We start from the raw sequence: 57,671 nt of genomic DNA, 5'->3' as shown, positions 1-57,671 counted from the left end.
ATCAGATCAGCGCCGCCGAATTCCGGATCCTCCAGCGGTGTGCCGTCGTCGACGGCGAACAACAACCGCTCCTCGCCCTGGCGGTAGGCCGTACCGACCGGCGGGCTCGCGGCGTGGACGGCCAGCAGGGCGATGAGGTACGGCAGGTCGGGCTCGCCGCGGCGGCGGGCGTCGGCCAGCAGTCCTGACAGCCGGCGAGGCGCGTCCGGCGGCAGCTCAAGCAGTTCCATGGCGGCGGCGAACTGCTCCTCGCTGAAGCGGCTGTCGTCGGGCGTGGCGACCAGATCGGGCTCGGGCATCTCGGCGCCCAGATGCTCCCGGGGCGCGGGCGGGGTCAGCAGCATGTCGGTGAGGTCGCCCAGGCGGACGGCGCCGGGCGTGCGCAGGCCGGTGCCCCGGGCGAAGAAGGCGTCGGTCACGCGGGCGGCCTGCTCCAGCGGCAGCGGCAGTACGGGCGCGAGGAGCTGGCCGTACAGGTCGAGTCCGGCGCGTGCCGCGGGCGGTGCGAAGGATTGGCGGTCCTGTTCGGCACGGAAGAGCGGGCCGGCCTCCAGCAGCCGGGACTGGAGCTGGGTGTGGCGGCGGATGCAGTCCTTGACGATGTCCACGAGTTCGGCGGCGCGGCGCTTGTGGTCGGGGCCCCGTTCGGAGGCAGCTTCGTCGCGGGCCTTGCGGATGTTGGTGAGGATGGCGTTCTCGTGGCGGTAGCGGTCGGCTACGTGGTCGAGGGCTTCGGTGATCATGTCGGGGACCGCGCTGAGCCAGTCGACGGCGCGTACGTCCCGGCGGGTGGCCTCCAGGGTGCGGCGCAGCGTCTCGGCGTACTGCACCGTGCGGTAGCGGGCCTGTTCGGCGGCGAGCTGGGCGTCGGCCAGCCGGCCGCGGCTGATGAGGACCTCCAGTTTGACCTCGGCGGCGATCTGGGCGCTGGTGACGTCCGTGTCGAGGGCGCCGACCAGGACATTGACGGCCTCGTCGGTGGTGCGCAGATAGACGCTGCCGCCGGGTCCCGGCACCTCCTCGATGAGCTTGAAGTCGTAGTCCCGCCGCACATAGCTGCCGTCGGGGCCGAACGTGCCGTAGACGGCGCGGAAGCCGCGGTCGACACTGCCGACGTTGATCATGTTCTCCAGCACCCAGCGGGCCACCCGCTCGTGTTCGGCGGGCTCGCGGCTGGGGGCCTGGGCGGCGACGCGGGGCAGCAGCTTGGCGACGATCTGCTCGTGGTCGGCGCCGGTGTCGAAGTCCATCTGGAGCGTGACCAGGTCGATGGCGGCCAGTGCCAGCTCGGCCATCTCGTAGGTGCTGTACTCCCCCGCGAGGTTGGCCTTGCGGGTGTCCAGATCGTGCAGCGGCGCCGTGCAGGCGAGCGCACGCAGGCGGCGGGCCAGGCCCTCGTCGGCTGCGGGGCCCGGCGCCGGGGAGGGTGCGGATACACCTGTCCTGGCCGGGGTGCTCGTCGTGGCGGCGCTCTCAGTCACGACGGACACATTAAGCGGTCGCACTGACAAGATCCGAAACGGCACGGTTGTCACGGTCCGGGACGGTTGCCGCGGCCGGGCCCGCGTACGGCGTACCGCTTGGGACCGACCGGTCAGCCTAGCTGGCGGGCGTACCCCTGCGCGAGCTGGCGGCGGGAGTCGTCGAGGTAGCCGGCGAGCAGCCGCTCCGCACCTGGCGCGTCACCGCTGCGGAGCGTACGCAGGATCTGTTCGTTGCGCGGCAGATAGGGCTCGTGGAAGCGGCGGGGGTTTTCCATCACATGGAAGACGAGCCTGAGTTCGGCCAGCACTCCGCGCATCATCTCGTCGGTGCGCGGGCTCTCGGCCAGCGCGACGAGTCCTTGGTGGAAGTGCATGTTGGCCGTCCCCAGGTCCCGCCAGCGGAGCTCGTCCGCCGCGCTCCGCCCCGCCGCGACCGCCTCCTCCATGGCCTGCACGGCCCGCTGCGGGTAGGGGGGTGCCGACAGCTGCCGGAGTGTGGCGCACTCGATCAGACGGCGGACGCGGTAGAGGTCCTCCAGGTCCTCCACGGTGAGCTTGCGGACGAACATGCCCCTGTTGAGCTCGTGCACCAGCAGCTGCTCGTGGGTGAGCAGCCGGAACGCCTCGCGCAGGGTGTTGCGCGAGATGCCCAGCGCCGCGCCGATCTCCTCCTCCGCCAGTCGCACACCGGGCTGGAACCCGCCCTCGATGATCCGGCTGCGCAGGATGCCGGCGACCCGCTCGGCGGTGCTGGTGCGCCCCAACAACTTCCGGTCGTCGTCGAGTTCGTCCAGCACGTTGTCGCTCATGGGTGAAGTGAAGCGCAGTTCCGGGAGGGGGACAACAGAAGGAATGCGGCATCGTTCAACAATCCTCCGGTTGACGCCAAAGAGAGAGGAGAGGGGTCCGACGGCGCGATACGGGGGCGCGTCAACCGGCAGGTGGCGGCGACGGTGGGGTGCCGTAGCCGCCACCCCCCGGGGTGTACAGCACCAGGGCGTCCCCCGCGCCGAGTTCGGCCACATCGCGCCCGGCCAGTTCGGTGCGGGTGCCGTCGGCGCGCTCGACGACATCGGCGCCCAGCGCGCCCGGCAGACCACCCGCCATCCCGTAGGGGGCGACGCGCCGGTGTCCGGCCAGCAGTGCGACCGTCACCGGCTTCAGGAAGCGCAGCCGCCGCACCACCCCGTCCCCGCCCCGTCGGCGGCCCGCACCACCGCTGCCCCGGCGCACATGGAAGTCCTCCACCCGCACCGGGTGGCGGAACTCCAGCACTTCGGGGTCGGTCAGCCGTGAGTTGGTCATATGGGTCTGCACCGCGTCCGCGCCGTCGAAGTCGGGCCCCGCCCCCGAACCGCTGGCGACCGTCTCGTAGTACTGGACGCGCTCGTTGCCGAACGTGACGTTGTTCATCGTGCCCGAGCCCTCCGCCTGCACGCCGAGCGCCGCGTAGAGCGCGCCGGTGACGGCCTGCGACGTCTCCACGTTGCCCGCGACCGTGGCGGCAGGGTGGACGGGCGCCAGCATCGAACCCGCCGGGACACGGACCTCCAGCGGGGCCAGACAGCCGCTGTTGAGCGGGATGTCGTCGTCCACCAGCGTCCGGAAGACGTAGAGCACCGCGGCCCTCACCACGGAGCTGGGCGCGTTGAGGTTGTCGTCCCGCTGCGGCGAGGTGCCGGTGAAGTCGAGCAGCGCCGTACGGCTTTCGCGGTCCACGGTGACGGACAGCCGGATGACCGCGCCGCTGTCCGTCTCGTATGTACAGCTGCCGTCGCTCAGCCGGGTGATGATGCGGCGTACTGACTCCTCCGCGTTGTCGCGCACGTGCCGCATGTACGCCTGTACGACATCGAGGCCGAACTGATCGGTCATTTTGCCCAGTTCCGCGATGCCCTTCTCGTTGGCGGCGATCTGGGCGCGCAGATCGGCGAGGTTGGTGTCCGGGTCGCGGGAGGGGTGGCGGGCTCCGGTGAGCAGGGCGCGCGTCTCCTCCTCGCGCAACCGCCCGTCGCGCACCAGCAGCCAGGTGTCGAAGAGCACGCCCTCCTCCTCGACGGTACGGCTGAAGGCGGGCATGGAGCCGGGGGTCAGACCGCCGATCTCGGCGTGGTGGCCGCGCGAGGCGACCAGGAAGAGCAACCGGCTGCCGGCTGCCCTACCGCCGCCATGCTGGTCGAAGACGGGGGTCACCACGGTGATGTCCGGCAGATGGGTGCCGCCGTGGTACGGATCGTTGACGGCGTAGACGTCACCCGGGCGCATCGTGCCCTCCGTGCGCCGCAGCACCTCCTTGATGGAGTCGCCCATCGAGCCCAGGTGCACGGGGATGTGCGGCGCGTTGGCGACGAGGTTTCCCTCCGGGTCGAAGAGCGCGCAGGAGAAGTCGAGCCGTTCCTTGATGTTGACGGAGTGCGCCGTCTTCTCCAGTCGGACGCCCATCTGTTCGGCGATGGCCATGAAGAGGCTGTTGAAGATCTCCAGCCGCACCGGGTCGACCTTCGTGCCCACCGCGGGCGCGGCCTCCCGCGTCCGTACCCGGGTCAGCAGCAGATGCCCGCGCGGATCCGCCACGGCCTGCCAGCCCGGTTCCACCACCGTGGTGGCGTCGGCCTCCACGACCAGGGCCGGACCGGTCACGTGCCGGCCGGGGCGCAGCTCCTCCCGCCGGTGGAGCGGGGTGTCCCGCCAGCAACCGCCCGCGAACATCCGCACCGTCTCAAGGGGTTCCGGGCTGCCCTCCCCCGGTTCGTATGCGGCCGTGCGGGTGCCGACCGGGCCCGCCGTGCCGGTCGCCTCGGCCATCGCGGTGGCGACCACCAGCGGCTTGTCCATGAGGAAGCCGTAGCGCGCCCGGTGTTCGGCCGCGAAGCTCTCGGCCATCTCTGACGCGCCGTCCAGCGGGACGGTCAGCGCGGCGTCCGTTCCGGCGTACCGCAGTTGCAGCCGGGCGCTCGTGGTGATCGCCTCGTCGGGGAGACCGTCGGCCCGCAACTCGTCCCGGGTCTGCCGCTCCAGCCGGGCGCACACGTCGCGCACCTGCGCCAGCCGCTCCTCGGTCAACTCGCTCTCGACGGACTGCTCGCGCAGCGCGGTGGCGTCGGCCACGCCGATCCCGTAGGCGGACAGCACCCCGGCCAGCGGCGGCACCACCACCGTGCGGATGCCCAGTGCGTCGGCCACCGCACAGGCGTGCTGCCCTCCGGCGCCGCCGAAGCCGGCCAGCGCGTAGCGGGTGATGTCGTGGCCGCGCTGCACGGAGATCTTCTTGACGGCGTTGGCCATGTTGAGCACGGCGATCTCCAGGAAGCCGGCTGCGACCTGCTCGGGGGTGCGCCCGTCGCCGGTCTCCTCGGCGATCCGCGCGAAGCCCGCGCGGGCCGCCTCCGCGTCCAGGGGCCGGTCGCCCGCGGGGCCGAAGACGGCCGGGAAGTGCGCGGGGCGGATGCGGCCCAGCAGCACATTGGCGTCGGTGACGGTCGGCGGACCGCCTCGGCGGTAGCAGGCGGGCCCCGGGACGGCACCCGCCGAGTCGGGGCCGACGCGGTAGCGGGCACCGTCGAAGTGCAGCACCGAGCCGCCGCCTGCCGCCACGGTGTGGATGTCCATCATGGGCGCCCGCATCCGCACCCCCGCGACCTGCGTACCGAACACCCGTTCCAGGGCGCCCGCGTAGTGCGACACATCCGTGGAGGTACCGCCCATGTCGAACCCGACGACCCGCTCGTGCCCCACCTCGGCGCAGCTGCGGGCCATGCCCACCACGCCGCCGGCCGGACCGGACAGCACGGCGTCCTTGCCCCGGAAGTGCCCGGCCTCCCGCAGCCCGCCGTTCGACTGCATGAACATCAGCCGCACCCCGCGCAGTTCGCGTGCCACCTCGTCGACGTATCGGCGCAGCACGGGCGAGAGGTAGGCGTCCACGACGGTGGTGTCGCCGCGCGACACCAGCTTGATCAACGGGCTGACCTCGTGCGAACAGCTCACCTGCGAGAACCCCGCTTCGTCCGCGAGGTGGGCGACCTCGCGTTCGTGCGCCGGGTACCGGTAGGCGTGCAGCAGGACGACGGCGACGCTGCGAAACCCCGCGCCGTGCGCCTCCTGCAGAGCCCGCGCTGCGGCTTCCCGGTCGAGCGGTTCGACGACGGTGCCGTCCACGCCCATCCGCTCCGGGATTTCCACGACATGGTCGTAGAGCGCCTCCGGCAGCACGATACGGCGGTCGAAGAGGTGCGGCCGGTTCTGGTACGCGATCGTCAGGGCGTCCCGGAAGCCTCGGGTGGTGACCAGGACCGTCGGCTCGCCCTTGCGCTCCAGCAACGCGTTGGTCGCGACAGTGGTGCCCATCTTGACGGCGTCGATCCGGTCGGCCGGGACGGGGTCGTGCGGCGACAGGCCGAGCAGCGTGCGGATCCCCGCGACAGCGGCGTCCTGGTCGGGCCGCCCGGGGTCGTGGGACAGCACCTTGGCGCTGATGAGCGTGCCGTCCGGCCGGCGCCCGATCACATCGGTGAACGTCCCGCCCCGGTCGACCCAGAACTCCCACCGACCAGCCACCCTCCCATGGTGACCGCGCCCGGCCCCACCGCAAGGCGAGACCTGCGCCCGCAGCCGTCGGGCCGACGGCGCGGCGTCAGGCGGGCGGGGCCAGGCGACCGCGCACGGCGGTTTGCACCCCGGCCTCCTCGGCCGGGTCCGCGGCCAGCCGGCGCAGCCGCTCCACCACCCGTGCGTCGCCCGTCGCCGCGCACTCGGCGGCCACCTGCCGGGTGGACTCCTCGCAGTCCCACAGGCACTCGATGGCGAACCCGGCGGGGAAGGACGGATCGGTGGCGGCCAGCGAGCGGGCGGTGCGGCCGCGCAGTTGGGAGGAGGCGGTCTCGCGGTAGATGTGCCGCAGTACGGGCGCCGCACAGCTGATGGACAGCCGCCCGGCACCGTCCACGAGCGGCCACAGGGCGGCGCTGTCGGGCCCTTCGAGGCGGATGGTGCGGCGCAGGGCCGCGAGGACGGCGTCGGCGTCCTGTTCGCCGCCCCGGCAGGCGAGCATCTCGGCGGCGACGGCGGCCAGCCCGGGCGGCAGGGTGCCCTCGGGGGCTGCGGCCCACCGTCTGGCGCGCTCCAGCGCCGCCCTGGAACGCATACGGGCGAAGGAGGAGAGCGCGGCGCGGGCGACGGTCTCGCAGGGGTCGGCAGCGGCCTCTTCGACGAGGTCGAGCACATCGGGGTCGTTGCGGTCGGACAGATGCCGCAGGGCCGCGGCGCGGGCGGCCTCCTGGGGGCCGCGCGCGGCGGCCAGCAGCAGCGGCCGGTCCTCGGGCCCGGCGACGGCGGACAGACAGCGCGCCGCGGGCGCCTCGCGATACTGGCGGGGATGCTCGTCGTACCCGTCCTGCGCCCATTCGAGGATCTCGCGGACGCTCCAGCCGGGGCGGGGCCCGGGGGTCCGCAGCTGGCGCTGCCAGCGGTCGAAGGAGCGGCACTCCTGGGCGCGCCGCAGCCGGTCGGCCTGCTCGGGATGTGCGGAGTCCTCCGCCCACAGGCGCCAGGGGCGGGGCTCGAAGGCGTCCCGGGCGGCTTCGGCGAGCTCTGCGTCGCCCTCGGGCGTCCTGGGGAAGCGGGCCAGCACGGCGGGCCCGAGGGGGCGCAGCCCGGCGTCGTCGTCGCGGACGGCGAGCTCGTCGAGGGCCCACTGCCAGTTGGTGCCGGTGGTTGCGTAGCGGCGCAGCAGCCGCAGCGGGGCGTTCTGCTGCCAGCTGTCGCCCTGAGCTGCCGCGTAGGAGGCCAGGTGGCCGAGCACGGAGAGCGCGAGCCCGGTGCGCACCTCGGCCTCTTCGGGGGTGCACAGCAGGTCGGCGGGGTCGAAGAGGTGGGCGGCGATGTCGTCGAGCCCGGCGTCCAGCTCCCTGTGCAGACGGGCGTAGTACAAGGAGCGGTGTTCGATCTGCCAGTCGCGCCTGGGGTCGTGCAGGACGCAGTGCCGTAGCGCGCTGAGCGCTTCGGCGCGCGGCGCCGCGAGGGCGTGCAGCGTGCCGTCGCCACGGCCCCTCTGAAGGAGGCCGAGCAGCGTGCCGCTGGGCGCTATGTCTGAATCGACGGAATCGACGAACATAAGAGTCAGCATCCGGTGCGGGGTATTCGACTGGCAACGGGATTTCCGTTGCCCGGCATTCTTGCCGGTGACCGCGGTTCTACTCCTGCGTTTTACTTGGCGGAGCGGGCACCCGGTCAAGAGCTGGAGCCTACCCGGAAGCAATTATTCCGCCGAGCCCGGCGGCCCCTGGGGACGATGTGCCGACGACCTACCGGGACATATGACAGCAGCACCACCGCATCGAGTGTGGCCGAATCCCTTACGGGCAGTCGCGGGCTGTGTCACAGTCGTAATCGACTCTCCCCCGTATCGGAGCTCTCCATGGCTTCCCACCTCCATGCGGACCGTTCAGCACCACAGCCACCGGACCGCGGCACGCTGGACGCTCTCATCACCCAGGCCCGCACCCTGCGCGGCGGCCTCGACGCGGTGCGGCGGGGCGCGGGAGGGAACGCGGGCGACGGGGCCGGAACGGACCCCGGTGTCGCCGGCGCCGACCCGCGCACGCGGTGGCAGCGCGCGCTGTGCGAGCTTGCCGTGCACCAGCTCGACGACCTCGGCAGCCAGCTCGATCAGTTACGCGAGGGCATGCCTCCGGAGGCGCCACGAGCCTGGCCCATCGCCGACCAGCCGCCCGAGGAGACGTCGGCGAGGACGCCCGGCGCCGCCTACGGCACCCCGCCCGCGTCACACCACGAGAAGCCCTCCCAGCTCGTCGGCCGCGTCGGCAGCGCCGAATGGAACCTGCTGACGGACGCGGTGGCCTGGTCGGCGGAGCTCTACCGGATCTTCGGCAGGACCGAGGAGGACGGCCCCCTCAGCCTGGACGAGCTGCCCTCCTGGGTCGTCGCCGAGGACCAGCCCGCGCTCGCCGCCGCGTTCACCGACTGCCTGGTGGACGGCAGGGCGATCGACCGGGAGTTCCGCCTGGTGCGGCCCGACGGCTCGGTGCGCACGGTGCACATGGTCGGCGAGCCTGTGCTCGACGACGAGGGAAGCACCGCCTCGATGTGGGCGGTGGTACGGGACGTCAGCGAACTGCGGCGCAGCGAGCACGCGGTGCGCGAGTCCCGGGACTCCCTCCAGCGCGAGCGGCACATCGCCCAGACCGAACGCAGGGTGGCCGTCGAACTCCAGGAAGCCGTGCTGCCGCCCTGGCGCGGCTCCCTCCGGTTCCCGCACGGCGACGAGCGGACCACCGGCGCCCTCGACCTGGCGGCCCACTATCTGCCGTCCGCCTCCAGCGCGCTGATCGGCGGCGACTGGTACGACGCGATGGAACTGCCGGACGGTGCGACACTGCTGACCGCCGGTGATCTGACGGGGCACGGAGTCACCGCGACCTCCGGCATGGCCATGCTGCTGGGCGCCGTACGCGGAATGGCGCTGGCCGGTGTGGAGCCGGGCGCGCTGATGGGGCATCTCAACCAACTGCTCGACTCCTCGGCACAGCCGTCCCTGGGCAGCGCCCTGTGCTGCCGGTACGAGCCGCGCTCCCGCACCCTCACCTGGGCGCAGGCCGGTCATCCGCCGCCGCTCCTGTTCCGGGGCGGCGTCGGAAGTGTGCTGCGGCGGCCCGAGGGTGTGCTGCTCGGTGTCACCTCCGGTGCGACGTACGGGCAGCGCATCGAACAGCTGCGGCCCGGCGACCTGCTGGTGCTGCACACCGACGGGCTGGCGCCCGACGACGCACCTGGTGCACCCACCGGCCGAGGGCCGGGCAACGGCACGCCGCGGCTGCCGGCGCTCCACGCCGGCAGCGCCCGCATGCTGCGGCTCGCGGCCCGGTTCGGTACGGCCGACTCGGCACAGGAGTGCGTCCGGGCCGTCGCCGAGGAGTTCGCCGACCGGGAGCGCGAGGACGACGCCTGCGTCCTGGTCGCCCGCGTGACACCGTGAGCCGGTGAGCCGGAGCGGCCCCTCAGCGACCGTCCGGCTCACTCCGTCCTGTCCCGGTTCACCCGTTCTCCCGTCTCATACGGACCTGGCCCCCTTGGAGCCCCGCGCTCCGCGGATGTCCCGGATGCCCCCGGGCGCCCGTTTCAGCTCGTCGGCGTCTTTGAGGCTCCTCCCGCTCCGCGACGGTTTCGGTGCCCGGGGCAGCGCCTCCTCGATCTCCGCACGCAGATCCTCGATCTTCCCGTATCCGGCGTACCGGCCGGTGAGTCGGTACATCTCGCGCAGCCGGTCCCAGGTGCGGTGCGAGGAGTTCTCGTTGATGGACAGCAGGGCGAGCCGGGCGTAGCGGTCCGCCTGTTCCGGGTCGTCGGAGATGAAGCAGGCCGAGGCCATCGAGATGTAGTCGAAGATCTGCGAGCGCTGCCGCCCCTCCTCGCGCAGCGCCAGGGCCCGTTTGGCGTGCTGCTCCGCGGTCCGTGCGGCCACCGGCTCGTGGTCGGCGAGCGTACGGTAGGCCAGCGCCTCCATACCGTGCAGGTCCGCCTCGTCGAACATCTGCATCCAACTGGGCGGCGCCGCATCACCCTTGTCCGAGGCGAACAGCTCTTCGGCCCGGCCCAGGGTGCGGCGCATCTCCTGGCCGCGGCCCATGGACGCCTGCGCCCACGCCTCGATGGTGGCGAACATGGCGCGGGTGCGGGGCAGGGCCTCGTTTCCGGAGCCGGACTGGGCGAGCCCGACCAAGTCGAGCGCGTCGTCGGGGCGGCCCAGGTGCACCATCTGCCGGGCGGCGCGGGAGAGGGCCTCCCCGGCGCGCGGCCGGTCGCCGCCCTCCCGCGCGGCGTGCGCGGCGATGACGAAGTACTTCTGCGCGGTGGGTTCCAGCCCTACGTCGTGCGACATCCACCCCGCGAGCACCGCGAGATTGGCGGCGACGCCCCACAGCCGGCGCTGCAGCGGCTCGGGGTGGTGGTAGGAGAGCATGCCGCCCACCTCGTTGAGCTGGCCCACCACCGCCTTGCGCTGGAGACCGCCGCCGCGCGCGGCGTCCCAGGCGCGGAAGACCTCCACCGAGTGTTCCAGCGCCTCGACCTCCTGCAGCCCCACCGGGGCCGCCTCGTAGCGGTCGTAGGACGAGTGGCCGGCCAGGACGGCGTCGGCCCTTCCGCCGGCAGTCTGCGCGGTCGACCTCGCCGGGTCCGTGCTGAGCCAGTTGTGCATGGCACTGGTGAGTGCCGATCCTGCGGCGAGCGCGGCGCCCGCACCCACCAAGCCGCGTCGGTTGAGCATGAGGTCCATTCCCGTGAATTCGGTGAGGACCGCGGCGACCTGCCCGGACGGTAGAGGCAGCCCTTCGACGGGCTCCCCCTGAGCTGACTGTCCCGGCCTGGTGAACCCGAGGTCCTCGATGGTCACGACACGGCCGAGTCGCTCGGTGAACAGGGACGCCAGCACCTTGGGCACCGGATCGCGCGGGGTCTCCCCCGTGTCGATCCAACGCCGCACCCGTGAGGTGTCCGTCGCCAACTGCGCGTACCCCATCGCTGCCGCCTGCCGGTTGACCAGTCGGGCGAGCTCGCCCTTCGACCAGCCGGCGAGGGCGAAGAGGTCCGCGAGGCGTGCGTTGGGTCCCTTTGTCACATCAAGCCCCCAGGTTCTCGGCTGAGTTGACAGTAGCTTCCGTACGGCTCGGTACGGCGGCCCCGAGAGCATTCGCCAGGGTTCGCCAGGGTCCGCCAGATGGTGTGCCACCCGCGCCGGGGTGTGCTGTAGGAACGCGCCACCCCGGTCGTTGTCGTCCGGCTCGCATTCCCCAGGGTGCACAGGCCCGACAGACAGCCGAGGAGGCGCCGAAACCCGTCGGCACACGAAGGGATCTCGCGCGCCCATGTATTCAGCACCGTCCCCCGTGTCCGTGCAGCGCCGGCCTCGTGCGGCCCCCGCGCCGCAGCCCTACGGAAGGGGCCCGGCAATGCTGGCGCCCGATCCGTCGCGCGGCCCTTCGCCCGTGCCGGGCCCGTCCGGCCCGCACGCCGGCGCACGCATGGATCTTCGCGCCCCCGGTACCGTGTCCCAACCCGTCAGCGGGAGGCTGGACTTGTCCGGCCCGCAAGGTGCGCAGCTCCGAGCCGCCATCGCCTCGATCCACCGGATCTGCCCGGAGTTCACGCCCGTCCAACTGCTCCGCAAGCGGGGACGCTCGGTGCTGCTGTCCGGCACAGCGGGCCGCAACACCGTGATCGCCAAGTGCCTGCTGGACCACTCGCCGGCCTGGGCCGAACGCTTCCAGCACGAAATAGCGGCCTACCGCGCCTTCGTACGGCACCGCCCGCCGGTGCGCACCCCCCGGCTGATCGCAGCCGACCCGGACACCTGCACGCTGGTGATCGAGCGGGTGCCCGGCAGGGTGGCAGCGGCGCAGCGGCACCCGTTCGAGGCGCCACCGCGCGCTGATCTGCGAGCGGTGATCGGCTCGTTCCGCCGGGTCAACCAGTGGGAGCCGCCGCCGTCGGCGTTCGAGCGCCCTCTCGACTACCCGGCACGGCTCGCCCGCTTCCACGAGCAGGGGCTGCTGACCGACCGTGACCTGGGCGATCTGCAGAAACTGCTGCACGGTCTGGCCCAGCCCGGCCGCCCCGGCGGCCGCCGCGGGGTGCCCTGGCAGTTCTGCCACGGCGACGCCCTGCTGACCAACGTGATGCTCGGTCCGACAGGACCCTCACTGGTCGACTGGGAGCACGCCGGCTGGTACCTGCCCGGCTACGACCTGGCGTCGCTGTGGGCGGTGCTGGGGGACGCGCCGCTGGCCCGGCGCCGGCTCAGTCAACTCGCGCAGGCGGCCGGTCCCGCGGCGCGGGACGCCTTCCTGGTGAATCTGATGCTGATCCTCACCCGGGAGATCCGTACCTACGAGATGGCGGTGCAGCGCACCATGCAGGACTCCTCCCCGCAGGTCGCGGCAGAGGCCGCCGCCGCGGTCCGGGCGGGTGGGATACCGACGGGCGAGGAGCAGCGGCTGCTGCTGCGCAGGCTGCACGACGACTGCGCCACTGCTCGCCGGGCCGTACGCGCGGCAGTGGGCACCCGCTGAACGGGCGCGGATCGCCCGATCGGGTGCGGCACGGCGGCGTCACCGGTCTGCACCGGTGACGCCCCGAGTGCCTGGCAGGCCTGGCCACCGGGGTGACGTGCGGGTTCGCCCGGTGGCCCGACGACGGAAGGAGCACACTGTGCGGAATGATTGACGGCTCGTCGGCAAATGGGTACGTCTGAGGACTGCTCGCGCACGTGATCCCACGGCGCCCGGTCCCAGGAGGCGGCATTGCCACGATCCGTCCGTGCCCCCGACAACACACCAGCCGACGACGGCCGCAACGCCACAGGCGGCGGCTCACGTGCCGACAGACGCGTGAGCAGATTCCGAGACAGACGCACCACCCGCCGAACCGCCCGCCGTGCGGTGGTCGGTGCGGCGGCGGCCGCTCTGGTCGTCCCACTGCTGGCGGCAGGCACCCGGGCGACCGCCGACCAGCCGCGCGACGACACGCTCCAGCAGCAGTTCGCCGCTGCCGCCGACCGCTACCACGTGCCCGAGAGCGTGCTGCTGGGTGTCTCGTACCTCCAGTCGCGCTGGGACGCGCATCAGGGGGCGCCCAGCGTCTCCGGCGGCTACGGCCCGATGCACCTCACCGACGCGCGGACGGCGCTGACCTCCTCCCGGCAGCGTGACCACCACACCGGTGCGGAGGACGCCCGGGGGGACAGTCGACGACCGGCGCGCTTCGCCGCCGAACCCGCCGAGCCGAAGTCGGCGGGGAAGCTGCCCGCCCGGCTGCGGACGCTGAAGCGCGCCGCCGAGCTCACCGGGCTCCCCGCCGACCGGCTGCGCTCTTCGACGGAGGCGAACGTGCGGGGCGGTGCCGCACTGCTGGCGGACGCCCAGCGGCGGCTGGGCCACCCGCTCAGCTCCGACCCGGCGGACTGGTACGAGGCGGTTGCCGCGTACCCGGGCGGCGGCCGGAGCGGGCCGGACGCCACCGCGTTCGCCGATGACGTGTTCGACGTCCTGCGGGCGGGCGAGCGCCGTACCACCGACACGGGTCAGACCGTCGCTCTGCGGGCCGCGCCGAAGCTGCGTCCGCCCGCGGCGGCCGACCGGGCGCGCCGGGCCGACGGCCGCGCGGAGTGCCCGCGCAGCGTGGACTGCGAGTGGTACCCGGCGCCGTACGAGAAGTGGACCGACGAGAACGGCGACGAGGACTACGGCAACCACGACAAGGCGCGGCGGCCCCGTTCTCAGAAGATCGAGTACATCGTCGTCCACGACACCGAGGCGACGTACGAGACGACACTCGATCTGGTGACCAACCCCAAGTACGTGTCGTGGAACTACACGCTCCGGTCGTCCGACGGGCACGTGGCACAGCACGTGCGCAACAAGGACGCCGCGTGGCACGCGGGCAACTGGTACATCAACTCCAAGTCGGTCGGGCTTGAGCACGAAGGGTTCCTGACCGACCCGGACGCCTGGTACACGGAGGCCATGTACCGCAGTTCGGCGCGGCTGGTGAAGTATCTGGCCAAGCGGTACGACATCCCGCTGGACCGGCAGCACGTCCTCGGCCACGACAATGTGCCGGGGCCGACCACCTCCAGCATCAAGGGCATGCACACCGACCCGGGCCCGTACTGGGACTGGCAGCACTATTTCACGCTGATGGGCAAGCCCTTCACCGCGAAGGCGGGCCACAAGTCGGGCGTGGTGACGATCCGGCCCACCTACGACAAGCACAAGCCGAAGTTCACCGGGTGCGGGTCCGCGGGCAGGACCTGCCCCGAGCACGGCTCGTCCGCCGTCCGGCTGCACCAGGCACCGGACGCCTCCTCGCCGCTGGTCAAGGACGTGGGGCTGCGGCCCGACGGCACACCGTCGACCACGGGAGTGAACGACACCGGGGCGCGGGCCACCACCGGCCAGCAGTACGCCGTCGCGGACCGTAAGGGCGAGTGGACGGCCATCTGGTACCTCGGGCAGAAGGCGTGGTTCCACAACCCGGCAGACCAGCCGACCGCCGTTCCGGGGCGGGGCGCTGTGCTCACACCGCGCGCCGGGCTCGACGAGGTCCCGGTGTACGGACGCGCCTACCCGGAGCAGGCCGCGTACCCGGAGGGCGTACCGGCGCAGGCCCTCTCCCCGCTGCCGTACAAGTTCGCCGCCGGACAGCGTTATGTGGCGGGCCCGAAGGTGCCGGGCGAGTATCTGTACGCCGTCACCTACGACCCGGACGCGAAGGACTTCCAGGTGGTCCGGGGCAAGCAGCGGTACTACCAGATCCAGCTCGGACACCGGGTGGCGTTCGTCAAGGCGGAGGACGTCCGCGTGCTCCGCTGACCTGGGTCGCACCCGATTGGCAGGACGTCCGGGGGCGGCCGGCACGCACGAGTGCCGCCGCCCTCGTGGCGTACCGCGTCACCGGCCCACCGGCGCGGGCGGGCGCCGCACGGGTGCGGTCGGCTACTGCTGGAACATCTCGGCCGGCAGCGGCTTGAGCAGGGCGTACAGATCGTTGGTGATGGGTCGGTCCCAGCTCGCGATGGTGACCAGCACCCCGTCGCTGCGATCGAACTGGACGCAGGAGATCCGGTCTTCGGACAGCTTGATCCGGCGCACGATCAGCAAGTTGTCCTCGTGCATCACCGGGTCGTCCTCGGTGCCAACGACCTCGACGTGCTCGTCGTTCTCCAGCGCGGACAGCAGCTGCGCCACCTCGAAGGGCACATCGCCCTCGTCGACGTCCCGGGCCGGGGAGCCCTCGGGGAGATTGCCGATGATCATCGCGGGGCCGCGTCCGCCGAACAGGTCGTAGCGCAGGAAGACGCCCTGGCAGGTGCCGTCCGGTGCGGGCAGCAGGCCCGCGCCGAGATTCCCCGGCCAGTCGGACGGGTCCATGGCCAGGACATCGAAGTCCGGGCCTGCGGGCACGGCGGCGCTGCGGCGGCGGAGGAACGACATGCCGCAATAGTACGTGGCCCCCGGTGATCGCCCCCAGTCAGTGCCCCGTTACGGCGACTCCCCCAAGGGCCGGGGGCCGGTCAAGGGCGGTCGAGGAGGGTGCGGGCGAGGGCGAGGTGCTCGCCGTGCAGGCCGACGCGCTCGCAGGCGGCGATCCCTTGCCGTAACAGATGCTCGGCGCGGTCGGGGCGGCCGCAGTGCAGGAAGGCCCGCACCACCAGGGCCGGGGTCTCGCAGCCCCACGGGTCGTCCGTCCAGGGCAGTCCGGCGGCGACCGCGTCCTCCGCGAGCCGGAGCACCGTGTCGGCGGGTTCGCCGTGTCGCAGGGCGTACCAGGCGCGCAGGGCCGGGACGGGCGGAGGTCTCTCGTCGTCGGCCGCGGAGTGCAGCGCGCGCCACAGGCTCAGCTCGGCGCGCAGTGCCTCCCTGCCGGTGGGGTCGGTGGCGCGCCGCACCTCCGCTTCGAGGGTGCGCAGGGCCTCCTCGGGGCGACCGGTGCGGGACAGGGCCCGTACCAGCAGGCGGACGGCCCGCAGGCGCTGCTCCACGTCGCAGGCGGGCTCTTCGAGTGCGGCGCGCAGATGGTGGACGGTGGCGGCCGGTGCGCCGGAGCGGAAGGCCGCCGCGGCCAGCTCGTACAGGACGTCGGGCCGCTCACGCCGGGTGGGCGGTTCCCGAAGGGCGCGGCCCAGACACCGGTAGGCGGCGTCGGGTGCGCCCGCCCTCGTGTACTCGTGCGCGGCCCGCCGCAGCTCGTCGACGAGTACGGGATCGCCGTCGGGGTGGACCTCCAGCAGGTGACGCACGGAGGAGCCGCGGGGCGTACCCGGGGTCGCGGCGAGGGCGGCGGCCGTCTGGCCGTGCAGGGCGGTGCGGATACCGGCGGGGACGGCCCGGTAGACCTCTCCGGCGAGGGCGGGATGGCGGAAGGTCAGGGGCGCGTCGCTCGCGCCGCCTGGCGCGTCCAGCACCCGCGCCTCGCGGAGCCGGTCCGCCGCGCCGCGGGCGGCCTCGGCACGGAGCCCGGCGACGCGGGCGGCGAACGGGAGGGTGGCGTCGGCGCCGAGTACGGCGACGGCCCAGCTGAGCCGTACGCAGTCGGGGCCCAGCATCTCCAGCCGGTGGAGGAGTTCCCCGTCGGGCGACGCCGGGGCGAGTTCGGCCGGCCGCGGCCGGCTGTCGGGATGCGGCTCGAAACCCGCCGCGCGGGCCCGGTGCAGCAGCTCGGTCACCGCCCGGGGGTTGCCGCCGGTGAGTTTCCGGCACTCCTGGGCGAGGGCGGTGCCGGTCTCGCCGGCACAGGTTCCGCGGACCAGTTCGAACACCGCGTCGGTGCTCAGCTCGGTGAGGCCGTACGGCGGTTCGGCCCGGCCGTTCACCAGGGCCGAGTGGAGAGCCGCCACGTCGGGGCGCGGTTCGCTCGGGTCGTAGCCGAGCGCACACAGGAGCGGGAGTTCGGGGACGCGTGGGGCGAATCCGGTCAGCCAGGCCAGGGACGCGGGGTCGGCCCAGTGGACGTCGTCGACGAGGACGGCGAGCGGCGCGTGGCGCTCGGCGAGGTGTGCGAAGAGCCGGTCGAGGGCCAGGCGTACGCCGCGCGGGTCCGGCACCACGGCCGGGTCGGGGGCGGGCAGTCCGGCGGCGGGTGCGGCGAGGTCGTACCAGCTGCCGAGCTCGGCGCGGAGCCGGCGTTCGTCGAGCGCGGGGAGCAGCGGCCTCAGCAGCCGACGGACGAGATGGAAGCCGACCTCCTGCTCCTGCTCGCCTCCGCACGCGTACAGGACGGTACCCCCGCGTGCGGACACGCGCGCTTGGATCTCGCGCAGGAGCGCCGTCTTGCCGAGTCCCAGCGCCCCGGTGAAGGCGAGGAGACCGCCTGCCCGTTCAGCCGTTCCGCCGTCCACGTCCGGGGCGCCGGTGCCGCACAGCGCGGTCACGGTGTGCTCCACCGCGGTGAGTTCGGCCTCCCGCTCCAGCAGCGCCACCGTCGCCGTCCTCGCCGTCCGTGCTGTCTTCGCCGTCCTCGTGCTCGGGCAGATGCCCAGAGCTTACGCCCGCGGAGAGCGCCTGCGGCGGTGAAGCGGGGAAAGGTGCGGCGCAGGGCGCGTCACGTCAGATCGAACTCGCCCTCGCGCGCCCCGCGGACGAAAGCGCGCCACTCCCCCGGCTCGAAGATGAGCGCGGGCTTGTCGGGCTGGCGGCCGTGCCGCATCGCCACGAACCCCTCCACGAAGGCGATCTCGACATCGCCGGTGCCCCGGCTGCTCGACTGCCACTGCGCCCCGCTGAGGTCGAGTTCGGGCTGCCCGATGGTGCTGTCGGCCACGCTGGTGCTCCTCCCGGTCATCGTCGTCCCGGCGCCACCCTAACCACGGCCCGGGCCGCTCGGACAGGGCGCGGCCCAGGGGAAAACGAGGTGCCGCGCCCGGTGCCGCGGGGTCGTGTCGCAGCGGAGCTCAGCCGGTGGGCGGCTCGTCGGCGACCAGCCACATGGCGAAGAACTGGGAGCCGCCCCCGTAGGCGTGACCGAGCGCTTTGCGCGCCCCCGGCACCTGGTGTGCGCCCGCCGCACCGCGCACCTGGAGGGCCGCCTCGGCGAAGCGGAGCATCCCGGAGGCGCCGATGGGGTTGGTGGACAGCACACCGCCCGACGGGTTGACGGGCAGGTCTCCGTCGAGTGCGGTCGCACCGGACTCGGTCATCTTCCACCCCTCCCCCTCCTTGGCGAAGCCGAGGTTCTCCAGCCACATCGGCTCGTACCAGGAGAAGGGCACATACATCTCCACCGCGTCGATCTCGCGGCGCGGCTCGCCGATGCCCGCCTGGTGATAGACGTCGGCCGCGCAGTCCCTGCCCGCGCGCGGCGAGACGGCGTCCTTGCCCGCGAAGAGCGTGGGTTCGCTGCGCATGGCGCCACCGTGCACCCAGGCGGCCGATCGCGGGGCGTGTGCCGCACCGGCGCGGTCGGTCAGCACCATGGCGCAGGCCCCGTCGGAGGAGGGGCAGGTCTCCGAGTAGCGGATGGGGTCCCACAGCATCGGTGAGGAGCGCACCTTCTCCAGCGTGATGTCCTCCTCGTGGAGGTGGGCGTACGGGTTCTTCAGCGCGTTGCGGCGGTCCTTGAAGGCGACCAGCGCGCCGATGTGGTCGGGTGCCGAGGTGCGGTGCATATAGGCGCGGACGTGCGGTGCGAAGAACCCGCCGGCGCCCGCCAGCAGCGGCTGCTGGAACGGTACCGGCAGCGACAGGCCCCACATGGCGTTCGACTCGGACTGCTTCTCGAAAGCCAGGGTCAGCACGGTGCGGTGCACGCGTGCCGCCACCAGGTTGGCGGCGACCAGCGCGGTGCTGCCGCCGACGGAGCCGGCCGTGTGCACGCGCAGCATGGGCTTGCCGACCGCGCCGAGCGCGTCGGCCAGATACAGCTCGGGCATCATGACGCCCTCGAAGAAGTCGGGTGCCTTTCCGATCACCACGGCGTCGATGTCGGCCCAGCCCAACTCGGCGTCCGCCAGCGCCCGTACCGCGGCCTCCCGTACCAGCCCCGCCATCGAGACGTCCCGCCGCGCCGAGACATGCTTGGTCTGGCCGATGCCCACGACACCGACGGGTTCCTTGCCGCTCCCACCGAGGCTGGTCGGGGTGCTCATGGGCGTTCTCCTTCGGCTCCGGCGCCGTCGGACTCCAGGACCGCGACGAGGTTCTGCTGCAGACAGGGCCCCGAGGTGGCGTGCGCGACCGCGCGGCGGGCCTCGCCCCGGCTCACCCGGGCCGCGGCCTCGCCGATCCGGACGAGCCCGGCCGCCATGACGGGGTTGGCCGCGAGCGGCCCGCCCGAGGGGTTGACGACGGTGCTCCCGTCGAGCCGCAGCGCTTTGCGCAGCACGATCTCCTGGGCGGTGAACGGGGCGTGCAGTTCGGCGACGTCCGGTGGTGGCGACCCGGCGTCGAACAGCCCGGCGCGCTCGGCGGCCAGCCGGGTCGAGGGCGAGTCGGTCAGGTCGCGTACGCCCGGGCTGTGCGCCTCGATCCGGTGGTCCATACCGCTGATCCAGGCGGGGCGCCGGGTCAGCCGGCGGGCGGTGTCCCCGGCGGCGAGCACGACGGCGGCGGCCCCGTCGGTGATCGGGGGCACGTCGTGCGGTCGCAGCGGTCGGGCGAGGTAGTCGCTCTCCAGCAGCGTGTCGGCGCCGGGCGAGCCGCTGAGTTGGGCGTGCGGGTTGTCCTCGGCCGCCTTTCGGCTGCGGGCGGCGATGTCGGCCAGCTCCCGCTCGTCGGTCTCCCCGGCGTCGAGCAGGGCGCGGGCCTGGAGTGCGGCGAGCGAGACGGAGTCGGGCCACAGCGGGGCGAGATAGTACGGGTCGAGCTGCCGGGTGAGGACCTCGGGCAGATCGCCCGCAGAGGACTTGCCGTAGGAGTACACCAGCGCGGTCTCGGCCTCACCGGTGAGGATCTTTACCCACGCCTCGTGGAGCGCCCAGGCACCGTCCATCTCCACGTGCGACTCGGAGATCGGCGGCCAGGCGCCCACGCCGTCCAGCGCCATGGTGAAGGAGAAGGCGCGGCCGGCCAGGTAGTCGCAGGAGCCGGAGCAGGTGAAGTCGATCTGACCGGCGGCCAGCCCCGTGCTGTCGAGCACCTCGCGCAGCACCGGCATCAGCATCTCGACCTCGGAGAGGTTGTCCGCCGCGCGGACGTGCGCCGTCTGCGCGAAGGCGACCACGGCGACGTCCCGGCGCCCGGCTCGGCTCGTCACAGCGACTCCTTGTACGTCTCGTAGTCGGCGTCGGGTTCGCCGGTGGGCCGGTAGTGGTCCGGGTAGCGTCCGCCTTCGGTCCAGACGGGCTCGACGCGCAGGCCCATGCGCACCTGGTCGTAGGGGATGCCCGCGATACGGCCGTGCAGCGCGAGTCCGGCGCCGTCGAGGGCGATGTGCGCGTAGACGTACGGCACCTCGATGTCCAGCCCCTTGGCCTTGATGTTGACCACGCAGAAGGTGGTGACGGTGCCGCGCGGGCCGACCTCGACCTGTTCCCCGGTGGGCACTCCGCAGGTGGGGCAGGCGCCACGCGGTGGAACGTAGACCTTGTGGCACCGTGGGCAGCGCTCGCCCAGCGTGCGGCGGGTGGTCAGGGCGTCGAGGTAGCGGGTCTGGGCGCGGCCCGGGGTGTAGGTGTAGTCGAGGCGGGCCTCGGCCACGATGCCGGTCACCGGGTCGGCGAACTCGCCCGGGTGCGGCTGCGCCCGGTGGGTGGATGGGGCGCTGTCGTCGGGTTCGAAGCAGGCGATGTCGGTGATGGCGCCGCTGCGGTGCTCCGCCCAGCGGATGCGTACGCGCATTCCGGTGTTGACCGCCTGCGGGCCGTCCGGCGCGTCCAGGGCGTGCAGCAGTGCGGTGTCGGCGCCGTCGAGGCGGACCAGCACCCAGGCGAAGGGGTGTCGCAGGGGCTGCCCTCTGCGGGGGCGGTCGTTCCACGACCAGGTGGTGACGGTACCCGTGCGGCCGACCTCCACCAGATCGCGGAGCTCCTCGGCCGTGACGGGGTCGTATTCGGTGGGCGGGACCAGGGTGCGTCCGTCGGACGCCTTGACGCCGAGCACCGTCCGTTCGCGGAGCCCGGTGAGAAAGGCGCTCTGCACGGGTCCGAGGGAGCGGGTGAAGGGGAACTCGACGACCAACGGTGCGCTGAGCACTTTGTGCGAGGGAGCCGCATTCAAGGTGGGTACCTCTCCGTCCGTGGCTGATCGGTTGCGCACCTACTCCCGGCGGAATCGCGGCCGGCGCTTCTCCGTGAAGGCCCGGGCGCCTTCCTTCGCGTCGGCGGTGTCGAAGACGGGCCAGCCGCGCTCCAACTCGGCTGCCAGCCCCTCCTGCTCGCTCATGGCCGCCGTCTCATGGACGGAGGCCTTCACCGCTTCGACGGCCAACGGGCCGCAGGCGTTGATGCGTTCGGCCGTCTCCAGCGCCGCGTCCAGCGCCGTGCCGTCGGGTACGACGCGTCCGACGAGCCCGATGCGCGCCGCCTCCTGCGCGCTGTACGGGCGCCCGGTGAGCAGCATCTCCAGCGCGTGCGTACGGGGGATCTGGCGTGGGAGCCGTACCGTCGAGCCGCCGATGGGGAACAGTCCGCGGCGGACCTCGTAGAGGCCGAAGACGGCGCTCTCGCCGGCGACGCGGATGTCGGTGCCCTGGAGCATCTCCGTACCGCCGGCGACGCAGTGGCCCTCGACGGCCGCGATGACGGGTTTGCGCGGCCTGTGGTGGCGCAGCATCGCCTTCCAGTGCAGGTCGGGGTCCTCGCGCAGCCGCTCGCGGTGGTGCTCACCGGCCATGCCGTCCCCGGCGAGTGCCTTGAGGTCCATACCCGCGCAGAAGGTGCCGCCCGCGCCGGTGAGGACGACTGAGCGGATGGCCTCGTCCGCGTCGGCCTCCAGCCAGCCGTCGTACAGGCCCACCAGCAGGGAAAGGGAGAGGGCGTTCTTGGCTTCGGGACGGTTGAGGGTGAGCACGAGGGTGGCGCCCTCGCGCTCCACGGTCAGATGCTCGGTGCCGCCCATAGCGGTTCCTCCCGTCGCAGGCCGCCTCAGGATCTGGAACAGGTTGCAGTAACGGCGCGCCAACTTCAAGGGTTTTCTGACGCGGCGTCATATTTCTTGTGCGGAAGCTCTTCCCGTCTCCGCGCACCGGTGCTCTGATGACGCCGGACGACACCAGTACGCGAGCACGCGAACACGCACGGGGGCGCACGCGAGACGAGCACGTACGCCGGGCCGGGGTATGGAGGAGCGCGCCGTGGAGTACAACCTTGCCGACCTGTTCGAGTCGATCGTCGACACCGTCCCCGACCGCGAAGCGCTGGTCCACCTGGACCACCCCGGAACCGGCGCCGAACGCAGGCTGACGTACGCCGAGCTGGACCGCGCGGCCAACCGGCTCGCGCACCACTTCGCCGAGAGCGGCATCCGGCCCGGAGAGCACGTCGGGCTGCACCTGTACAACGGCGTCGAGTACGTGCAGACGCTGCTGGCCTGCCTGAAGATCCGCGCCGTCCCCGTCAACGTCAACTACCGGTACGTCCAGGAGGAGCTGGTCCATCTGTACCGGGACGCCGACCTGGCCGCGGTCGTCTTCGACGGCGAGTTCACCGCCCGGGTCGTGGCGGCGGTACCGCAGGTCCCCCAGCTGCGGCAGCTGGTGCGGGTGGGCGCCGCGCCGCAGGACGGGCCGTACGCACCGGACCCCGCCCGCGCTGTCGCGCCCGTCGCCTTCGCGGAGTTCACGGACGCCGAGGCGGCGGGATCACCGGAGCGGGACTTCGGCCCCCGCTCGCCCGACGATCTGTTCCTCATCTACACCGGCGGCACCACCGGAATGCCCAAGGGGGTGATGTGGCGGGCCGAGGACCTGTTCTTCTCCGGACTCGGCGGCGGCGCGCCCACCGGCCCGCCGGTCTCCCGGCCCGAGGAACTGGCCGAACGGGTCGCGGCCGGCGGCGAGGGGCTGGTGTTCTTCCCCACGCCCCCGCTGATGCACGGCACGTCCACACTGACCCTCTTCATCGGACTGAACTACGGCCAGAAAGTGGTGCTGCACCGCAAGTTCGTCCCCGAGGAGGTGCTGCGCACCGTCGAACGCGAGAAGGTCACGGCGATCTCGCTGGTGGGCGACGCGATGCTGCGGCCGCTGGTGGACGCGCTGGCCGGGCCGCTGCACGGCACCGACTGCTCGTCCCTGCTCGTGGTCTCCAGCTCCGGGGCGATCCTCTCGGAGGCGGTGCGGGAGCAGTTCGCGGCGCTGGTGCCGCACACCACCCTCCTCAACAACTTCGGCTCCTCCGAGTCCGGATTCAACGGCACGGCGACGGCGGACTCCGGCCCGGCCAAGGGCTTCCGGATCACCGTCAACGACGACACGGCCGTGGTCGACCCCGCCACCCGGCAGCCGGTACCACCTGGCGAGGTGGGCCGTATCGCGCTGCGCGGCCATGTGCCGCTCGGCTACTACAACGATCCGGCCAAGAGCGCGGAGACGTTCTTCGAGGCCGAGGGCGCGCGATGGGTGCTGCTGGGCGATCTGGCGACCGTCGACGACGACGGGGTCGTCACCGTGCTGGGACGGGGCTCCCAGTGCATCAACACCGGCGGCGAGAAGGTCTACCCCGAAGAGGTCGAGGAAGCCCTCAAGTGCCACCCGGGCATCTACGACGCGCTCGTCGCGGGCGTTCCCGACGAGAAGTGGGGGCACCGCGTGGCCGCCGTCGTCCAGTTGCGTGCCGACGCCGCCGCGCGGCTGACGGCCGAAGGGATACGGCAACACGCCCGTACCCGACTCGCCGGGTACAAGGTGCCGCGCACCATTGTGCTCACGGAGCACATCCACCGCTCGCCAAGCGGCAAGGCCGACTATCGCTGGGCCCGCCGGACCCTGATCGAGGGGGCGCCCCCACCCCCCTCCTCCCGCGAGGGACAGACACCGCGACCGCGGTGACGGGGACCTCCCGGCCCCAGGCTGGGGAGACACGCCGAACCGGCGCCGAACCGGCCGAGGACCGGGCCCGGTCCGGCGCCGCCGGCCGCTGTGTGGTGGCTGGGCACCGCTGCCGAAGGGAGGGCTCAGTCCTCCGCCAAGAAGTCCAGTACCGCCTTGGTGAACTCCATCGGGCGTGCCTCGTGGACGAGATGGCCGCCGCCGTCGATGGTCAGGACGCGCGCGTCGGGCATCCGCTCGGCCATCAGCTGCAGGTCCCGCTGCGGGAGGTGGCTGCCGTCGCCGCCGCCCACCAGCAGGGTGGGAGCGGTGATGGCCCGGAGCCGGTCCCACCACCGCGGATCGGGGTCATTGCGCTGCCGGGTCCACTGGATCTTCACCTCCCAGTCGAAGGCGGGGGGGCCCGGTGGCGGATCCGGCACCTCGTGCGGCGGCCGGAGGGGGCGCATGGCTCCGGTCTCCTCCAGCACGAGTCGCTCCACCCGCTCGGGATGCTCCTGGGCGAACAGATAGGCGACGACGGAGCCGAAGGAGTGGCCGACGAGGATCGCCTTGTCGATGCCGAGCTCGTCCAGGAATCCCCGCAGGTCGCCGACGAAGTCGTCCAGGGCGTAGCTGCCGGGCCAGTCGCTCTCACCGTGTCCGCGCAGATCGAGCGCATGGACGGGATGCCGGCCGGCCAGGCCCGAGATGAGCGGACCGCGCCAGTCCTCGCCGTCCTCACCGAGGCAGTGGAGCAGGACGACGGGAACGCCCACCTCGGCTCCCCAGGAGCGATAGCTGAGCCGGATCCCGCCCGTGCGAACCGTCTGCGTTCCGTTTTCGCTCATACGGGGGACCGTACCCCGCTACTCGTCCCGCTTGCCCGAGGAGGGCGGCAGGGTGTCGGCAGGGCGCTTGGCCAGCTCGGACCTGCGGTAGGAGTAGCCGAAATAGACGATCAGTCCGACGGCCAGCCAGATGGCGAAGCGCAGCCAGGTCTGCCAGGTGAGGTAGGTGGTCAGCCAGATCGAGAACACCACCCCGAGCGCCGGGGTGACGGGCATTCCGGGGACCTTGAAGGTGCGCGGCAGGTCGGGCCGGCGGTAGCGCAGGACGATGACCGCGACGCAGACCACGACGAAGGCCAGCAGGATGCCGATGTTCGTCAGCTCGGCAGCCTCCTCGATGGGCAGGAATCCCGCGATGACGGCGGAGACGCACCCCACGATCCAGGTGACGCGCACCGGCACATGGCGCACCGGGTCGGTCTTTGCGAACCACTTGGGCAGCAGCCCGTCGCGGCTCATGGAGAACCAGACGCGGGTGACGCCGAGCATGAAGGTGAACATCACGGTGAGGATGCCGATGATGGCGCCGACGGCGATGACATCGGCGATACCGCTGAGCCCGACCGACTTGAACGCGGTGGAGAAGCCGCTCTCGGGGTCGATGTCCTTGTAATTCTGCATACCGGTCAGCACCAGGCAGACGGCCACGTACAGCACCATGGAGATGGCCAGTGAGTAGATGATCGCCTTGGGCATGTGCCTCTGGGCGTCCTTGGACTCCTCGGCCGCCGTACTCATCGCGTCGTAGCCGAAGACCGCGAAGAAGACGGTCGCGGCCCCGGTGAACGCGCCGGTGATGCCGAAGGGGAAGAACGGGTGGTAATTGCCGGTCTTGACGTGGAAGACACCGACCACGATCACCAGCAGGACGACCGCCACCTTGAGGGCGACCACGATCAGCTCGAAGCGAGCCGCGTTCTTGATGCCCAGGGTGAGCAGGTAGGCGATCAGCAGGCACAGCACCGCGGCGAACAGGTCGACGCGGTGCCCGTCGCCGGTCCCGGGTGCGCCGAGCATCCAGGTGGGCAGTTCGAGACCGGTCTCCCCCAGCAGGAAGGAGAAGTAGCCGGAGATACCGATGGCCACCACCGCGACGATGGCCGTGTACTCCAGCAGCAGGTCCCAGCCGATGAACCAGCCGCCGAGCTCGCCCAGCACGGCATAGCCGTAGGTGTAGGCGGAGCCCGCCTTCGGGATCAGCCCGGCGAACTCGGCGTAGGAGAGCGCGGCGCACGCGCTGGCCAGTCCGGCGACGAGGAAGGAGATCAGCACGGCGGGGCCCGCCTTGCCGTTGGCGACCGTGCCCGCGAGGCTGAAGACGCCCGCTCCGATGATGCCGCCGACGCCGATCGCGGTCAGATGCCGCAGGCCGAGGGTGCGGGACAGCTGCGGTCCGGCCCCGCCCTCGGTGTCCTCGATGTGCTCGATGGGTTTGCGGCGCAGTACGCCCTCGCCGCTCCAGAGCCCGGCCATGGGTCCTCCTGACGTTGGTGCGTATGACGGCGTCGCCATGGGCAGCACCCACGACGCCGCGTGATCATCATGGCCGCGCCAGGAAGGGGTGAAAAGTGACCACGAGGCTTCTCTCAGGCATGGCTCCCAGACGTACCCGTCCGGTCCCGCGGAGCCACGCCCGTCACAGTGGCCGTTCGCGTTCCCTCCAGTACGGTTCTCGCAGTCTGCGCTTGTAGAGCTTGCCGTTGGGGTCACGGGGCATCGCGTCGGTGAAGTCCACCGTTTTGGGGCATTTGTATCCGGCGAGTCGTCCCGCGCAGTGGTCCAGGATCGCCGCCGCGAGCTGCGGTCCGGGCCGGTGGCCCGGCGCCGGCTCGACGACGGCCTTGACCTCCTCGCCCCAGTCGTCGTGCGGCACCCCGAAGGCGGCCGCGTCCGCCACGGCGGGGTGGGTGAGCAGCGCGGCCTCTATCTCGGCGGGATAGATGTTCACTCCACCGGAGATGATCATGTCGATCTTGCGGTCACGGAGGAAGAGATAGCCGTCCTCGTCCAGATAGCCGAGGTCGCCGACGGTGAAGAAGTCCCCGATCCGGTTGCTGCGCGTCTTCCCCTCGTCCTTGTGGTACGAGAATCCACCGGTGCTCATCTTCATGTAGACGGTGCCCAGCTCCCCCGGCCCCAGCCGGTTGCCCTCCTCGTCGAAGACCGCGAGCTCGCTGATCGGCCAGGCCTTGCCGACCGTGCCGGGCTTCTTCAGCCAGTCCTCCGCGGTCGCGAACGCTCCGCCGCCCTCGCTCGCGGCGTAGTACTCCTCCACACAGCCGCCCCACCACTCGATCATGGCCCGCTTCACATGGTCGGGGCAGGGCGCGGCCCCGTGGATGGCGTGCCGCATCGAAGAGACGTCGTACGCCGCGCGCGTCTCGTCCGGCAGCGCGAGCAGCCGGTGGAACTGCGTCGGCACCATGTGCGTGTGCGTACAGCGGTGACGGTCGATCAGCCGCAGCATCTCCTCGGGCTCCCACTTGTCCATCACCACCAGCCGGTGCCCGATGTGCAGCGCCGCTGCCGCGAACTGGAGTACGGCCGTGTGGTACAGCGGGGAGCACACCAGATGGACGTTGTCGTCGAACGGCTTGATGCCGAAGATGCCCAGAAAGCCGCCGAGATGCGTCTCCTCCGGCCGCTTGCCCGTCAGTGGCCGCCTGATGCCGCGCGGGCGGCCCGTGGTGCCCGATGTGTAGTTCATGACCCAGCCGTTGGTGCGGTCCCGGTCTGCCGGGGCCTGCCCCGATCGGCCGCGCAGCAGGCCGGCGTACGGCCGGAAGCCGTCGATCCGCCCGATGGCGTAGCGGTGGGAACGGGGCATCTTCGCCTCGTCGGCGGCCGCCCGCACGGTCTCCCCGAAGCGGGCGTGCGCCAGCAGGAGCTTCGCACCCGAGTCGGAGAGGATCCAGGCGATCTCCGTACCCACCAGATGGTGGTTGACCGGGACCATGTAGAGGCCGGACTGGGCGGCGGCCAGGTAGGCGGCGATGAACTCCGGGCCGTTGGGCAGGACGGTCGCGAACGCGTCGCCCTGCGACAGGCCCGCCGCTGCGAGGGCGTGCGTGATCTTGTTGCACTCCGCGTGGAGACGGGCCGCGGACCATGTGGTGCCGTCCGGCGCGACGAGCACGGTGCGCCCCGGATCGCGCTGGGCCTGGGCCCAGAACCCGTTGGGTGCGTCCACCTTGGTTCTCCTTTCGGACGGGGTTCGAACCAAGCCCCTCAGTGCCGGTCCGCGATGGCGTTGAGCCGGGCGAGCGCGCGGTCGAATCCGCGGGTGAGATCGTCGACGACGGCCTGCACGGACCGCTCGCTGTCCATGGAGCCGACGATCTGCCCCACGGGGGTGCCGAGCAGCGGCTCCACCTCCCACCGCTGGATCCGCGAGTTGGCCTCGGCCACCAGCAGGCCCTGCAGGGGCATCGGCAGGGGGCCCGGCCTGTCCTCCCCCGTCTCCCAGGCGTCCGTCCACGCGGTCCGCAGCAACCGCGCGGGTTTCCCGGTGAGCGCCCGCGACCGCACCGTGTCCCCCGGCCCGGCGGCCAGCAGCTTGCGGGTCAGGGCGCGCGAGCCCAGGTCGGCCTCGGTGGTCGTCAGCCACACCGAGCCGAGCCAGGCTCCCTGGGCGCCCAACGCCAGTGCGGCGGCGAGCTGTTCGCCGCTGCCGATGCCGCCCGCGCACAGCACCGGCAGCGGGTCGACGGCACGCACCACCTCGGGGGTGAGGACCATGGAGGCGATCTCCCCGGTGTGGCCGCCCGCCTCGTACCCCTGGGCCACCACGATGTCGATGCCGGCTTCCTTGTGCCGCTCCGCATGCCGGGGGCTCCCGGCCAGCGCCGCCACCGGTATGCCGCCGCGGTGCGCCCGTTCGACGACGTCGGGCGGGGGCGAGCCCAGCGCGTTGGCCAGGAGTTTGACGGGATAGTCGAAGGCCACGTCCAGCTGGCTGCGGGCCACGCTCTCCATCCAGCCGGTGATGCGCCAGCCGCTCCGTTCGCCCTCCGGGAGTTCGGGCACGTCGTGTGCGGCCAGGATGTCGCGCACGTACTGCCGGTGCTCCTCGGGGATCATCGCCTCGATCTCGTCCTCGGTGACCCCCTCGACCTTCCGGGCCGGCATCACCACATCGAGGCCGTAGGGCAACCCGTCGGTGTGCGCCTCCAGCCAGTCGAGGTCGCGTTTGAGGTCGTCGGCGGCGCCGTAGCGCACGGCGCCGAGCACGCCGAAGCCGCCCGCGCGGGTGAGGGCCGCCGCGACGGCGGGGAAGGGCGTGAAGCCGAAGATGGCGTGCTCTGCTCCCAGCTGTCTGCTCAGCTCCGTCTGCATGGGCGGCAGGATGCCGCAGCGGCGCCGCCGAGGGAAGACATTTTCTGATGCTGCGTCAGATATCTGCCGCCCGCCACCCCCGGCCGCGCTCCCGACCGCTCCCGACCGGGGTTCAGCGTCTGCGCGCCAGTTCCCGGTAGACCTCGGCCGCCTCCCCCGGGCGGCCCAGCCGCTCCAGGCAGTGCGCCTCGTCGTTCCGGCTGGCCGCCGTCGCCGGATCGTCGGGGCCCAGCACGCGTTCGCGTACGGCGGTCACCTGCCGGTGCACCTCCAGCGCCTCCGCCCAGCGGCCGAGCCGCCCCAGCGCGTGGCCGAGCTCGTGCCGGACCGCGAGCGTGTCGGGATGGTCGGGTCCCAGCACCGCTGCGCGGCCGGCGGCGGTGCGCGCGTACTCCTCCAGCGCCGCCGCGTGGCGGCCGAGCCGGGCGAGCGCCGAGCCGGTCTCGTAGCGGCCGGCGAGGGTGTCGGGGTGGTAGGGGCCGAGCAGCCGCTCACGCTCGGCGGCGACCGCCCGGTGGACCTCGTACGCCTCCTCCCAGCGGCCGAGCCGCCCCAGCCGCAGCCCGGCGTTGTGCCTGCCCGCCAGCACGGCGAGCCGCTCCCGCGGCGGCCGTGCGCGCGAGGCCTGTTGCGGTATCCGCGGCGCGGCGTGCGGCACGGCCTCATGGGTGACGTCGGCACCCTCGGGCGGGGAGGGGAAGGGATCCACCTCCTCGGTCCACCGCCCGCTCAGCCGGCTCAGCTCCGCGGCCGGCGGTGCGGCCGGGGGACGCGGCGCGAGGGTGCCGCCCGCCGGCAGCCCCCCGTCCATGCCGCGTGTCCACGGCGGCATCCACAGCGGCGCCACGGGGGGCGTCACCGCAGCGCCCGGTCCCGCACCGCGGAGGTGAGCCCGCGCAGCGGCGAGTTCGTCCGCCAGCGCGGCGGCGTCGGCCGGGCGTTCGTCCGGCGCTTTGGCCAGCAGCCGCAGGACGGCGGTCTCCAGCGGCGGCGGCAGCTCGGGGCGGTGGGCCCGTGGTGGGACGGGCGGGGTGTCGCGGTGGCCGACCAGCACCGACCAGGGGTCGCCGCCCTCGAACGGCGGCACCCCCGTGGCGATCTCGTAGAGGACGCAGCCGAACGAGTACAGATCGCTGCGGTGGTCGACGGCGGAGGCCGCGATCTGTTCGGGCGACATGTAGTGCGGGGTGCCCATGGCGATGCCGGTGCCCGAGAGCTTGGCGGTGAAGCCGATGTCGTGGGCGAGGCGGGCGATGCCGAAGTCGCAGATCTTGACGGCGCCGTCCTCGGTCCGCATGACGTTGGCCGGCTTCAGATCGCGATGGACGACGCCCTGGTCGTGGGTGTAGGCCAGGGCTGCGGCGACCTGTTCGGCGACGTCCACGACCTCGGCCACCGGAAGCGGCTGCCGCTTGTTGTCCTCCAGCAGTTGGCTGAGATTGCGTCCCTCCAGCAACTCCATGACGAGATAGAGCCGGCCCGCGTCGTCCCCGAAGTCGTGCACCACCGTCACCCCCCGGTGCTGCAGGGCGGCGGCGACGCGTGCCTCGCGCCGGAAGCGTTCGCGCAGGACGCGCAAGAACGCCTCGTCGTCCCGCCGGGCCAGTGGTTTCAGGCATTTGACGGCCACCCGCCTGCCCAGCGACTCGTCGCGTGCCCGCCACACTTCGCCCATACCGCCGCGTCCCACAAGATCGAGCAGCCGGTACCGGCCATGGATCAGGGTGCTGTGCGCCATCCCTGCTTTCGCCCCCGTCGTTGCCGCTCTCGTCCCTCCCCTGTCTGCCCAGTATGGCTGCCTCGTTCCTGCGTGTGTATGCCAACCGATGGTGAGGTGTACGCGTTTGACTGGTTCGATGTGGTACTGACGTGTACGGCCGTGTTCCATGGCGTGCATGGGGCGGAAGTTGAGCCCGTGTGTCGCGGTCGTACGCCCCGCGCGTCAGCGTCGTACGCGCGGCATGCCCAGCCCGATCCAGGAGATGATCTCGCGCTGGATCTCGTTGTTGCCGCCACCGAAGGTGAAGATGACGGCGCTGCGGTAGCCGCGCTCCAGTTCGCCGCCCAGCACCGCACCCGCCGAGCCCTCCTGGAGGGGGCCTGCCGCGCCGACGACCTCCAGCAGCCAGGCGTAGGCGTCGCGGCGCGCCTCGCTGCCGTACACCTTGACGGCCGAGGCGTCGTACGGGGTGAGCGTGCCCTTGTCGAGGGCGTCGACCATCTGCCAGTTGAGCAGCTTCATCGCGTCCAGCCGGGCGTGGGCGCGGGCCAGCCGGGTGCGCACCCAGCCCAGGTCGATGACGCGGCGCCCGTCGGCGAGCTTGGTCTGCCGCGCCCAGCGCCGGGTGTTCTCCAGGGCGCGTACGGCCATGGTGCCGTGCGCCGCGAGGGTGACCCGTTCGTGGTTGAGCTGGTTGGTGATCAGCCGCCAGCCGCCGTTCTCCTCGCCGACCCGGCGGCTCGCGGGCACCCGTACGTTCTCGTAGTAGCTGGCTGTCGTGTCGTGCGAGGCGAGCGTGGTGATGAGGGTGCACGAGTAGCCGGGGTCGCTGGTCGGTACGAGCAGCAGGGTGATGCCCTTGTGCGGCTTGGCGTCGGGATCGGTGCGCACCGCGAGCCAGACCCAGTCGGCGGTGTCCCCGTTGGTGGTCCAGATCTTCTGCCCGTTGACGAGGTAGTGCCCGGTCCCGGTGTCGCCCTCGCGCACCGCGCGGGTGGTGAGGGAGGCCAGGTCGGTGCCCGCGTCGGGCTCGCTGTAGCCGATGGCGAAGTCCAGTTCGCCGGAGAGGATGCGGGGCAGGAAGTACGCCTTCTGCTCGTCGGTACCGAAGCGCATGAGGGTGGGTCCGACGGTGTTGAGCGCCATCAGCGGCAGTGGCACACCGGCCTGTGCCGCCTCGTCGAAGAAGATGAACTGCTCGACGGCGCTCATCCCGCGACCGCCGTACTCGCGCGGCCACCCCACACCCAGCCACCCGTCCCGGCCGAGCTGCCGCACGGTCTCGCGGTAGAACCGCTTCTGGGCGGACGGCTCCGCGTACCGGGTGTGCGCGTCCTCGGGTACGAGCCGGGCGAAGTACTCCCGCAACCGCGCGCGAAGCTCCTGCTGTTCGGTGGTGTATTCGAGGTACACGGTCCCCTCCGCTCCACGACGGTGTGCCGATGGCGGCGCACACAGTAGAACGTGTTCCACCACAAGGGAATGCCCGCCGCGCTCCCGGACGGTGGAGGACCTCAGCCCTCCACCCCCCTCGGGCGCGGGGCAAGCCAGGCGAGGGATGCGGTGACCAGGGCGCGGACGCCCGTGTCGAGGGTGGGCTGGATCACCGGGGCGAAGCGGGGGCTGTGGTTGCCGGGGATGTCCTGGTTGACCGTCCCGGCACGCTCGGCCTTCCGGTAGCTGTCCGGATCGGTGCCGCCCAGGCCCCAGTAGGTGCTGGGGCAGCCGAGTCCGGCGGGAAGTTCGCCGAAGTCCTCGCTGGCCGGTACCGGCTCCGTGGTGCGCGCCCGGTCCTGGCCGAAGTAGGCCGCGAAGGCCTCCGCGACCCGTTCGGTGGCCTCGGTGTCGTTCTCGGTCACGGAGAACTCGCTGAGCGTCTCGAACTCCGGTTCGTGCTCGACGCCGGAGGCAGCACACTCCCCGACGACGATCCGGCGCACCGCGGCCAGGACGCGGGAGCGGGTCTCCTCGTCGAAGCTGCGGATGTTGAGCTGGATCTCGGCGCTGTCGGGGATGATGTTCGGTCCGCTGCCCGCGTGGATCGCCCCGACGGTCACCACGGCCGGTGTGGTCGCGGCGGTCTCCCGGGCGACGACGGTCTGCAGCCGGACGACGGCCATCGCGGCCAGCACCACCGGGTCGATGACCCGTTCGGGCATGGAACCGTGTCCACCGCGCCCGTGGAAGGTGACCCGCAGACTGTCGGAGGCCGCCATCATGACACCCGCCCGGGTCAGCAACGTCCCCGCGGGCGCGGGCAGCACATGCTGACCGAGCGCCACATCGGGCCGGGGGATGCGCCGGGCCAGCCCGTCGTCGACCATGGCGCGGGCGCCGGAGCCGTTCTCCTCGTTCGGCTGGAAGAGCGCCACGAGGGTGCCCCGCCAGGCGTCGGTCTCGGTCGCCATCAACCGGGCCGCGCCCAGCAGACAGGTGACGTGGACGTCGTGGCCGCAGGCGTGCATGACGGGGTGCTCGACGCCGTCCGCGTCGGTGCCGGTCGCGGTCGAGGCGTAGGGCAGTTCGGTCTGTTCGCGTACGGGCAGCGCGTCCATGTCGGCGCGCACCAGCACGGTGGGGCCGTCGCCGTTGTGCAGCACTCCGACGACCCCGGTCCCGCCGATCCCCTCGGTGACCTCGTAGCCCCACTCGTTCAGCGCCTGGGCGACATGGCCTGCCGTCCGCCGTTCCTGGAAGCCGAGTTCGGGGTGCTGGTGGAGGTCCTTGTAGAGGGATTCGAGGCTGTCGCGGATGTCGGACAGTCCGGCCAGCACCGCGTCCGCGGCAACGGTCGTGGGGTCTGTGTCGGGCATGGGGGAGGCCTTTCCTCTGCCAGGGGGTGCCACGAGGTGGGTGAGCGCCACGGGGTGGGGCTTCCACCAGGAGCGCGACAGCGACACGACCCGTTCAGGGGCGTTAGCCGATGAATCACCCAGTTGCCCGTTTCGTATGATCCGTCCGATCTGTGAAGCTGGTGAAACTCATGGTGACCGTCCCCTACATCAGGAGTGACTGGTGATTCTCTCGATCTCGGGCGTCGTGCTGCTTGGCTTGATCGTCTTCCTCTTCTTCCGCAAGGACAACCTCAAGGTCTCCCACGCACTCGTGTGCGCCCTCTTCGGCTTCTACCTGGCGGGCACCGCCATGGCACCCAGCATCAAGGCGGGAGGCGAGAGCCTGGCGAGCCTGCTCGGCGGGCTCAAGTTCTAGCGAGCGGGCCGGGAGGAGTCGGGCGTGGGGCGGTGGGCGATGCGGTCGCGGTGGAACGCGCGGAAGGCCGTGCGGGCCGGGGCCGACTCGGCGCTCGACGTCCTGCACCCGCTGCTCGTCCTCGGCCGAGGAGCGCACCGTCTCGCGGGGTGGGGACTGGCCTGGTGGACCCGGACGCCCCGGGAACGGCGCGGTCCCACGCTGTTCGCGGTGGCCGCGTGCGGGGTGCTGCTGTGGCTGCTGCCGTACGGGCCGATGCTGATGGGGCTCGGGCTGCTGGGCACCACCGCCTGGTACGGGCGGCCGAGCGCGGCCGGGCCGGACGGCTCCCGTGCGGCCCCCACCGCTGTGGAGCGCGCACGGCTGCAGGCGCTGTACGAGGCGCTGGTGCCGTACTTCGCACTGGAGGGCGACCCGCACCCCGAGCCGCTGTACGCGTACGACGGCGGATGGGAGCGCGCGTTCGAGGAGTTCGTCTTCCGGGACGGCCGGATCAGCGGACTGCTGCTGCGCTACCCGCCCTCCTTCCGCGACGGCGAGCTCGCCGCGCGACTGCGGGTCGAGCATCTGCTGGCGGCCAAGACAGGCCGTGGCCGCGAGTACCGCTACTGCTGGGACGAGGAGTGCAACCTGCTGGAGATGACGGCTTTGGAGCCGTTGCCCACCCGCATCCACGCCCAGCCTTTCGTGACCGCGCCCGGCGAGACGGTGCTCGGCTTCACCGACGGCTGCGAGATCCACAGGACGGTGCCGGTCCACTTCCTCGGCGAGCCGGCCCCCCGTGACGTACCGCCGGTGATGTGGCGCACCGGCCCCCGCTCCACGGAGCAGCACCTGCTGGCGGTCGGCACACCGGGCTCGGGCACCAGCTCACTGTTGCGCTCGCTCGCCCTGCAGGCACTCGGCCGCGGCGAGGTGCTGATCGTGGACGGCGACGGGGGCGGCGAGTTCGCGAGCTTCGCGGCGCGGCACGGGGTGCTCGGCGTGGAGACCACGCTGCCGGGCGTACTGACCGCGCTGGAGTGGGCGGCGCGGGAGACGGAGCGCAGGCTGCTGAGCGCCGGCCGGGCGCGGCAGCGCGGCGAGAACGTCCCGGAGGACGTACGCCGACCTCTGTGGGTGCTGGTGGACCGCCCCGCTGCGCTCACCCATCTCGCACGGACGGAGGGCCGGACCGATCCGCAGGAGCTGCTGCGGATGCCCCTGCGGCACGGCCGCGCCGCGGGAGTGACCGTCGCGGTGGCCGAACAGTTCGAGGGCGCGGAGGAGTTGGGGGAGGCGGTACTCACCTTCACCAGGGCGCGGGTGGTGCTGGGAGCGGTCTCTCCCGAGCAGGTGGGCGGCGTACTGGGCGAGGCGCCGCAGACCGGCCCGCCCCCCGGCGTGCCGCCCGGCCGGGGCTTCGCCCGGCTCGGTCACGGCCCCGTGCTGCGGCTCCAGGTCCCCGCCACCCCGGATCCGCAGGACGAGACGGCGGGCGAGGCCGAGCGCAACGCGGTCCGGGAGCTGCTGCCCGAGCCGGTACGCGGCCCCGGCCCCGCCCAGGACCGGAGCGGGAGCGGGCAGCCGGCGGACGTGCGGCTTCCCGCACCGCCCGCCGGTCGGGCCACGTAGGCAGCGCCGGTCACACCCCGTACGGCAGCAGGTCAGGCCACGTAGGAGCGGGGCACGTCGGAGGGGGTCGGCGCGCCCGACCGCACCAGATCGGCGGCGGCCGCCAGGCGGGACGCCGCCTCCCGGGCGAGCGGCTCGGCAATGGTGAACGGGAGCCGTACGAACCCTTCGAAGGCGCCGTCCACGCCGAAGCGCGGCCCCGACGGCACGCGCACGCCGAGTCGCTCGCCCGCCTCCGCGATCCGGGACCCGGACAGGCCCCCGGTGCGGACCCACAGGGTGAGGCCACCGTGCGGCACGGTGAACTCCCAGTCGGGCAGCTGGTCGCGGAGCGCGGCCGTGAGTGCTTCGCGGTTCTCCCTCGCCCGGACCCGGCGCTCGGTGACGGCCTGCTCCCAGCCCGCTCCGTTGAGCAGTTCGGCGACGGCGAGCTGTTCGAGCACGGGGCTGCCCAGATCGCCGTGGGCGCGGGCCGCCGTGAGGCTCCGGATGATCTCGGGGGCGGCCCGGATCCAGCCGATCCGCATGCCGGCCCAGATGGACTTGCTGACCGAGCCGACCGTGATCACGGCCGAGCCGCCAGGATCGAAGGAAGCCATGGGCGGCGGCATCTCCAGCCCCGGGGAGCCGGTGCTCGGCGTCCCCGTGGCGCCGGGCGGGCCCAGCGGCAAATCCGCCATGGTCTCGTCGGCGATCAGCATGGTGCCCGCGGCGCGCGCCGCCGCGACCAGCTCGCGGCGCTGTTCGACACCGGCGAGCGCGCCGGTGGGGTTGTGGAAGTCCGCGACGACGTACGCGAGGCGCGGCGCGGCCTCCCGCAGGGTGCGGTGCCAGGCGGGCAGGTCCCAGCCGGCGAGGTTGCCCGCCATGGGGACGGGGACCAGGCGGCCACCCGTCTCGCGCAGCAGCTGCAGCACATTCGCGTAGGAGGGGTGTTCGACGGCGATGCGTTCCCCGCGCGGGACCAGCATCCGCGTGAGGGCGCCGACACCGCCCAGCGCTCCGGTGGTGACCATGATCTGCTGCGGCATCGTGGGCACGCCGAGCGCGGTGTAGCGGTCGGCCAGCGCCTCGCGGAGCACGGGCAGGCCCGCCGGGTAGTCGCCGTGGGTGTGGGCGTAGGGCGGGAGGGCCGCCAGTGCGCTCTGGAAGACCTCACCCATCAGCTGCTGGGCGGGCAGCGCGGCACAGCCCAGATCGATGACGGTGCCCTCGTTCTCCGGCGGGAGGGGGTGGAGGCCGCGGGTGGGCAGCGGCTTGCCCGCCGGCACGGTCGTCCAGCTTCCGGAGCCGCGGCGGGACTCCAGGAACCCGTCGGCGCGCAGCGCCTCGAAGGCGGCGGCCACCGTCGTGCGGCTCACCGACAGCGCCGCGGCCAGCTCCCGCTCGGCGGGCAACCGGGTCGCCACCGGAATCCGGCCCTCCAGCACGAGGAGGCGCAGCCCTTCGGCCAAAGAGCGGTAGGCGGGCACTCTCCGGGTGGCCTGGGCGGTGCCCGCACCGAGCACCCCGGTGGCGGCCGGCGCTTCGGCCGTGCCCGGCGCATCCGCAGTGCCCGCCGGGGACGAGTTCTCCCGTGCTGCCGCCCCCGGGTTCTCCCGCCGCACGCTGTGCTGCGAGCCGAGGAGCCGCGCGAGCTGTGCGGCCCCCACGGCGGAGTTCCAGTGCGCCATTATTCGGTCCACCTCTCCTGGATTGGCCGTTGAAATGGCCTGCTTCCATGCCACAGGGTGCCACGAGACAGTCCACTGGCACGAGAAGGGGTAGGTCTTTGTCCATTTCCAGGGGTTCTGACGAGGGATCCGGCAAAGGTTCCGACAAGGGTTCCGGCAGGCGGCTGTTCCGTCGGATCACCCAGCTGTACGTGGGGCTGCTGCTGTACGGCGCGAGTGCGGCACTCATGGTGCGCGCGGGCCTGGGGCTGGACCCCTGGGACGTCTTCCACCAGGGCATCTCGGAGCGCAGCGGACTGTCGATCGGCACGGTCACGATCATCGCGGGCGCGGCGGTGCTGCTGCTGTGGTGGCCGATGCGCGAGCGTCCCGGTCTGGGCACCGTCTCCAATGTCTTCCTGGTCGGCCTGTCGATGGACGCGACGCTGTGGCTGCTCCCCCACGTGGACGCGCTGACCTACCGCGTGCCGCTGCTGCTGTCGGGCGTGGTGCTGAACGGCGCGGCGACGGGGCTGTACATCTCGGCCCGCTTCGGACCGGGGCCTCGTGACGGGCTGATGACCGGGCTGCACAAGATCACGGGCCGCTCGATCCGGCTGGTGCGGACGGGGATCGAGGTGGTGGTCCTGCTCACCGGGATCCTGCTGGGCGGCTCGGCCGGGGTGGGCACGGTGCTGTACGCGCTGGCCATCGGCCCCCTCGCCCAGTTCTTCCTCCGCGTCTTCGCCCTGCCGGACAGCGCCCGGACGGGCGAGGGATCGCGGGTGGTGGCCCGCGGCGGCGAACCGGAAGGCACCGTACTGCGCGGCTGAGGGCTGCGGCGATACTGCGGCGGTGACGAACGTACCCGCCGACGGCGCCCGCTTCCCCTCCCCCGTCCATTCCCCCGTCCATCCGTTCCTCGACGCCGCGGGACCACTGGCCTTCGCGCACCGGGGCGGCGCCGCCTCCGGACTGGAGAACACCCATGCGGCCTTCTCCCGCGCCGTGGAGCTCGGCTACCGCTACCTGGAAACCGATGTGCACACCACTGCGGACGGCGCGCTGGTGGCCTTCCACGACACCACCCTGGAGCGCACCACCGACGGCAGCGGCCCCCTCGCCGAGCTCGGCTGGGCCGAGGTGAGCCGGGCCCGGGTGGCGGGACGCGAACCGATACCGCTCTTCGCCGAACTGCTGCGTGCCTTCCCCCGCGTGCGCTGGAACATCGACGTGAAGTCCGAAAGAGCGCTCGTCCCCCTGCTGGAACTGCTGGACGGCGAGGCGGCCTGGGACCGGGTGTGCGTGGGCTCGTTCAACGAGGCGCGAGTGGCCAGAGCGCGTGCGCTGGCCGGGCCCCGGCTGCTGACCTCGCTGGGCACCAGCGGCGTACTCGCACTGCGGATGCGCTCCCTCAAGCTCCCCTGGAGGCTGCGCGCGGGAGCGGGCTGCGCACAGGTGCCCGAACGGCACGGACGGCTCCGGGTGGTGGACCGCGCCTTCGTACGCGCCGCGCACGAGCGGGGCCTGCGGGTACACGTGTGGACGGTGAACGACCCGGAACGTGCCGCGGCCCTGCTGGACCTGGGCGTGGACGGCATCATGACCGACCAACTGGAGATGCTGCGCGACCTCTTCGCCCGGCGCGGCCTCTGGCGCCACGAGTGAGCCATCGCCCGGCAGCCGGAGGGGGCCGTCAGCCGGGCGTGCGGTCCAGGAAGCCGCCGACCGCCCTGGCGAAGCCGTCCGGGTCGTCCTCGTACAGCCAGTGGCCGCAGCCGGGGAAGGTGACGAGCTCGGTGTGCGGACGCTCCTCCACCATCCGCTCCGCAACCCGCGCGGAGAGCATGAAGCTGTCCTCCGCGCGCAGCAGCAGCGCGGGCTGGTCGGAGGCACGCCAGTACCCGCTCAGGTCGCCCGCGAAGGCGCGCTGCGAGGCCATCATGTCGTCGGTGTCGAACAGCAGGCCCCAGCCGTCCTCGAACGGCACCGCGCTCTGCAGGAAGTAGCCCGCGTCCGGGACGCCCTGGGCCTCGATCGCGGCGCCGAGTCCCTGCCTGCTGGGGGCGCGGCGCGGCCAACGCGAGCAGTCGAGCACCGGGTGTGCCTCCGGCTCCTGGTTGAGCACCGTCATATCGGCGACGAGCAGCGCGCGAACCCGCTCGGGGGCGCGTGCCGCCAGGACGAAGGCGACGGCGCCGCCCATGGAATGGCCCAGTACGGCGGCGGACGGGATGCCCAGCGCCTCCAGCAGGGCCGCCGCGTCGTCGGCGTACGCCTCGGGAGAGAACTCCTCGGCCCGGTCGGAGCGGCCGTGCGAGCGCTGGTCGTACGCGATGACGCGGTAGCGGCCCGCCAGGGCGCGGGCCAGCGGGACGAAGATCCGGCCGCGCCCGAAGTGACCGTGCAGGGCGAGCAGCACCGGCCCGGTGCCGCCGCTGTCGAGATAGGCGATCCGGCGCCCGGCGACGCCGATGTGGTGCTCGGTCAAGTCCGGTGCTGCGGCGGTCGGTTGGCCGGTTTCGGCGGGCACGGCGTGCGGACTCCTCGGTTCGCGGTGGTCGGGGCGCCGCCAGGATGCCAGGCCGCCGCCGGTGGCCGCGCGTGACTTTCCGGGCGGCGGGAGCCGGGCTGTAGTCTCCCCGGGCCGGTTGCGAAGATCGTCGGCGTTCGAGGGTGGTCGAGGCCGCCGGCAGCAGCCCGCACAACGGGTCGACGGGGAGGAACGGGGATGGGAACGGTCGCACCGGATGCGCCGCGGGCGCCGGAAGGAGGCGCGGAACCGCAGCAGTTGACGACGCTGCGGGAGCGCCGCCGCGAGCAGCGCGGCTGGTACTTCTACGACTGGGCGAACTCCGTCTTCTCCACGAGTGTGCTCACCGTCTTCCTCGGCCCCTATCTGACCGAGGTCACCAAGGCCGCCGCCGACGCGGACGGCTATGTGCACCCGCTGGGGATACCGGTGCGGGCCGGCTCGTTCTTCCCGTACGCGGTGTCGGCCTCCGTGCTGCTGTCGGTGCTGGTGATGCCGCTGGCCGCGGCGTTCGCCGACCGCACGGGCCGGAAGAAGCCACTGCTGGGCGCCGCCGCCTATCTGGGAGCCGGGGCGACGACCGGGATGTACTTCCTGGACGGCGACCGCTATCTGCTGGGCGGTGTGCTGCTGGTGGTGGCGAACGTCAGTTTCGCCGTCTCCATCGTGCTCTACCACGCCTTCCTGCCCCAGATCGCCCCGCCCGAGGAGCGTGACGCGGTCTCCTCGCGCGGCTGGGCCTTCGGATACGGCTCGGGCGCACTGGTGCTGGTGGCCAATCTGGGGCTGTTCCTGGGGCACGAGTCGCTGGGAGTCGCGGAGTCGACAGCCGTACGCATCTGCCTGTCCTCCGCGGGGGTGTGGTGGGCCGTCTTCACCATCGTCCCCCTGCTGCGGCTGCGGGAGCGCCCGGCCGTCGCGGGCGCCCCGGGCGGGGCCGGGCGGGCGACGTTCGGACAGGGGTTCCGCCAGTTGGCGGGGACGTTGCGCCAGTTGCGCCGCTATCCGCTCACGCTGCTGTTCCTGGTGGCCTATCTGCTCTACAACGACGGCATCCAGACGGTGATCACCCAGGCGTCGGTCTACGGCTCCGAGGGCCTGGGACTGGACCAGACGACACTGATCGGCGCGATTCTGCTGGTACAGGTCCTCGCCGTGGCGGGCGCCCTGCTGCTGGGCGGACTCGCGGCCCGCTACGGGGCCAAACGCACCATACTGGGGTCGCTGGTGGCCTGGACGGCGACGGTGGGCGCCGGGTACTTCCTGCCGCGCGAGAATCCCGTCTGGTTCTATGCGCTGGCGGTGGGCATCGGCCTGGTGCTGGGCGGCAGCCAGGCGCTGTCCCGCTCGCTGTTCTCGCACCTGGTGCCGGCCGGCAAGGAGGCGGAGTACTTCGCGCTGTACGAGATCAGCGACCGCGGGACCAGCTGGCTGGGGCCGCTGCTGTTCGGACTGGTGTACCAACTCACGGGCGACTACCGGAATGCGATCCTGTCGCTGGTGGTCTTCTTCGCACTCGGTTTCGCGCTGCTGCTGCGGGTACCCGTACGACGTGCGGCAGCGGCCGTGGGCAACGTCGCACCGGGCCGGATTTAGACCTGCGGGTGCTGGGCCGGTAGTGTACGCCTTTGGCCCACCGGATGGACCGTTACTGCACGCCGAAGAGATGCGAACAGTGGGTGACATCTCCTGTCAGTTGTGACAAACCGGTCACCGGGGGGTACCGCAGATCAACGAAGCGGCGGCACGAAGAAGCAGCGGCGCGCAGCCTTCCGTCACGGTTGGAGGTGCGTGACGGGTGGGCGATCTCCCCTTGCGGGAATCTTCACCGGCGGCCGGACGTTGACCGGATGACGACGACAGCGACACCTGTCCTGTGGGCGACCAGCCCGGGAGGCACGAATTCATGAGTGAGCGAGCTCTTCGCGGCACGCGACTCGTGGTGACCAGCTACGAGACCGACCGCGGCATCGACCTGGCCCCGCGCCAGGCCGTGGAGTACGCATGCCAGAACGGACATCGATTCGAGATGCCGTTCTCGGTAGAGGCCGAGATTCCAACCGAGTGGGAGTGCAAGGTGTGCGGCGCACAGGCACTCCTGGTGGACGGCGAGGGTCCGGAGGAGAAGAAGGGCAAGCCCGCGCGCACGCACTGGGACATGCTGATGGAGCGGCGTACCCGCGAGGAGCTCGAGGAAGTCCTCGCCGAGCGGCTCGCCGTACTGCGCTCCGGCACCATGAACCTGGCGGTGCACCCCCGCGACGACAACAGCGGAAACAAGCGCAAGTCCGCCTGACCAGGGACAGCCACACCGACACGACACGGCGGGAGGGCCCGGGATCACACGTTCTCGTGTGGCCCCGGGCCCTCCCGTTTCGTTTTCGCCCGACTTCGCTCGACTTCGCTCGACTTCGTTCGACTTCGCTCGACCGGCGACCCGGGACCCGCGGCAGCGGGTCAGCGCCCCTGCTGTCCGTCCGCGTCGCCCGGCTGGTCGTCGTCGCGCACGACCTCGCCCTGGACGACCTTGCCGTCCGGGCGGTGCATCCGCACCTGCTGCTCGGCCGTACGCGCCTGCTGGTAGGCGTCGCCGAGGGTGCCGGGCGGGAACCCGCTGCGCCGGTCGACGGAGCGCTGCACGGTGCCGCGCAGCAGCTTGGCCGTCGGCGGGAAGAGGCACAGCAGCCCGGCGGCGTCCGAGACGAGTCCGGGGATCATCAGCAGCAGTCCGCCGAGCATCGCCGTCCCGTTGCCGCCGCTCTCGGCGGCGGGCCGGTCGGCCGGCTCGCCGCCCCCGCGCGCCTGCTCCTGGGCGCGCTGGACGGTCTCGGCGAGGTTGCGCCAGGCGCGGCGGCCGGCCCGCTTGATCACGGCGGCACCGAGCACGAAGCCGCCGGCCAGCACGAGGAAGACCGTCAGCCCGCCCGCCGCCTGACCGAGCAGGGTCAGCAGCCAGATCTCCAGTACGGCCCACAGCGCGACGGCCAGCGGCAGCAGCGTGCGGCCCTTGGACCGAGGCGGCCGGGGCGGAGGCTTCCCGCCGGAGCGGGCCCCGGCTCCCTGCCCCGGTCCGCCGTCTGCACCGTCCGGGCCCTGTCCGTCGGGCTCGTACGGGAAAGGTGCGCGCGTCGTCATTCCTCCAGTGTGCCTGGTGTCACGTAGGCCCGGGATCAGCCGCCTGGCCGGTCGCGCTCCCGGTCGCCTTCCCGGTTGTGGGAGCGGCCGTCGGAGCGCTCGTCGGTGCGGCCCTCACCCCGGCCGAGGACCTTTTTGACCCGGCCCTCGACACCCCAGGCGGCGATCCGCCACAGCGCCTCGGCCATGATGTCCCGGCTCATCTTGGAGTCGCCGCGCTCCCGCTCGACGAAGGTGATCGGGACCTCCACCACGTGGTAGCCGGCGTGCACGGTGCGGCGGGTGAGATCCACCTGGAAGCAGTAGCCCTGGGAGGCGATGGAGTCCATCCCGATGCCCTCCAGGGTCTCCTTGCGGAAGGCGCGGAAGCCCGCGGTCACATCGCGTACGTCGACGTCCAGGAGCAGCCGGGAGTAGGTGCTGGCGCCGCGCGAGAGGAACTCGCGGGACTTGGGCCAGTTGACGATCCGGCCGCCGGGCACCCAGCGGGAACCGATCACCAGGTCGGCGCCGCCCAGCGCGGTCAGCAGCCGGGGCAGTTCCTCGGGCGGATGGGAGCCGTCGGCGTCCATCTCGATCAGCACGCCGTAGCCGTTGTCGATGCCCCAGCGGAAGCCCGCCAGATAGGCGGCGCCCAGGCCCTCCTTGCCCTTGCGGTGCATGACGTGGACGTGGTCGTCCTCGGCGGCGAGCTCGTCGGCGATCTTGCCGGTGCCGTCGGGGCTGTTGTCGTCGGCGATGAGGATGTGCGCCTCGGGTACCGCCTCGCGTACCCGGGAGACGACAGGCTGGATGTTGTCGGCCTCGTCGTAGGTCGGGATGATGACCAGGGCCGTCCCGAGCGGGCCGTACCGCCGCTGTCCGCCGTCCGTCACTGGTGCTGCCCCTCCGGTTGAGCCTGTCGGTCCTGCTCGTCGGTGCCGTCCTGGTGGCCGGCGGCGTCCGGCGTCTCGGTTGCCGTACGGGCTTGCGTACGGCCGCCGCGCGTCCTGCGGCCCAGGAGCAGGGCTCCGGCGCAGGCGAGCACGCCCACGATAGCGATCACCCATTCAGGAACGGCACCGACATGGTCGGCGAGGGTGATCTCGTCCCGCAGTGGGAGGTCCCCGGTGAGGACGTCCTGGGTGAACTCCTCCGTACGCTGCTGGACCGTGCCGTCGGGCGAGACGATGGCGCTGATGCCGCTCGTCGCCGCGGTCACCACGGCGCGGCCGTGCTCGACGGCGCGCAGCTGGGACATGGCCAGCTGCTGCTCGGGCTGGCCCGTCCGCCCGTAGGTGGCGTTGTTGGTCTGGACGACGAGCGCGCGGGCTCCGTCCTTGACGGTGTCCCGGGGGATCTCGTCGTAGGCGACCTCGAAGCAGATCACATCGCCCAGACGCGCGGGACCGGTCTGCAGGACGCCGGTGTGGTCGCCGGGGTAGAAGTCGCGGGGGACCTGCTGGAGGCGGGTGATCACCTTGCTGAGCTGGTCGCGGAAGGGGACGTACTCGCCGAACGGAACCGGGTGCTGCTTGGTGTAGGACGCGCCGGGGCCCTTCTTCGGGTCCCAGACGATGCCCTGGTTCTCGACGTAGCCCTCCTTGGTGGGGTGGTCGACGAGCGCGCCGACCAGGACGGGAACGCCGACGGCCTTGACGGCCTCGTCGATGCGGTCACCCGCCTCCGGCCACTTGTAGGGGTCGAGATCGGAGGAGTTCTCCGGCCAGATCACCAGATCGGGCTTGGGCTCCTTGCCCTGCTTGATCCGCTCGGCCAGGTCGAGGGTGGCCTCGACGTGGTTGTTGAGGATCTGCATGGGGCGGCCGAGGAAGTGCATGCCCGGCTGCTGGACGTTGCCCTGCACGACGGCGATGCGGACCGTGTCGGCCGCCTTGGTCGGCACGGGCACCGCGAACCCGGCGACGGTGATCGCGCCGGCGAGCCCGAGCGCGCCGAGCCCGGTGGCCCAGGCGCGGGTGGTGCGTGCCGAACGCGAGCGCAGCCGCCACCCGGTCAGCGCCGCGGCGGCCAGCAGGGTACCCGACAGCGCCACGGCGAAGGTCACCAGCGGGGCGCCGCCCAGCGCGGCCAGCGGCGTGAAGGGGGAGCTGGTGTTGGCGAAGGCGAGGCGCCCCCACGAGAAGCCCCCGAACGGCAGCCGGTCGCGCAGGAATTCCTCGGTCACCCACAGGCAGGCGCCCCACAGCGGCCAGGCCGGCAGCCGCGAGGTGACGGCCAGACCGGCGCCGAGCCCGAGCACGAACAGCCCCTGCAGGAAGGCGAGTCCGATGGTGGCGTCCCAGCCGACGACGTGCAGCCACTTGAGCAGGACGACGAAGAAGGGCCAGCCGAACGCGAGTCCGAGCCAGGCGCCCTGGCGGCCCGTGCGCCCACGGGTGAGCAGACTGAGCGCGGCGACGGCCACGAGCGAGAGCGGCCAGATCCCGTACGGCGGGAAGGCGAATGCGAGGACGACACCGCTGAGGGCCGCCAGCCCGGTGCGGCGGGCTTCGCGCCGCGCCAGCGCCGCGAGCCTGCGCATCCGGCCGGGGCGCCCGGCGCCCTTGGCCGTCGGCTGCCCGGCATCCGAGGTGACGTTACTGCTCGTGTCGGCGCTGCTCGCCGTGCCGGCACGGCTCTCGCGTGCCGGCTCTCCCGGCGCGCTGCGCCGGGCGGCGGGTGCCGCCTTCCGCGCCCGGGAGCCGTCGTCCGGGGCGGAAGCGGAGGTGGTGTCGGGGCCCGATGCCAAGGTCGCGGCCTTCCTAGCAGGTCGTGCGGTCGTGAGCTGACCGTACAACGCGCGGGGCCCGGTGCGGGGCGCGGGACCGTAAAGCGGCGGGAAAGCACGGGAGCGCGGACGGGCGCGGTAGCCGCCGCGTCGCGGAGCGTCATCGGCGGGGGCACGCCGTGCGGTTCGGGCGCTGTCTACGGATCGGGGCCCGGTGCCCTTCGGGCCGACCTGGGACCCGCTGGCTGCGGATCGTCCGAAAGCCGTTGTCTACTGAGCGTCCGGGCCCCGTCCCGGGTCACACCCGCCGACCGGCGGAAACCATCTGTCCCCGTGCCGCGGGCGCTGGACCTGGCTCGCAGTGGTGGTGCGCCGGTGCGGTACACCACCCCGTGGCCCAGCGGCGTTCGACGACAGCGCGGAAGCTCCCCGGTCGGACGTCCTGTGGTGGACGCGGCCGAACCTACCGGGCTTCGGGCAATCATTGTCAACAGCCCGGTTACCTGGGGTGTTTCAGCGAAAGACCAGGTCAGTGCGGAGAAGGCGGCGCCGCAGCGACCGGCGGAGGGGGTCTCGTTCGGCCGTATTACCGCTCCCTACATCACTCGTCCGGCCGTGCGTAGACCGTACGTCCGCCCACCACCGTCCGCAGACAGACCGGGACTTGACCGCCCGGTGTCAGGTCGGGCAGTCCGGGGGTGCCGGAGCGTGGGTCGGTGGACCAGTTGGCGACGCGGGTGTCGGGAGCCTGGACGACGAGGGGCCCCGTCCGCCACAGCGCGTAGTCGGCGGGGGCGCCGGGGACCAGCACCCCCGCGTCGTCGCGGCCGAGGGCGCGCCAGCCGCCACGGGTGTGCGCGGTGAAGGCGCCGCGTACGGAGATCCGGTGCTCGTGGGTGCGGTGGAAGGCGGCGGCGCGGATCGCTTCCCACGGGCCGAGCGGGGTGACGGGGCTGTCCGAGCCGAGGGCGAGCGGCACCCCGGCCCGCAGCAGCGCCGCGTACGGATTGAGAGACGCGGCGCGCTCGGCACCCAGCCGGCGCGCGTACATACCGTCCGCGCCGCCCCAGGCGGCGTCGAATCCCGGCTGCACGGAGGCGGTCAGGGCCAGGTCGGCGAAGTCGGCGAGGGTCTGTTCGGTGAGCATCTCGGCATGCTCCACGCGGTGCCGGGCCGCCCGGACCCGGGCCGGGCCGACGGTCTCGGCAGCCCGGCGAACACCCTCGGTGACAGCCTGGAGCGCGGCGTCACCGATGGCGTGGAACCCGGCCTGGAGCCCCGCCTCGGTGCAGGCGGCGACGTGGGCGGCGACGGCCTCGGCGTCCAGCAGGGCGCTCCCGCTGGTGTGCGGCGCGTCCGCGTAGGGGGCGCACAGATGCGCGGTGTGCGAGCCGAGGGAACCGTCCGCGAACAGGTCACCGGCCGCCCCGACGACGCCGAGTTCACCGATCCTGGCCGCCTCCTTCGCCGAGGTGACGAGCTCCGCCCAGTAGCCGTGGACACGGGGGCCCGGCTCCTCGGCCGCCAGCGCGAGCAGCCCGCGCAGGTCGTCCTCGCCCGAGATGTCGGGGCCGGCGCACTCGTGCAGCGCACCGATGCCGAGCGAGGCGGCGTGGGCGCGGGCGGCGCGTTGGGCCTCGGTGCGCTGCCGCGGGGTGAGCGTGGCGTACGCGGCCTCACGGACGGCATGGTGCGCGTCGCCCGTCAACGGCGCGTCGGGCCGGTACCCCTCGCGGGTGGTGATGTCGGGGACGAGGTCGAGCATGGCCGTGTCGGCGAGTGCGGAATGGACGTCGATCCGGGTCAGATACAGCGGCCGTCCACCGCTCGCCTCGTCGAGCTCGGCGCGGCTGGGGTGGCGCTGCTCGGGCCAGGCGTGGGCGTCCCAGCCGGTACCCAGCAGCACCCGGTCGTCCGGCCGGGCCTTCGCGTACGCGCGCACCTGGGCGAGCGCGTCCGCGAGGGTGGGCGCGCCGGACAGATCGAGGCCGGTCAGCGCGAGCCCGGTCGCCGTCGTGTGCACATGGGCGTCGGTGAAGGCCGGGGTGACCAGTGCACCGTCGAGATGGACCACCTCGTCGACACCGTCGGCGAAGGAGTCGGCAGCGCCCTCCGTGCCGATCCAGGCGATGCTGTCGCCCTCCACGACCATCGCGGTCGCGAACGGATCGGCGGGGCTGTGCACCTCGCCCCCGCGCAACAGGAGGGTGCGGGGCCGGGAGGGGGTTGTGCTGTCGCTCATGGGGACAGTCTCCCGCTCCCGGGGCCCTCTCCTCGCGCGGGGTCCACGGGACGGCGGCGGGACGGCCGGTGGGACCGCGGGGGGGCGGCGTCTCAGATGCGGGGCGGCCTGGCCTCGTACGGGGTGGACAGCACGACGGTCGTACGGGTCGAGACCCCGGCGAGGCTGCGGATCCGGGCGAGCAGGTGCTCCAGTTCGATGGGAGTGGCGACCCGCACCTTGAGGATGTAGTTCTCGTCCCCCGCCACGCTGTGGCACGCCTCGATCTCCGGCACGTCCGCGAGCCGTTCCGCGATGTCGTCCGGAGCACTGGGGTCGAAGGGTTTGACGGAGATGAACGCCGTCATCGGCAGCCCGACGGCCTCGGGGTCCACCAGCGCGGCGTAGCCGCGGATGACGCCGCGCTGTTCGAGGCGGCGTACGCGCTGGTGCACGGCCGAGGTGGACAGGCCGGTGGCCTTGCCCAGGTCGGTGTAGCTCATCCGCCCGTCCTTGACGAGCAGTTCCACGATCTGACGGTCGAGTTCCTCCACAGCGGATCACCGTACTGCGCTCGCGCGCCCGGCGCAGCGGGAACCCTCCGGCACGAGCGGGTGGCGCGCCGTGGCGGGCGGGCGCCGGGAGTGAACGTGGAAGCTTCAAGTATGTGACGAAGGCCACACTTGTGCACCCGCGTCCTCCCCCGCGAGGTGATTATGCGCGTAGCACGGCGGGAAGTGCTTGCTGTGGCCGGAGCCCAGTCGCCCGGCCGTTCCATCGAGGGGGATTACATGCGCACGACGAAGTCCGCCCACTCCGTTCATCGGTACGACGAGTCGCACGAGAACGCGGCGGCCGTCACTTCGGACGGCCCCGGCGTCTCCGCCGAGCTGACAGGACCGGTCGTTGAGGACGAGATGTACGAAGGTCTCCGCGTCAAGTGCCCCGAATGCCGCCAGGCAATCGCGGTCTTCACCCATGAGGAGAAACTGCCGCGCCACGGGCTGTGCGCCTCGCCCTGGGATCCGTTCGGCCTGACGGTGTGCCAGGGGTCGGGCCGCCCGGTGCGGGACGCCACGCCGTGGGACAGCGAGACGCGCGAACGCGCGGTGAGTGAACTGCTGACGCTGCCCGAGGGGCTGGACTGGCGTACCCAGCCGTTCTCCCACGCGGGCCGCCCCGACACCCGTCCCGTCCGGGCCGGCGCGCAGTGACCGGCGGAGTGACCGGCGGAGTGACCGGCCAAGGCGCCGGGCAGGCCTGACGGGCCGCACATCGCCACCGTCCTGCTGCTCCTGCCGGTCGCCCGTCGGCCGGCAGTCGGCGCCGCTGCGCGGGTAATGCGATTGCCCGAGCTTTGGAGCCGGGCCAAGGTGGGCGCATGGCGCGAGTGTTGATCGTGGGGTTGCGGCGCGGGCTGGTGCTCGCCCGCTGGTGCGCCCGGGCCGGGTTCGACGTCGCGGCGTTGTGCGACGCCGACCCGGAGCTGCTGGCGGCAGCCTCCGCGGAGTTTCCCGAAGCCCGTACGGCGAGCAGTTGGCAGCAACTGGTGACCGCCGATGTGGCGGCGGTCGTCCTGGCCCACGACTTCGACGCGCACGCCGAGCCGGCGCTGGCCTTCCTCGAACGGGGCGTGCACGTGCTGAGCGAGTGTGCCGCGTGCGTGACCGAGGAGGAGGGCAGGGCCCTGGTCCGGGCCGCCGAACAGTCCTCGGCCGACTACTCCTTCGCGGAGAACTATGTCGAGCACCCGCATGTGCGGACGGTCGCGAGACTGGTCGCGGACGGCGAGATCGGCTCCGTCGAGCTGATCGAGTGCGACTATGTGCACGGCCTCGCCCCGCAGGACGTGGCCGCCCTGGCGGGGGACCCCGCGCACTGGCGCGGCAGGATCTCCCCCACCGCCTACTGCACCCACACCCTCTCCCCCGTGCTGGATGTGACCGGCGCCCGGCCCGTGGAGGTCACGGCACACCCGGTGGGCGCCGGCGAGCGCCCCATGGCGGTCGTGCTGGCCACCCGGCTGTCGACGGGGGCGCTGGCGCTCACCCGGCAGACGTTCCTCCAGGGCGAACCGGACAGCCACTGGTCGTGGCTGTCGGTACGCGGCAGCCGGGGGCTCGCGGAGTCGTTGCGCGCGCCGGGCGAGGTCGCCTGGTCGGTACGGCTGCGCAACGAGCCGTGGGCACACGGCGGTTCGCTGCGCGACGAGGTGCGCCGCCCGGCGCGGACGGTGCTGTACGGCGAGAAGGTCGCCCCCGCCGAAGCGGGCACGGCCGAAATCGTCGAGGCGTTCCGGCGCACGGTGACCGAGGGGGCGCCGCCCCGGGTGCCCGTCCGGGCCGCGGTCGCCGCCTCTCTGGTGGGCGTGGCGGGCGCCCGCTCCCTGCGGCAGGGCTCGGTGCCGGTGCCGGTTCCGGACGTGGACCGGTGGTGAGACGTGGCCGATTGGTGAGCCGCCCGGTGGTGAGGCGCCTGGTGGCGCGGCGCGGAATGGTGAGAGGCCGCCGTGCGCGTTTTCGGCCGGGCCCCGGTGAGGAACAGCTGACCGGGTAGTTCCGTACGGGCCCGGCGTGGGTCCCCGTACGGCTGGGGACCCGCTGCCGAGGAGGCGTCAATGACGAACACGAGCACGAAGAGCAGGTCGACCAGGTCGGCCGGCACCAAGCAGACCGGCAAACAGGGCGGCAAGCAGGACCAGCAGCAGGCCCTGGTCAGGGAGCTGCTGAAGCGGCACGGAAAGACCTACGCGGACGAGGCGGGTATCACGCTGCGTGACACCCCGCAGCCGCTCTACCAGCTGCTGGTGCTCTCCCTGCTGCTGAGCGCCCGCATCCGCTCGGACATCGCGGTCGCCAGCGCACGGGCGCTGGCGAAGGCCGGGATGAAGGACCCGAAGCGGATGGCCCGGGCCACCTGGCAGCAGCGGGTCGACGCGCTCGGCGAGGGCGGCTACCGCCGCTACGACGAGCGGACCGCCACCCAGCTGGGCCGGGGGGCCGAACTGCTGCTGGACCGCTGGGGCGGCGATGTGCGCAGGATGCGCAAGGACGGCGACGTCGCGGGCGCGCTGCGCGACATTCCCGGCATCGGCCCGATGGGGGTGTCGATCTTCCTGCGGGAGGCCCAGGCGGTCTGGCCGGAGTACCAGCCCTATCTGGACGACAAGGCCCTGCAGGGCGCGGAGCGGCTGGGGCTGCCGAAGTCGGCTCAGAAGCTGGCAGGGATGGTGCGGAAGGACGAGCTGGCCCCGCTGGCGGCCGGGCTGGTGCGGGTGGCGCTCAGCAAGGAGGTGGCCGAGGACGTGTGGGACGCCGCCCGCGGGTGACGGCACCCCCGCGAGCGGGCTCCCGCGGCCCAGCTGTATTGATCGCGAGCGTTCACCTAAAGCTCGATCAGCGCCTGCACCGGTAGATGGTCGCTGGGGTACTGCCCGTCGCGCTCGAAGGTGTTGATCGTCGCGCTGCGGACACGGACGCCGGGGGAGGCCAGAATCCAGTCGATGCGGTCACCGTCGGGTACCAGCGGCCGGTAGCCGTGGAAGGTCCCGTACAGCTTGCTGCGGCTGCCTGCGGTATCCCAGGTGTCGACGAGTTCACCGTCGTCCAGCAGCGTGTCGTAGACGGGGTTGTCGTGCGCCGGGACGTTGAAGTCGCCGGTCACCAGGCGTGGCAATGCCGGGTCGAGTGCTGCCAGCCGCTCGGTGATCAGGGCCGCCGACCGCTCCCGGGAGGGCTGACTCCGGTGGTCCAGGTGGGTGTTGAGGTGGTACAGCTCCCGGCCGGTGGCCAGATCGCGGAACCGCACCCAGGTGACCATCCGGATGACGGTGTTGCCCCAGGTGGTGGAGCCGATCAGGGCGGGCTGGTCGGAGAGCCAGAAGTGGTCGTACTCGAGCGGCAGCAGCCGCCGGACGTCGTAGAAGACGGCCATGAACTCGTCCCGGCTGCCGCCCGCGCGGCCGATGCCGAGCCAGTCGTAGCGTGCCCGCCCCAGGTCGGCGGCGATGTCCTTCAGCTGCGGGTACAGCCCCTCCTGGGTGCCGATCAGATGCGGCCGCTCCCGGCGGAGCAGCGCCCGGGTGACGGGGCGGCGCTCGGCCCAGCTGTTGGGCGGGGTGTCGGAGGCGTAGCGCAGATTGAAGGTCATCGTGCGGAGCGCCGCGCCGTCCTCGGCCGCCGGCCGCTCGTTCGCGCGCTCGGTCGCGGGGTGTGCTGTCGCGGCCTGCGCGGTCGCGGTGCGCGCCGCGAGGGGCAGCGCGAGGGCCGCCGCCGCGGCCGTACGGATGCCGCGGCGGCGGGTGAAGTGCGGTGCGGTTGCGGACATTTGGCGCCTCCAGCTGTGGGCGGTACGCGATGTCCGGGAGATTCTCAGACCGTCGGGTGAGGGGGAAGTGGCCGGTACGCGTACGAGGCGCGAACGGCGACCGCCGCGGGCCGCACGTTTCGGCTCAGCTCCTGGTCTCCGGCCCCGCCAGGTGCCGGGCGACCACCATGCGCTGGATCTGATTGGTGCCCTCCACGATCTGGAGGACCTTGGCCTCGCGCATGTACCGCTCGACGGGGAAGTCCGTCGTGTAGCCGTATCCGCCCAGGAGTTGCACCGCGTCCGTGGTGACACGCATCGCGGTGTCGGTGCAGAACAGCTTGGCCATCGCCGCCTGCCGGGCAAACGGCTGCCCCGCGTCCCGCCGCCGGGCCGCCGCCAGGTACAGCGCCCGGCCGGCCTCGATCTGGGTGGCCATGTCGGCGAGCATGAAGCGCAGCCCCTGGAAGTCCGCCAGGGGGCGGCCGAACTGCTCGCGCTCGGCCGTGTAGGCCAGCGCCTCGTCCAGGGCGGCCTGCGCGACGCCCACCGCACACGCCGCGATGCCCAGGCGGCCCGAATCGAGGGAGGAGAGCGCGACGCTGAAGCCCTGGCCCTCGTCGCCGAGCCTGCGGGCGTCGGGCACCCGGACCCCGTCGAAGTGGAGCTGTGCGGTGGGTGATCCGTTGAGCCCCATCTTGTGCTCGGGCGGCGCGGCGCTCAGCCCCTCGGCGTCGGCGGGGACGAGGAACGCGGTGATGCCGCAGGGCCCCTCCTGACCGGTACGGGCGAGCACGGTGTAGAAGTCGGCGACACCGCCGTGGGTGATCCAGGCCTTGGTGCCGTTCAGCACCCAGTCGCCTTCCCCCGGCTGCGCTCCGGATGCCCCCTGGTCGCGGACGGCCCGGGTGCGCAGTGCGGCGGCGTCGGAGCCGGAGGAGGGCTCGGACAGGCAGTAGGCGCCGAGCAGGCCGCCGCCGAGCATGTCGGGCAGCCACTCGGTGCGCTGCTGCTTGCTGCCGAAGTGGGCCAGCCCGTGGCAGGCGAGCGAGTGCACGCTCGTGCCGAGCCCCACGGTGAGGCGCGCGGCGGCGAGTTCTTCCAGTACCTGGAGATAGACCTGGTAGGGCTGGCCTCCGCCGCCGTACTCCTCGGGGTAGGGCAGCCCCAGGAGACCCGCCTCGGAGAGCAGCCGGAAGGTCTCGCGCGGGAAGACGCCCGCCGCCTCCTGTTCGGCCGCCACCGGCTTGATCTCCCGCTGCACCAGGTCGCGGACGAGGCCCAGCAGGTCGCGTGCCTCGTCGGTGGGCAGTTCTCGTTCCACCGGCTGCGGACCGTCCTGTGGCATGGCGCGCTCTCCTTCGGGTCAGGAACTGCGGCGACGGCGCCGGGGTGTGGCGGGTCGCCGAGGGACACCGGCCCGCTGGCGGGCCGGGGGTGCCGCTGCCCCTGCCGTGATACTGCACCGTCGGGTCGCGAGGGTGGCTGACCAGCGGCTGCGGCGAGTTGGAGTATGCCCGATCGAGGGCCGCCCGTCACCGGCGTACGGGGGCGAACAGTGCGGTGATCGCGGCCGGGGCCGCCTCGTGCCGACCCGCGTACCGGCTCGACGGAAATTGGTCCGAACCATTGACGGGCTGGTCTAGTCCTTCTACATTCCCCGAACGTACGACCGGCACCACACCCCCCGCACCCCACACGCGAGGTGACCATGCTCGGATCGTCAAGACAACGCTCCCTCGACTCCAGACGTCCCCGCCTCCTCCCCCGACGCACCCGCCGCCGCGGACTGATCGCCTTCCTGGGCGCCCTGTGCGCGGCACTCCTGGCCACGACGCTGCTCTCGGCGACCGCGTCGGCCGGCGGCCGGCAGGCACCGGCCGAGAAGCCGCAGGCCCCGGCCGTGACCGCGAAATCGACAGCGGCAGCCGGCAAGACGGTCGGGTACTTCACCAACTGGGGCGTCTACCAGCGCAACTACCACGTCAAGAACATCGAGACCTCGGGCTCGGCCGACAAACTCACCCACATCAACTACGCCTTCGGCAACGTCCAGGGCGGCAAGTGCACGGTCGGCGACAGCTACGCCGACTACGAGAAGGCCTACACCGCCGCCCAGAGCGTGGACGGCAAGGCGGACACCTGGGACCAGCCGCTGCGCGGCAACTTCAACCAGCTGCTCAAGCTCAAGCAGAAGCACCCGGACCTGAAGGTGCTGTGGTCCTTCGGCGGCTGGACCTGGTCCGGCGGCTTCGGTGAGGCCGCCAGGAACCCGGCCGCCTTCGCCGAGTCCTGCTACAACCTGCTCAACGACTCCCGCTGGAAGGGGCTCTTCGACGGCATCGACATCGACTGGGAGTACCCGAACGCCTGCGGTCTGAGCTGCGACACCAGCGGCCCGAACGCCTTCGGCAATCTGATGAAGGCACTGCGCGCCAAGTTCGGCGACAAGCTGGTCACCGCCGCCATCACCGCTGACGCCTCCCCGGGCGGGAAGCTGGAGGCCACCGACTACAAGACGGCCGCGCAGTACGTCGACTGGTATCTGCCGATGACGTACGACTACTTCGGCGCCTGGGACGCGAAGGGACCCACGGCCCCGCACTCACCCCTCAGCTCGTACCAGGGCATCCCCAAGGAGGGCTTCAACACCCAGGCGACCATCGCCAAGCTCAAGAGCATGGGCGTCCCCAGCAGCAAGCTGCTGTACGGGCTCGGCTTCTACGGCCGCGGCTGGAGCGGAGTGACGCAGTCGGCTCCCGGCGGAACGGCGACCGGTCCGGCACCGGGCACCTACGAACAGGGCATCGAGGACTACAAGGTCCTCAAGGCCCGCTGCCCGGCCACCGGAAAGGTCGGCGGCACCGCCTACGCGCACTGCGGCAACCAGTGGTGGAGCTACGACACCCCGGAGACGATCGGCGCCAAGGGAGACTGGGCCGCACAACAGGGCCTGGCCGGCGCCTTCTTCTGGGAGCTGAGCGGTGACACCTCCGACGGAGAGCTGATCAAGGCCATCCGGTAGGGGCGGAAGCTCTCGGCGCACGCTGCTCGACGAAGCACATGTGAGGCCCCGCGGTGATCCACCGCGGGGCCTCACGCCGTCCCCGCACGGTCGGCGCAGTCAGGCACCGGGCAGACCGGCACCGAGCACCCGGCACCCGAGCACGCCGGCGGAGATGCCGGCAGCCCGCCTGTCAGCGACGCACCCGTCCGCCCGCGCGCGCCCGCTCCAGCGCGCCGACACCGACCGCCGCGAGGGCGACCTGGATGATCAGCTCGATCCAGTCGAACCCCTTGGTGTCCGCCACGCCGACCGCCCCTGCGATGCCACTGCCGATCAGCGCGGCGACGATGCCGACCACGATCGTCCACACCACCCCCACCTGCTGCCTGCCCGGCAGCACCAGCCGACCGAGCGCACCGATGACGACGCCGACGACGAGCGCGCTGATCAGACCCGATATGTCCATGGTTTCCCTCTCAGCCGGAAAGACGCTCTTCTGTGGACGAGTGTCCCGAAAGGCGAGGGATATGCCGGTGCCGACCGGACCGACGGCGGGCCCGGGGGCAGGAGCGCCGAAGGAGACCGGAGAAGGACGGGAAGGGGACCGGAGAGGGAGCCGAGAAGGACCGGAGAACCGCACGGCTGCGGACCTCCCGGCTCGGCAGGGGGGCTACGGCCGCGTTCGGCTCTCGACCTGCGGCGGCGTAGGCGGAGGCAGTGCCGGGTCGAACTCCGCGATGATCTCCAGCGTGCCGCGCAGCGTGCGGATGAGCAGCTCGCGCAGCACCTCGCGGGACAGCTGCTGCTTGCGGGCCAGCCAGTCCAGGGTGACGCCCTCCACCGAGGCCAGCCAGCCCACCAGGGCCGTCCGGGCGAGGGGCGAGATGTCGGTACGGCTCCAGGCACCCTCGGCGATGGCGCCCACCAACTGTTCGCGCACGCGGTCGTGGATCGCCATGACCTGCTCGTCGTGGCCCACTCCCCCGCTGACGATCGTGCGGTAGGCCGCCTGGTTGTGCTGGGCGTACCGCAGATAGCCGTCGATGGTGCGGTGCACCCGCTCGGCGGGGGGCACCTCGGAGGCGCTCGTCGCCCGGGCCACCAGTTCGGCGACGGCCTCCTCGATGATCGCCAGGTAGTAGCCCCGCTTGTTGGTGAAATAGTAGTAGATCAGCCCTTTCGCCACCCCCGCGCTGCGCGCGATGTCGTCCATGGACAGGGCGTCGTAGGAGGTGTCGGCGAACAGCTTGCGGCCTATCGCCAGGAGCTCGGCGCGGCGCGCCTGGGACCTCTCGGTGGCACGGGGCGCGGGGAGGGAGCGCGCGCCACGCTGTTGACTCTTGTTCACAGTCGGCCCTGGCCTCCAAGTGCGTTGGGACGCAGGAAGTATGACACCCCCTCATCCGTCCATGACCGGGACCGTCGGACCGGGCCGCGCCCGTCCCTCCCTCCCCATGAGCAGGCCGGAGGTGTTGTCAGAGGCGGCTGCGACACTTCGGGCATGGACGAGACGGGGGTTGGGCACACGGCGCGGGCGGTGCCCGCGGCAGGTGGCGCGCCGCCCACCGGGGAGCGGTGGGCGCTGGTCCCGGCGGGCGGCGACCGGGTGCGGGTCTGCCCGCTCGACGCACGAGGCCGCCCGGCGGGCCCTGTCGTCACGGAGGAGTCGGTGGCAGCGGCCGTACGGGCCCGGCCCGGGACGACCCGCTGGGTATGGCGCTCCACACCTCTGGTGCAGCCCGCGCTGCCGGCCTCCACCGGCCCGCTGCCGGGAGGCGCCCTGGGAGTGCGGGTGGAGCGGTGCTACGACGTGGAGACGGCCGAGGCCCTGCTGCTGGCCTACGAGGGCAGAGCGGGTGAGCCGCGCTCGGTGCCGGCCGCCTGGGCGCGGCTGCACGGGCGGCCGGTGCCCCCGGACCGGCAGGCCTCCCCCCGCGAGACCGATCCCCAGCCCTCCCTGTTCGAGGCGGGCCCGGTGCCGCTGCCGGACGGTGTGGACCCGCTGGAGGCGCTGCTGGAGGTGTACGCGGCGCAGCTGGACCGCACCGCGCGGACCGAGCACCCGGACCGGATGCGGCTGCTGCTGGCAGGTGAGTCGGCGGGCACGCTGGTGGCCGGGGAGATGAGCCGCGCCGGGGTGCCGTGGAGCGCGGAGATCCACCGGGAACTGCTGGCGGAGCTGCTGGGCGAGCGGTATGCGGGCAGCGGGCCGCCCAGAAGGCTCGTGGAGCTGGAGGAGGAGGTGTCGCGGGCGTTCGGACCCGGCGTACGGGTGCGGCCGGATCTGGCCGCGGACGTACTGCAGGCGTTCGCCCGTGCGGGGATCCGGCTGGGCTCCACGCGGGCCTGGGAACTGCGGAAGGTGGACCATCCGGCGGTGGAGCCGCTGCTGCGCTACAAGAAGCTCTACCGGCTCTACAC

Annotated in this window: 44 protein-coding genes and 1 pseudogene (1 of these 45 running past the window's edge); 15 read left to right on the top strand and 30 right to left on the bottom strand. The window is 72.4% G+C overall.

The window, feature by feature from the left end:
* The 4 genes from KBY19_RS16250 to KBY19_RS16235 form a co-directional block, all read right to left on the bottom strand.
* On the bottom strand, positions 1-1,481 hold the 5' portion of the coding sequence (locus KBY19_RS16250) for a hypothetical protein (RefSeq protein WP_099878418.1). 61 nt of this gene lie to the left of the window's left edge; 1,481 of the gene's 1,542 nt are visible here — the first part of the coding sequence; the start codon lies at positions 1,479-1,481; its stop codon lies beyond the left edge, outside the window.
* 113 nt (positions 1,482-1,594) lie between these two features.
* The gene (locus KBY19_RS16245) at positions 1,595-2,293 is read right to left on the bottom strand and encodes a GntR family transcriptional regulator (protein WP_210956281.1); all 699 of its coding nucleotides are present in this window, start codon (positions 2,291-2,293) and stop codon (positions 1,595-1,597) included.
* A 121-nt stretch (positions 2,294-2,414) separates the two neighbouring features.
* On the bottom strand, positions 2,415-6,041 hold the full coding sequence (locus KBY19_RS16240) for a hydantoinase B/oxoprolinase family protein (RefSeq protein ID WP_210966004.1): 3,627 nt from the start codon (positions 6,039-6,041) through the stop codon (positions 2,415-2,417).
* 76 nt (positions 6,042-6,117) lie between these two features.
* Positions 6,118-7,596, bottom strand: a complete 1,479-nt coding sequence (locus KBY19_RS16235) for a HEAT repeat domain-containing protein (RefSeq protein WP_185019306.1) — start codon at positions 7,594-7,596, stop codon at positions 6,118-6,120.
* Positions 7,597-7,899: 303 nt separating this feature from the next.
* Between KBY19_RS16235 and KBY19_RS16230 the strand changes: the two genes are divergently transcribed.
* Complete coding sequence (locus KBY19_RS16230) at positions 7,900-9,477, top strand: PP2C family protein-serine/threonine phosphatase (protein ID WP_210966003.1); 1,578 nt, start codon at positions 7,900-7,902, stop codon at positions 9,475-9,477.
* A gap of 75 nt (positions 9,478-9,552) precedes the next feature.
* Here KBY19_RS16230 and KBY19_RS16225 read toward each other — a convergent pair whose 3' ends face one another.
* The gene (locus KBY19_RS16225; RefSeq protein ID WP_210966002.1) at positions 9,553-11,118 is read right to left on the bottom strand and encodes a hypothetical protein; all 1,566 of its coding nucleotides are present in this window, start codon (positions 11,116-11,118) and stop codon (positions 9,553-9,555) included.
* A 247-nt stretch (positions 11,119-11,365) separates the two neighbouring features.
* Here KBY19_RS16225 and KBY19_RS16220 point away from each other — a divergent pair, with 247 nt between their 5' ends.
* Both KBY19_RS16220 and KBY19_RS16215 read left to right on the top strand, forming a co-directional pair.
* Entirely contained in the window at positions 11,366-12,568 is a 1,203-nt protein-coding gene (locus tag KBY19_RS16220) for an aminoglycoside phosphotransferase family protein (protein ID WP_099878426.1), read from the top strand.
* 318 nt (positions 12,569-12,886) lie between these two features.
* Positions 12,887-14,869 carry an N-acetylmuramoyl-L-alanine amidase gene (locus KBY19_RS16215; protein ID WP_307843521.1) on the top strand — a complete coding sequence of 661 codons (1,983 nt, stop codon included), beginning with the start codon at positions 12,887-12,889 and terminating at the stop codon, positions 14,867-14,869.
* Between the two features lie 123 nt (positions 14,870-14,992).
* On the opposite strand, the gene KBY19_RS16210 is transcribed toward KBY19_RS16215, so the two are convergent.
* The 7 genes from KBY19_RS16210 to KBY19_RS16180 form a co-directional block, all read right to left on the bottom strand.
* The gene (locus KBY19_RS16210) at positions 14,993-15,490 is read right to left on the bottom strand and encodes a hypothetical protein (protein WP_099878430.1); all 498 of its coding nucleotides are present in this window, start codon (positions 15,488-15,490) and stop codon (positions 14,993-14,995) included.
* Between the two features lie 80 nt (positions 15,491-15,570).
* Positions 15,571-17,475: an AAA family ATPase gene (locus KBY19_RS16205; protein ID WP_210966000.1), complete on the bottom strand. Its 1,905-nt coding sequence runs from the start codon at positions 17,473-17,475 to the stop codon at positions 15,571-15,573.
* 122 nt (positions 17,476-17,597) lie between these two features.
* Positions 17,598-17,837: a DUF397 domain-containing protein gene (locus KBY19_RS16200; protein WP_099878435.1), complete on the bottom strand. Its 240-nt coding sequence runs from the start codon at positions 17,835-17,837 to the stop codon at positions 17,598-17,600.
* Between the two features lie 109 nt (positions 17,838-17,946).
* The gene (locus KBY19_RS16195; RefSeq protein WP_099878437.1) at positions 17,947-19,140 is read right to left on the bottom strand and encodes a thiolase domain-containing protein; all 1,194 of its coding nucleotides are present in this window, start codon (positions 19,138-19,140) and stop codon (positions 17,947-17,949) included.
* The gene (locus tag KBY19_RS16190) at positions 19,137-20,246 is read right to left on the bottom strand and encodes a thiolase domain-containing protein (RefSeq protein ID WP_099878439.1); all 1,110 of its coding nucleotides are present in this window, start codon (positions 20,244-20,246) and stop codon (positions 19,137-19,139) included. The genes KBY19_RS16195 and KBY19_RS16190 overlap by 4 nt, the downstream gene beginning before the upstream one ends.
* A complete protein-coding gene (locus KBY19_RS16185) occupies positions 20,243-21,208 on the bottom strand; it encodes a Zn-ribbon domain-containing OB-fold protein (protein WP_185016254.1) in 966 nt (321 codons plus the stop codon). The genes KBY19_RS16190 and KBY19_RS16185 overlap by 4 nt, the downstream gene beginning before the upstream one ends.
* 39 nt (positions 21,209-21,247) lie before the next feature.
* Entirely contained in the window at positions 21,248-22,048 is an 801-nt protein-coding gene (locus KBY19_RS16180) for a crotonase/enoyl-CoA hydratase family protein (RefSeq protein WP_185016255.1), read from the bottom strand.
* A gap of 235 nt (positions 22,049-22,283) precedes the next feature.
* Here KBY19_RS16180 and KBY19_RS16175 point away from each other — a divergent pair, with 235 nt between their 5' ends.
* Positions 22,284-23,978 carry an acyl-CoA synthetase gene (locus KBY19_RS16175; RefSeq protein ID WP_210956287.1) on the top strand — a complete coding sequence of 565 codons (1,695 nt, stop codon included), beginning with the start codon at positions 22,284-22,286 and terminating at the stop codon, positions 23,976-23,978.
* Positions 23,979-24,103: 125 nt separating this feature from the next.
* Here KBY19_RS16175 and KBY19_RS16170 read toward each other — a convergent pair whose 3' ends face one another.
* From KBY19_RS16170 to KBY19_RS16140, 7 genes are all read right to left on the bottom strand, one after another.
* Positions 24,104-24,808 (bottom strand): alpha/beta fold hydrolase, encoded by a 705-nt coding sequence (locus KBY19_RS16170; protein ID WP_210965999.1) that lies wholly within the window; start codon positions 24,806-24,808, stop codon positions 24,104-24,106.
* Between the two features lie 18 nt (positions 24,809-24,826).
* Positions 24,827-26,281 carry an amino acid permease gene (locus KBY19_RS16165; RefSeq protein WP_099878447.1) on the bottom strand — a complete coding sequence of 485 codons (1,455 nt, stop codon included), beginning with the start codon at positions 26,279-26,281 and terminating at the stop codon, positions 24,827-24,829.
* 163 nt (positions 26,282-26,444) lie between these two features.
* A complete protein-coding gene (locus tag KBY19_RS16160; RefSeq protein WP_099878449.1) occupies positions 26,445-27,998 on the bottom strand; it encodes an acyl-CoA synthetase in 1,554 nt (517 codons plus the stop codon).
* Positions 27,999-28,036: 38 nt separating this feature from the next.
* Positions 28,037-29,143 (bottom strand): nitronate monooxygenase family protein, encoded by a 1,107-nt coding sequence (locus KBY19_RS16155; RefSeq protein WP_099878451.1) that lies wholly within the window; start codon positions 29,141-29,143, stop codon positions 28,037-28,039.
* Positions 29,144-29,255: 112 nt separating this feature from the next.
* Positions 29,256-30,881, bottom strand: coding sequence for a serine/threonine-protein kinase (locus KBY19_RS16150; RefSeq protein WP_099878453.1), 1,626 nt, complete (start codon positions 30,879-30,881; stop codon positions 29,256-29,258).
* 204 nt (positions 30,882-31,085) lie between these two features.
* Positions 31,086-32,276: an acyl-CoA dehydrogenase family protein gene (locus KBY19_RS16145; RefSeq protein WP_099878455.1), complete on the bottom strand. Its 1,191-nt coding sequence runs from the start codon at positions 32,274-32,276 to the stop codon at positions 31,086-31,088.
* A gap of 101 nt (positions 32,277-32,377) precedes the next feature.
* Positions 32,378-33,676, bottom strand: coding sequence for an amidohydrolase (locus KBY19_RS16140; RefSeq protein WP_210956291.1), 1,299 nt, complete (start codon positions 33,674-33,676; stop codon positions 32,378-32,380).
* Between the two features lie 202 nt (positions 33,677-33,878).
* Between KBY19_RS16140 and KBY19_RS16135 the strand changes: the two genes are divergently transcribed.
* On the top strand, positions 33,879-34,073 hold the full coding sequence (locus KBY19_RS16135; RefSeq protein WP_099878458.1) for a hypothetical protein: 195 nt from the start codon (positions 33,879-33,881) through the stop codon (positions 34,071-34,073).
* Between the two features lie 39 nt (positions 34,074-34,112).
* Complete coding sequence (locus KBY19_RS16130; RefSeq protein ID WP_247691033.1) at positions 34,113-35,687, top strand: hypothetical protein; 1,575 nt, start codon at positions 34,113-34,115, stop codon at positions 35,685-35,687.
* A 32-nt stretch (positions 35,688-35,719) separates the two neighbouring features.
* Here the strand turns inward: KBY19_RS16130 and KBY19_RS16125 are convergent, their stop codons facing one another.
* On the bottom strand, positions 35,720-37,360 hold the full coding sequence (locus tag KBY19_RS16125; RefSeq protein ID WP_210965998.1) for a PLP-dependent aminotransferase family protein: 1,641 nt from the start codon (positions 37,358-37,360) through the stop codon (positions 35,720-35,722).
* Between the two features lie 47 nt (positions 37,361-37,407).
* Between KBY19_RS16125 and KBY19_RS16120 the strand changes: the two genes are divergently transcribed.
* Complete coding sequence (locus KBY19_RS16120; RefSeq protein ID WP_247691031.1) at positions 37,408-38,172, top strand: YitT family protein; 765 nt, start codon at positions 37,408-37,410, stop codon at positions 38,170-38,172.
* A gap of 22 nt (positions 38,173-38,194) precedes the next feature.
* Positions 38,195-39,007, top strand: coding sequence for a glycerophosphodiester phosphodiesterase (locus KBY19_RS16115; RefSeq protein ID WP_099878461.1), 813 nt, complete (start codon positions 38,195-38,197; stop codon positions 39,005-39,007).
* A gap of 28 nt (positions 39,008-39,035) precedes the next feature.
* Here KBY19_RS16115 and KBY19_RS16110 read toward each other — a convergent pair whose 3' ends face one another.
* A complete protein-coding gene (locus KBY19_RS16110) occupies positions 39,036-39,872 on the bottom strand; it encodes an alpha/beta fold hydrolase (RefSeq protein ID WP_210956294.1) in 837 nt (278 codons plus the stop codon).
* A gap of 198 nt (positions 39,873-40,070) precedes the next feature.
* On the opposite strand from KBY19_RS16110, the gene KBY19_RS16105 reads away from it, so the two are divergent.
* Entirely contained in the window at positions 40,071-41,468 is a 1,398-nt protein-coding gene (locus KBY19_RS16105; protein WP_247691030.1) for an MFS transporter, read from the top strand.
* Positions 41,469-41,778: 310 nt separating this feature from the next.
* Positions 41,779-42,168, top strand: a complete 390-nt coding sequence (locus KBY19_RS16100; protein ID WP_099878464.1) for an RNA polymerase-binding protein RbpA — start codon at positions 41,779-41,781, stop codon at positions 42,166-42,168.
* 161 nt (positions 42,169-42,329) lie between these two features.
* Here KBY19_RS16100 and fxsA read toward each other — a convergent pair whose 3' ends face one another.
* The 5 genes from fxsA to KBY19_RS16075 form a co-directional block, all read right to left on the bottom strand.
* On the bottom strand, positions 42,330-43,007 hold the full coding sequence (fxsA, locus tag KBY19_RS16095; protein WP_099878466.1) for an FxsA family membrane protein: 678 nt from the start codon (positions 43,005-43,007) through the stop codon (positions 42,330-42,332).
* Positions 43,008-43,042: 35 nt separating this feature from the next.
* Positions 43,043-43,882, bottom strand: a complete 840-nt coding sequence (locus KBY19_RS16090; RefSeq protein ID WP_210965997.1) for a polyprenol monophosphomannose synthase — start codon at positions 43,880-43,882, stop codon at positions 43,043-43,045.
* A complete protein-coding gene (lnt, locus tag KBY19_RS16085) occupies positions 43,879-45,531 on the bottom strand; it encodes an apolipoprotein N-acyltransferase (protein WP_099886311.1) in 1,653 nt (550 codons plus the stop codon). Before lnt ends, KBY19_RS16090 begins: the two co-directional genes overlap by 4 nt.
* Before the next feature lie 787 nt (positions 45,532-46,318).
* The gene (locus KBY19_RS16080) at positions 46,319-47,959 is read right to left on the bottom strand and encodes an amidohydrolase (RefSeq protein WP_099878470.1); all 1,641 of its coding nucleotides are present in this window, start codon (positions 47,957-47,959) and stop codon (positions 46,319-46,321) included.
* A gap of 92 nt (positions 47,960-48,051) precedes the next feature.
* Positions 48,052-48,492 (bottom strand): Lrp/AsnC family transcriptional regulator, encoded by a 441-nt coding sequence (locus KBY19_RS16075; RefSeq protein WP_099878472.1) that lies wholly within the window; start codon positions 48,490-48,492, stop codon positions 48,052-48,054.
* Positions 48,493-48,729: 237 nt separating this feature from the next.
* On the opposite strand from KBY19_RS16075, the gene KBY19_RS16070 reads away from it, so the two are divergent.
* From KBY19_RS16070 to KBY19_RS16060, 3 genes are all read left to right on the top strand, one after another.
* A complete protein-coding gene (locus KBY19_RS16070) occupies positions 48,730-49,152 on the top strand; it encodes a hypothetical protein (RefSeq protein WP_247691029.1) in 423 nt (140 codons plus the stop codon).
* 167 nt (positions 49,153-49,319) lie between these two features.
* Entirely contained in the window at positions 49,320-50,375 is a 1,056-nt protein-coding gene (locus tag KBY19_RS16065) for a Gfo/Idh/MocA family protein (RefSeq protein WP_099878476.1), read from the top strand.
* Between the two features lie 180 nt (positions 50,376-50,555).
* The gene (locus KBY19_RS16060) at positions 50,556-51,266 is read left to right on the top strand and encodes a hypothetical protein (protein WP_247691028.1); all 711 of its coding nucleotides are present in this window, start codon (positions 50,556-50,558) and stop codon (positions 51,264-51,266) included.
* A gap of 56 nt (positions 51,267-51,322) precedes the next feature.
* On the opposite strand, the gene KBY19_RS16055 is transcribed toward KBY19_RS16060, so the two are convergent.
* Both KBY19_RS16055 and KBY19_RS16050 read right to left on the bottom strand, forming a co-directional pair.
* The gene (locus tag KBY19_RS16055; RefSeq protein WP_210965996.1) at positions 51,323-52,264 is read right to left on the bottom strand and encodes an endonuclease/exonuclease/phosphatase family protein; all 942 of its coding nucleotides are present in this window, start codon (positions 52,262-52,264) and stop codon (positions 51,323-51,325) included.
* Between the two features lie 124 nt (positions 52,265-52,388).
* A complete protein-coding gene (locus KBY19_RS16050; RefSeq protein WP_099878480.1) occupies positions 52,389-53,591 on the bottom strand; it encodes an acyl-CoA dehydrogenase in 1,203 nt (400 codons plus the stop codon).
* Between the two features lie 363 nt (positions 53,592-53,954).
* Between KBY19_RS16050 and KBY19_RS16045 the strand changes: the two genes are divergently transcribed.
* Positions 53,955-55,268, top strand: a complete 1,314-nt coding sequence (locus tag KBY19_RS16045) for a glycoside hydrolase family 18 protein (RefSeq protein WP_185016259.1) — start codon at positions 53,955-53,957, stop codon at positions 55,266-55,268.
* A 172-nt stretch (positions 55,269-55,440) separates the two neighbouring features.
* Here the strand turns inward: KBY19_RS16045 and KBY19_RS16040 are convergent, their stop codons facing one another.
* Complete coding sequence (locus KBY19_RS16040) at positions 55,441-55,716, bottom strand: GlsB/YeaQ/YmgE family stress response membrane protein (protein ID WP_099878484.1); 276 nt, start codon at positions 55,714-55,716, stop codon at positions 55,441-55,443.
* 204 nt (positions 55,717-55,920) lie between these two features.
* A complete protein-coding gene (locus KBY19_RS16035) occupies positions 55,921-56,598 on the bottom strand; it encodes a TetR/AcrR family transcriptional regulator (protein WP_099878485.1) in 678 nt (225 codons plus the stop codon).
* A gap of 153 nt (positions 56,599-56,751) precedes the next feature.
* On the opposite strand from KBY19_RS16035, the pseudogene KBY19_RS16030 reads away from it, so the two are divergent.
* Positions 56,752-57,671: pseudogene (locus KBY19_RS16030) on the top strand (bifunctional 3'-5' exonuclease/DNA polymerase); the annotation flags it as partial.

This window comes from Streptomyces sp. B15, assembly GCF_018070605.1.
Lineage (GTDB): Bacteria > Actinomycetota > Actinomycetes > Streptomycetales > Streptomycetaceae > Streptomyces > Streptomyces smyrnaeus.
The sequence above is the reverse complement of the archived record's forward strand: the minus strand, read 5'-3'. Positions and strand labels throughout refer to the sequence as shown.

What these genes read in the sequence shown, in the direction of transcription:
- KBY19_RS16105 (WP_247691030.1), top strand. Translation starts at nt 40,071, where the DNA reads ATGGGAACGGTCGCACCGGATGCGCCGCGGGCGCCGGAAGGAGGCGCG.
- KBY19_RS16165 (WP_099878447.1), bottom strand. Translation starts at nt 26,281, where the DNA reads ATGGCCGGGCTCTGGAGCGGCGAGGGCGTACTGCGCCGCAAACCCATC.
- KBY19_RS16080 (WP_099878470.1), bottom strand. Translation starts at nt 47,959, where the DNA reads ATGAGCGACAGCACAACCCCCTCCCGGCCCCGCACCCTCCTGTTGCGC.
- KBY19_RS16120 (WP_247691031.1), top strand. Translation starts at nt 37,408, where the DNA reads ATGCCACAGGGTGCCACGAGACAGTCCACTGGCACGAGAAGGGGTAGG.
- KBY19_RS16235 (WP_185019306.1), bottom strand. Translation starts at nt 7,596, where the DNA reads ATGTTCGTCGATTCCGTCGATTCAGACATAGCGCCCAGCGGCACGCTG.
- KBY19_RS16200 (WP_099878435.1), bottom strand. Translation starts at nt 17,837, where the DNA reads ATGACCGGGAGGAGCACCAGCGTGGCCGACAGCACCATCGGGCAGCCC.
- KBY19_RS16140 (WP_210956291.1), bottom strand. Translation starts at nt 33,676, where the DNA reads ATGCCCGACACAGACCCCACGACCGTTGCCGCGGACGCGGTGCTGGCC.
- KBY19_RS16060 (WP_247691028.1), top strand. Translation starts at nt 50,556, where the DNA reads ATGACGAACACGAGCACGAAGAGCAGGTCGACCAGGTCGGCCGGCACC.
- KBY19_RS16125 (WP_210965998.1), bottom strand. Translation starts at nt 37,360, where the DNA reads ATGGCGCACTGGAACTCCGCCGTGGGGGCCGCACAGCTCGCGCGGCTC.
- fxsA (WP_099878466.1), bottom strand. Translation starts at nt 43,007, where the DNA reads ATGACGACGCGCGCACCTTTCCCGTACGAGCCCGACGGACAGGGCCCG.
- KBY19_RS16155 (WP_099878451.1), bottom strand. Translation starts at nt 29,143, where the DNA reads ATGCAGACGGAGCTGAGCAGACAGCTGGGAGCAGAGCACGCCATCTTC.
- KBY19_RS16130 (WP_247691033.1), top strand. Translation starts at nt 34,113, where the DNA reads ATGCGGTCGCGGTGGAACGCGCGGAAGGCCGTGCGGGCCGGGGCCGAC.
- KBY19_RS16210 (WP_099878430.1), bottom strand. Translation starts at nt 15,490, where the DNA reads ATGTCGTTCCTCCGCCGCCGCAGCGCCGCCGTGCCCGCAGGCCCGGAC.
- KBY19_RS16150 (WP_099878453.1), bottom strand. Translation starts at nt 30,881, where the DNA reads ATGGCGCACAGCACCCTGATCCATGGCCGGTACCGGCTGCTCGATCTT.
- lnt (WP_099886311.1), bottom strand. Translation starts at nt 45,531, where the DNA reads ATGCGCAGGCTCGCGGCGCTGGCGCGGCGCGAAGCCCGCCGCACCGGG.
- KBY19_RS16100 (WP_099878464.1), top strand. Translation starts at nt 41,779, where the DNA reads ATGAGTGAGCGAGCTCTTCGCGGCACGCGACTCGTGGTGACCAGCTAC.
- KBY19_RS16065 (WP_099878476.1), top strand. Translation starts at nt 49,320, where the DNA reads ATGGCGCGAGTGTTGATCGTGGGGTTGCGGCGCGGGCTGGTGCTCGCC.
- KBY19_RS16050 (WP_099878480.1), bottom strand. Translation starts at nt 53,591, where the DNA reads ATGCCACAGGACGGTCCGCAGCCGGTGGAACGAGAACTGCCCACCGAC.
- KBY19_RS16230 (WP_210966003.1), top strand. Translation starts at nt 7,900, where the DNA reads ATGGCTTCCCACCTCCATGCGGACCGTTCAGCACCACAGCCACCGGAC.
- KBY19_RS16195 (WP_099878437.1), bottom strand. Translation starts at nt 19,140, where the DNA reads ATGAGCACCCCGACCAGCCTCGGTGGGAGCGGCAAGGAACCCGTCGGT.
- KBY19_RS16245 (WP_210956281.1), bottom strand. Translation starts at nt 2,293, where the DNA reads ATGAGCGACAACGTGCTGGACGAACTCGACGACGACCGGAAGTTGTTG.
- KBY19_RS16055 (WP_210965996.1), bottom strand. Translation starts at nt 52,264, where the DNA reads ATGTCCGCAACCGCACCGCACTTCACCCGCCGCCGCGGCATCCGTACG.
- KBY19_RS16170 (WP_210965999.1), bottom strand. Translation starts at nt 24,808, where the DNA reads ATGAGCGAAAACGGAACGCAGACGGTTCGCACGGGCGGGATCCGGCTC.
- KBY19_RS16045 (WP_185016259.1), top strand. Translation starts at nt 53,955, where the DNA reads ATGCTCGGATCGTCAAGACAACGCTCCCTCGACTCCAGACGTCCCCGC.
- KBY19_RS16180 (WP_185016255.1), bottom strand. Translation starts at nt 22,048, where the DNA reads ATGGGCGGCACCGAGCATCTGACCGTGGAGCGCGAGGGCGCCACCCTC.
- KBY19_RS16220 (WP_099878426.1), top strand. Translation starts at nt 11,366, where the DNA reads ATGTATTCAGCACCGTCCCCCGTGTCCGTGCAGCGCCGGCCTCGTGCG.
- KBY19_RS16040 (WP_099878484.1), bottom strand. Translation starts at nt 55,716, where the DNA reads ATGGACATATCGGGTCTGATCAGCGCGCTCGTCGTCGGCGTCGTCATC.
- KBY19_RS16070 (WP_247691029.1), top strand. Translation starts at nt 48,730, where the DNA reads ATGCGCACGACGAAGTCCGCCCACTCCGTTCATCGGTACGACGAGTCG.